The organism is Brevundimonas bullata, assembly GCF_003350205.1.
In the GTDB taxonomy this organism is placed as follows: domain Bacteria; phylum Pseudomonadota; class Alphaproteobacteria; order Caulobacterales; family Caulobacteraceae; genus Brevundimonas; species Brevundimonas bullata.
Map to the genome: position 1 here is coordinate 1 of NZ_QLLC01000012.1, position 56378 is coordinate 56378.

A 56378-nucleotide genomic window follows, 5' to 3' on the forward strand; every position below is an offset into this window, starting at 1 on the left:
TCGATGTGCTGGCGGACCGGGGCTACTTCTCCGGCGAGGAAATCCTGGCCTGCGAAGCCTTGGGCGTGACGCCGTTCGTGCCCAAGCCGCTGACGTCAGGCGCCAAGGCGAACGGCCGCTTCGGCAAGCAGGATTTCGTCTATCTGCCCGATCAGGACGTCTACCGATGCCCGGCCGGCTCCCTGCTTCCGTACCACATGACCGTCGTCGAAAGAGGCATGACGCTGCATCGGTACTGGGATCGGGCCAGTTGCACAGGCTGTAGCATCAAGGCTCAGTGCACGCCTGCGGTCGAACGAAAGGTCACGCGGTGGGAGCATGAAGCGGTGATCGATGCCCTTCAAACCCGAATGGACCTGAGGCCCAGAGCCATGCGTGAACGGCGAAGCCTGGTCGAACACCCGTTCGGCACGATCAAAGCCTGGATGGGCCACACCCACTTCCTGATGAAGGGCCTGCCCAACGTGAAGACCGAGATCAGCCTCCACATCCTGGCCTACAACATGAAGCGGGTGATGGCGGTGCTGGGAACCAAGCCGCTGATGGAAGCCATCAGGGCCTGAGCAGGAGGCGCTCCGCACCTCGTCGCCACCTTCCGCCCCGCCGTGGGTCCGCACGTTTTTACACAGCCTCAGTCGATGGCTGGAACAGCGCCATAGGCCTCTATCGGAGGCGTCTGCGCCCTGACCGCGCCTGTCGACAGGCCGACGACTGCGAAGACGACAAGCGCAATCGCCGCCGTGCGTGAACCCAACATTTTGCGCGCTCCCCCGAACCGCCAAGATTAAAATCAGCGGTATCCGAGAAGCGCCTCGCACGCCAGTTGAGCCAAGAAAAAAGCCCCGACCTTTCGGCCGGGGCTTTTCAGATAAGCGGTGGATCGCGCTTAGCGCGGCGCCAGGATCATGATCATCTGGCGGCCTTCCATACGCGGGGCGTATTCGACCTTTGCGACTTCGTCGAAGTCGGCCTGGACCTTGTTGAGCAATTTCATGCCCAGTTCCGGGTGCGCCATTTCACGACCGCGGAAGCGCAGGGTCACTTTGACCTTGTCGCCCTCCTCGAAGAAGCGGTGCATCGACTTGGCCTTGACCTCGTAGTCATGGGTGTCGATGTTCGGACGGAGCTTGATTTCCTTGAGCTCGACGACCTTCTGGCGCTTGCGCGCCTCGGCCTTCTTCTTCTGCTCCTGGAAACGATGCTTGCCGTAATCCAGGATCTTGCAGACCGGCGTCTCGGCGTTGCCGACGATCTGGACCAGATCCAGACCGGCCTCTTCGGCCGCTTCCAGCGCGGAAGACAGCGGCATGACGCCCTGTTTCTCGCCGTGTTGGTCGATCAGCAGCACGCGTGTAGCGCGGATTTCCTGGTTGATGGGCGGCCCGTCTTTGACGGGCGGCGCTTGCATGGGACGGCGAATGGGCGTCGTTTCCTTATGTGGTCAGAAGAGCAGGCGATAATCTCGCAGGGATCAGCGCGCGACGAGGGGCGGCGTTCCCGGCGGCGGGAATATGACGGCTGAAGCCCTGAAATTCAAGGCTGGTCGGGGTTTGAGGCGTCGATGTAGGCGTCGTGCAGCGCCAGCACCCCTTCAAAGACATGATCGACCGTCAAATCCTCGATCGGCGCGAACTGGCCGCGCGTCTCGTTGGAGGCGACCGTGCGCGTCTTTGGACCCCAGGGGCCATAGAGCCACCACTCGGTCGGCCCGAACAGGCCCAGGGTCGGTCGGCCCAGCGCCGCCGAGACGTGCATCAGCCCGGAGTCATTGCCCACGAACAGGGCGGCGCGGTCGATGGCCGCGGCCGAACAGAGGATGTCGCCCTTGCCCACGCAATCGATGGCGCGGTCGCCTGCCGCCTCCAGCGCCGGGGTCGCGGGCGGGCGGTCGCCGGGTCCGCCGACAGGCATGAAGCGCCAGCCGTCGAAGCGCGGCTCGGCCTTCAGCTTCTCGACCAACTGACCCCAGCGGTCGGCCGGCCAGGACTTGCCCGGCTGGTGGGCGATCGGCGCAAGAGCGATGATCGGCCCCGCGCCCGGCCCTGCGGCCAGTTGCGGGTCGATGACGGCGGCGGCCTCGGCGCGGGCCTGAGCGTCGAGCCAGATTTCGGGGGCCAGCGGCGTGGACGCCCCCATCAGGCGCGACACCATCTCGACCTTGCGCAGGCCGGTTTCCCAGCGGCGGCTATAGACGATGCGGCGCTTGGCCGGGATCAGCCAGGCCAGGGCCGAGCCGCGGATATCGACGACCATGTCCCATTTCACGCCGCGCACCTGCTTCCACAGATCGACCCAGTGTCCGGCGGCCTTCTTCTTGTCGAGGATGATGACCCGCTCGACGTTCGGCGCGGAGCGGAAGAAGGGGGCGGGCGGACGGCCGCAGGCCACGGTGATCTGCACTCCCGGCAGCTGGCGCGCGATCTCGCGGATCACGCCGGAAGAGATGACGCAGTCGCCGATGCGGTTCGAACTGACGAAAAGGGCTTTGGGTGCGGACAAGCGGGGCCCTCGCGGCCTGTGAACAATCGCCGTCTCTGCTAAAGCCATTCCGCGCCGAATGACAGTCCGAGGAGCCACCATGTCCGACTTCGAAACGCTCGCCCGCCTCGATGGCGAGACCCTGGCCTTCAAGGCGGTCGCGGGCGACGGGCCTACGGTCATCTGGATCGGCGGCTTCCGTTCGGACATGGAGGGGACCAAGGCGCTGGCCCTTGAGCAGGCGGCGCGCGAGCGCGGCTGGTCTTTCGTCCGCTACGACCATTTCGCCCACGGGCAGTCTTCGGGCGACTGGAAGCAGGCCACGATCGGTCGCTGGCGCGAGGACGCCGTCGCCCTGATCGACAGCCTCGAAGGCCCGGTGATCCCGGTCGGCTCGTCGATGGGGGGCTGGGTCGCCCTGCTGGCGACCCTGGCGCGGCCCGAACGGATCAAGGGCGTGGTGCTGATCAATCCGGCCCAGGACTTCACCGAAAAACTGATGTGGCCCGGCCTGGCCGACCACGAGCGTCAGGCCATCCTGCGCGAGGGCGAAACGGTCATCACCGAGGAGGGCCTGGGGTCCTACATACTGACCCGGCGGATGTTCGAGGAGGCGCGCGACTGGCTCCTGCTGGACGGGATCATTGACATCAAGGCGCCGATCCATGTGCTGCAAGGGCGCGCCGACGACGTGGTGCCGTGGCGTCATCAGGTCGAACTGGTCGAGCGCCTGACCGGCGGCGACGTGCGCCTGGACCTGATCGAGGGCGGCGACCACCGGCTGTCTACGCCGCGCGATCTGGAACGTCTGGTGGAAGCGGTAGGGGCGATGCGGGGCTGATCGCTTGCGTCTTTCCTCCCCATTTCATGGGGAGGTGGCGCGGACGCGAAGCGGACGTGACGGAGGGGGCGTCTCCACGGCAGGCGTTTGCGTCGCCCCCTCCACCGCTACGCGGTCCCCCTCCCCACAAAGTGGGGAGGAAAGGCTCAGATCGTCACAGAATAAACCGGCTCAGGTCGATGTTCTTGGCCAGCTCGCCGACCTTTTCCCGCACCATCTCGCCGTCGAAGGTCAAGGTCTGGCCGGACAGGTCCGAGGCCTTGAAGCTGGTCTCCTCCAGCACCCGTTCCATCACGGTCTGAAGCCGGCGCGCGCCGATGTTCTCGACGGTGTTGTTGGCGGCCACGGCGGCGTCGGCCATGGCCTCGACCGCATCATCCGTGAAGACCAGGGTGACGCCTTCCGTCTCCAACAGGGCCTGGTTCTGACGGATCAGATTGGCCTCGGGCTCGGTCAGGATGCGCTTGAAGTCGTCGCGGGTCAGGGCCTTCAACTCGACCCGGATCGGCAGGCGCCCTTGCAGTTCGGGCAACAGGTCTGACGGTTTGGCCACGTGGAAGGCGCCTGAGGCGATGAACAGGACGTGGTCCGTCTTCACCGGCCCGTACTTGGTCGAAACGGTTGTGCCCTCGATCAGGGGCAGCAGGTCGCGCTGCACGCCTTCACGTGAAACATCAGCCCCGGAGGCGCCCTGACGCGCCGCCACCTTGTCGATCTCGTCGAGGAAGACGATGCCCTCGTTCTCGGCCAGCAGCAAAGCTTCCTTGGTCAGGCTTTCCTGATCGAGCAGCTTGTCGCTTTCCTCGGTGGTCAGCGGGGCCATCGCTTCGGCCACGGTCAGCTTGACCGTCTTGGTGCGCCCGCCCCCCATCTTGCCCAGGAGGTCCGACAGGTTCAGCAGGCCGACGTTGCCGCCCCCTCCGCCCATGTCCAGCCCCTGCAAGGGCGAGGCCGTGTCGGCCAAGGCGATCTCGATCTCCTTGTCGTCCAGTTCGCCTGCGCGCAGCTTCTTCCTGAAGGCCTCGCGCGTTGCGGGCTGCGAGCCCGGCCCGACCAGGGCGTCCAGAATCCGCTCCTCGGCCGCGCCCTCAGCCCGCGCCTTGACGCCCGAGCGGCGCTTGTCGCGCACCATGACCAAGGCGCTCTCGACCAGGTCGCGCATGATCTGATCCACGTCGCGACCGACGTAGCCGACCTCGGTGAACTTGGTGGCCTCGACCTTGAGGAAGGGCGAGCCGGCCAACTTGGCCAGACGCCGGGCGATCTCGGTCTTGCCGACCCCCGTGGGGCCGATCATCAGGATGTTCTTGGGCGTGACTTCGTCACGCAGATCTTCCGGCACGCGCTTGCGGCGCCAGCGGTTGCGCAGGGCCACAGCCACGGCGCGCTTGGCGTCGTCCTGACCGACAATGTAGCGGTCCAGTTCGGAGACGATTTCGCGGGGAGACAGGTCGGTCATGGTTCAGACGGTCCAGAAATACTCGGATAGGCGCTCAAGCAGCGAGCCGCCGCGCGGCGAGCGATAGCGCCCTACAAACTCTCGATGGTCAGATTGCCATTGGTGTAGACGCAGATCTCGGCGGCGATCTTCATCGCCTTGCGAGCGATCTGTTCAGCGTCCAGCCCGCTGTCTTCGTCGATCAGGGCGCGGGCGGCGGCGAGCGCGTAGTTGCCGCCCGAGCCGACAGCGGCCACGCCGTATTCCGGCTCCAGCACGTCGCCGACGCCGGTGACGGTCAGGATGGTGTCCTTGTCGGCGACCAGCAGCATGGCCTCCAGCCGACGCAGATAGCGGTCGGTGCGCCAGTCCTTGGCCAGTTCGACGCAGGCGCGGGCCAGCTGGTCGGGATACTGCTCCAGCTTGGCTTCCAGCCGCTCGATCAGGGTCAGGGCGTCCGCCGTGGCCCCGGCGAAACCGGCCAGAACCTTGCCGCCGGCCAGGGTGCGCACCTTGCGCGCCGCGCCCTTGACGATGGTCGGTCCCATCGAGACCTGGCCGTCGCCGGCGATGACGGTGCGGCCGTTCTTGCGCACCGCCAGAATGGTGGTGCCGTGCCAGTCGGGGAAGCTGGAAGTCTGGGTCATGACGACCAGATGGCGAGGAATGAGCGCCCTCGCAAGACGCCGTCGCGCCGCAGCCGCTGGCTGTTTGTTAACCTCGTCCATGACAAGGGACGCTTCACCTAGAGTTGCGTCGCCTCCAGTTCGAGTTCCGTCTTGCCCCTGCACCGCGTCATCTACGTCAGCGACGCCGTCGGCGCCGCCGGGACCAGCCTGTTGGCCATCGCCGAAATCCTGGGCGTTTCCGAACGCAATAATCGTCGCGACCATCTGACGGGGGTGCTGCTGGGCCACAACGGCCGCTTCCTTCAGGCGATCGAGGGCGCGCGGACGGATGTCGATCGCCTGATGGACCGCCTGCGACGCGACCCTCGCCACGTTAATCTGCGCCTGCTGTCCGACCAGCCGATCGCCGCGCGTATGTTCGGCCACTGGGCCATGGGCCACGCCACGGCCACGCCGGCCATGCTGGCCCTGCTGAACGATGAAGACCTGTCAGCCATCAGCTCAGCCAAGGCCGAGGCGGTGCTGGCGGCCACGGCGGCGAGTCTGGCGGAACCGGCCTGATCCCGCGTCGCGGGCTGGCGTTCCCCTGACGACGCGCTAGATGTCGGGGGTGAACACGCCCTCTCCTCTCGCCCCCGTCCGCTTCTCCGATGAGGAAGTCGACCGCTACGCACGTCAACTGGTGCTGTCCGAGATCGGCGGCCCCGGCCAGCAGGCCTTGAAGCGCGCGCGGGTGCTGATCGTCGGCCTGGGCGGGGTCGGCGCGCCCGCCGCCCTCTATCTGGCCGCCGCCGGGGTTGGGACCCTGGGCCTGATCGACCATGACGCGGTGGCCCTGTCCAACCTGCAGCGTCAGATCATCTTCACCACCGCCGACGCTCAGCGACCCAAGGTCGAGGCAGGCGCTGAGCATCTGGCCGCGCTCAATCCCCATGTCGCCGTCGAGCCCTTCGTCGAGCGTCTGACGCCGGCCAACGCCCCCGGCATTATCGAGCGCTTCGACCTGGTGCTGGACGGCACAGACGATTTCGAGACGCGCTTCGCCGTCAACGCCGCCTGCGTCGCGACCGGCGTGCCGCTGGTGTCCGGGGCGCTGGGCCGCTGGAACGGTCAGGTCGGGGTCTTCACCGGCCAGCCCTGCTATCAATGCCTGGTGCCCGAAACCCCGCCCGACGCCGAGACCTGCGCCCGCGTCGGCGTCGTCGGCGCCCTGGCCGGCGTCATCGGCGCCATGGCGGCGCTGGAGGCGATCAAACTGATCACCGGGGCCGGCGAACCCCTGACCGCCCGCCTCATGCTCTACGACGGCCTGGCCGGAACCAGCCGGGTAGTGAAGATCGCCGCCGACCCGGCCTGTCCCGTCTGCGGATAGCTCCCGCCTAGAGCATGGCCGGGATGACCCGGTCGGGCGGACGGTGGCCGTTCTGGTAGGTCATGATGTTGGCGATGACGCGGTCGCCCATGTCCTGACGGGCCTCGATGGTGGCCGAGCCGAGGTGGGGCAGCAGGACGACGTTGGCGCGGCCCATCAGACCCGGATGCACCGCCGGTTCGTGCTCGAACACGTCCAGGCCGACGCCGAACAGGGCGCGGCGATCCAGGGCCTCGACCAGGGCCGCCTCGTCGATCAGTTCGCCGCGCGCGGTGTTGACGACAATGGCGTGGGGCTGAAGCCGGGCGATGCGTTCAGCGGACAACAGGTGATGCGTGTCCCTGGTGGCCGGGCAGTTCAGGGAGATGACGTCCATCCGGGCCAGCATCTGATCCAGATCGTCCCACCAGGTCGCGCCCAACTCCTCGGCGATCATGTCCGAGACGGGTTTGCGGTTGTGATAGTGGACCTGCATCCCAAAGGCCTTGGCGCGGCGGGCCAGGGCCTGGCCGATGCGGCCCATGCCGACGATGCCCAGCCGCTTGCCCCACAGCTTGCGTCCGCACATCCAGGTCGGGCTCCAGCCCTCGAACTGCCCGGCGGCGACGACATTGGCGCCTTCGACGATGCGGCGGCTGACGCCGAGGATCAGGCTCATGGTCAGGTCGGCCGTGTCCTCGGTCAGGACGCCCGGCGTATTGGTGACGATGATCCCCCGGCCCACGGCGGCGTCGATGTCGATATGGTCCACGCCCGCCCCGAAGTTGGCGATCATCTTTAGCTGATCGCCCGCGCCCGCAATCAGGTCGGCGTCCAGATGGTCGGTGATGGTCGGGATCAGGACCTCGGCGCGCTGCAGGGCGGCGGCCAGATCGTCGCGCGACATGGGCTTGTCGGTCAGGTTCAGTTCGGCGTCGAACAGTTCGCGCAGACGTATTTCCACCGCGTCCGGCAGGCGTCTGGTTAATACGACCTTAAGCTTGCGAGCGGACATAGGGAGCCTGGGTTTCGACGGGCAAAAGCGCCCGTACGGGACGTGTCGATCCGGTGTCTAGCAAAGCTGTGGTCAGGTTCAAAAGTTTCCGGCGTATCGCCGTCATCGCCGCCATTTTCGGAGCGGGCGTCTTCGCGGGCGCCGGCGCCCTCATGCCTGACGGTCGGCCGACGCCGACCGGCCTGGACGTACCGCGCTGGGTCACGCTGAAATCCTCTCAGGTCCGCGCCCGCCAGGGGCCGGGCCTCGACTACCAGATCCTGTGGGAGTACCGCGCCGCGGGCCTGCCCGTGCAAGTGATCGCCGAGACCAGGGAATGGCGCAAGATCTGCGACCCGGACGGCTCGGTCGCCTGGATTCACCGCACCGTGGCCTCGGGCCGTCGCAGCGTGTTCAACCGCTCGGCCGAGGAAATCCCGATCCATTCTGGTCGTTCCGCCACCTCCTCGGTTCGCGCCCGCCTGTCGCCGCGCTCCATCGTCTCGCTGGACGAGTGCGAGGAGGGCTGGTGCCGGGTGCGGGCGCGCAAGATCCGCGGCTGGGTGCCCGAGCGCGCCGTGTTCGGAACCCAGCAACGCGCCCTTTGCAACGCCGCCCGGCCCGCCGGCGCGGGGCGCAGCTAGAGCGAAATCGGCCTGGACGCGCTGGCGTCTAGGCTCAGATATTCGCGCCAACATCACACCTGGAGGCTGACCGAGCGGTCAGGCTCCAGACTTCACAACAGTTGAGCGGGCGCGCCGGGTCGTGTAACCCGCCCGCAACACTTCCGGAGCGTCAGCCTTGAGCCAGTCCCAATATCCGTCGTCGTTCGATCATGAAGGCCTGCTGGCCTCGGGCCGTGGCGAACTGTTCGGTCCGGGCAACGCCCAGCTTCCGGCCCCGCCGATGCTGATGTTCGACCGCATCACGACCATCACCGCCGACGGCGGCGACTACGGCAAGGGCTATGTCGAGGCGGAACTCGACATCAACCCGGACCTCTGGTTCTTCCAGTGCCACTTCATCGGCGATCCGGTCATGCCGGGCTGCCTGGGCCTGGACGCCATGTGGCAGTTGGTCGGCTTCTACCTCGGCTGGATCGGCGGTCCCGGCAAGGGCCGGGCGCTCGGCGTCGGCGAGGTCAAGTTCACCGGCCAGGTGACGCCGGACGTCAAGAAGGTGGTCTATAAGGTCCACCTGAAGCGCGTCATCAACCGCAAGCTGGTCATGGGCATCGCCGACGGCGTGCTCGAGGCCGACGGCGAGGTCATCTACACCTGCGCCGACATGCGCGTCGGCCTGTTCGGCGGCGCGGCCGCGGTAGCGGCTGCGGACGCCTGACCCCATTTAACGCAGACCGCGGTTCACGCGGCGCCTGAAGACTGAATGATAGGAAACACCATGCGGCGTGTCGTCGTCACCGGATTGGGCATCGTCTCCTCCATCGGCACCGGCCAGGACGAGGTCACAGCCTCCCTGCGCGAAGCCAAGTCGGGCGTCCAGCACGCCGCCGACCACGCCAAGTACGGCTTCCGCTCACAGGTCTGGGCGCCGCCGTCGCTGGGCGTGACCGCCGAAGACTGGGCGCCGCTGGTGGACCGCCGCGCGGCGCGCTTCCTGGCCAACGGCACGGCCTGGGCGCACATCGCCTTCGAAGAAGCGCTGAAGGACAGCGGCCTGAGCGCCGAAGAGATCAAGGACGAGCGCATCGGCCTGATCGTCGGCGAGGGCGGCCCCTCGACCCAGGTCATCCTGCAGGCGGCCCAAACCACCATCGAAAAGGGCTCGCCCAAGCGCGTCGGCCCCTTCGCCGTGCCCAAGGCCATGGCCAGCGGCCCGTCGGCGGTGTTGGCCACCTGGTTCCAGCTGAAGGGCATCAACTATTCGATCTCCTCGGCCTGCGCGACCTCGGCCCACTGCATCGGCGCGGCCGCCGAGCAGATCGCCTGGGGCAAGCAGGACGTGGTCTTCGCCGGCGGTTGCGAGGATATCGACTGGTCCATGTCGAACATGTTCGACGCCATGGGCGCCATGTCCTCCAACTTCAACGAGACGCCTGCCGTCGCTTCGCGCGCCTATGACAAGGACCGCGACGGCTTCGTCATCGCCGGCGGCGCGGGCATCGTGGTCCTGGAAGAATACGAACGCGCCGTGGCGCGCGGCGCGACCATCTATGCCGAAGTCACCGGCTACGCCGCCAACTCGGACGGCTACGACATGGTCGCCCCCTCGGGCGAGGGCGCTGAGCGCTGCATGAAGCTGGCCCTGAAGATGGCCGGCGATCCGCGCATCGACTACCTGAACCCGCACGGCACCTCGACGCCGGTCGGCGACTCCAAGGAGATGGGCGCGGTGCGCAACGTCTTCGGCGACGACCTGCCGATGATCTCCTCGACCAAGTCGCTGACGGGCCATTCCCTGGGCGCCGCTGGCGCGCAGGAAGCCATCTACTGCTTGTTGATGATGAAGCACGGCTTCGCCGCCGAGAGCGCCCACATCGAAAATCTGGACCCCGAGTTCGAGGGCATGCCGATCCTGCGTGAACGCCACGACGGCGAGCTGAAGCACGTCATGTCCAACTCGTTTGGGTTCGGCGGCACCAACGGCGCCCTGATCCTGTCCAAGGTCTGATTTCGACCCGGCGAGCAAAAAATCTCGCAGAACACGAAAAGGCCCCCATTCGGTCGTGAGCCCGCCCGGAACGGGGGTCAAATCTACATCATCGGCTCGTCGGAGTTCGGAAGAGTCCCGGATCCTGAACAGCCCCCCCAGCCCCCCAGGATTTTTCCGCTTAGGGCTTCGACGGGCCGATGCTTCCTCCAAGTGAGACGCCCGCGACCGCCCCCCTCCCCCTCCTGGCGACGCGGGCGTTTTGCTGTCCGGCCAAATCGAAACGAAGAGCGATCAGCCGGGCAGGCTGATCGTCGTCCGCTCGCCGTCGCGCATCACCGTCAGGTCGACCGCACCGCCGGCAGCCTGCAGGGCCGCAGCCAAGGCCGTCATGTCCGCCACGCTGGTCGAACCCGCCGAGACCACCACGTCGCCCGCCTGAACGCCCGCCGCCGCCGCGGCGGAACCGCCCTCGACCACGGTGATCTGGGCGCCCGCGCCGTCGCCGCTGTTGCGGAAGGTCAGGCCCCGCGCCATGGCCGCGCTGCGCCCCACCCGCACGGCCGCCGGATCGGGTGACTGGACCGTCAGAGTTGCCGTCGCCTCGCGTCCGTCGCGCAGATAGACGACCGGCAGGGCGGCGCCGGGCCGAGCGATGCCGACCGTGGCCTGGACCGAGCCGGCGTTGGCCACGGGGCGGTTCTGGATGCGGGTGATCACGTCGCCGGGGCGCAGGCCCGCCTGCTCGGCGGATGACCCCGGCGCGGCGTCATAGACGACGGCCCCGCGCACCAGGTTCAGCCCCAGATCACGCGCCCGTTCGGCTGTCAGAGACCCCAGGGCCACGCCGATCTGACCGCGCTTGACCTCGCCGGTGGCGCGCAACTGGTCGACCACGAACATCATGATTCGCGTCGGCACGGCGAAGGCGATGCCGTCGTTGCCGCCGCCCATGCCGCCGGACAGGATCGAGGTGTTGATGCCGATCAGCCGGCCCCGGCTGTCCAGCAGCGGCCCGCCCGAGTTGCCCGAGTTCACCGCCGCGTCGGTCTGGATATAGTCCTCGATGGCGTCGCCCATGCCCGAGCGGTTCAGGCCCGAGATGACCCCCATGGTCAGGGTCTGATCCAGACCCAGGGGATAGCCGACCGCAAAGGCCAGGTCGCCGGTGCGCAGGGTGTCGGAATCCACCGTCTGGACCTGGGACAGGCCCTTGGCCTCGATCTTCAGCACGGCGATGTCGGTGGCCTTGTCCGCCCCGATCAGGACCGCGTCGAACAGGCGGCCGTCGGTCATGTCGACGGTGAATTTCTGACCGTTCTCGATGACGTGGTTGTTGGTGACGATGATGCCGTTGGCGGCGTCGATGATGACGCCGGACCCGCCCTGCGAGGGCTTGGGATCGCCGTCCGAGCTGGGGCCGCGCGACTGGCCCAGGGTCGTGACCTGCACCACGGCGGGCAGGGAGGCGTCGAGACCGGCTGCGAAGGTGAAGACCCCGCGTCGCGCGTCATAGGGCAGGCCCGCCACGGACGGCGTCTGCACTGAAGCGGCGGCCGGGGCCGCGATCACCGCAACCGGCGTCGCGCTCAGAATCAGGACAAGGGCGGCGCCGGTCGAGGCCAGCAGGGTGGATCGCGTCATGGTGGGTCCCTTCGCAGGCGCACAGCCTAAAGCGAAAGCGATTGCATCTGAACCCAGATATTCGCTCCAGCAACCATGCTGGGAAACCCGCCCTGACGACGGCCTCGACCGTCACGATAGCCGTGAGCCCTTAGAAGGCGCTTTCGCCCGTGATGGCCCGGCCTAGGATCAGGGCGTGGACGTCGTGCGCGCCCTCATAGGTGTTGACCGTTTCGAGGTTCATGGCGTGGCGCATGACGTGCAACTCGCCGGTGATGCCGGCCCCGCCGTGCATGTCGCGGGCCTCGCGCGCCACGGCCAGGGCCTTGCCGCAGTTGTTGCGCTTCATCAGGCTGATGGCCTCCGGCACCCAGGCGCCGGTATCGAGCAGACGGCCGAGCGCATAGGCGCCCTCGAAGCCGAGGAAGATCTCGGTCTGCATGTCGGCCAGCTTCTTCTGCACCAGTTGGCGCGACGACAGCGGGCGGCCGAACAGCATCCGCTCGCCGACATAGTCGCGGCTGGCGTGGAAGCAGAACTCGGCGGCGCCCATGGCCCCCCAGGCGATGCCGAAGCGCGCCTTGTTCAGGCAGGAGAACGGTCCGCGCAGGCCTTGCACGCCCGGCAGGATGTTGGCTTCCGGCACGAAGACGTCGTTCAGGCCGATGTCCCCGGTGATCGAGGCGCGAAGCGACAGCTTGTCGCCGATCTTGTCCGTGGTGAAGCCGTCGAAATCACGCTCGACGATGAAGCCGCGAATTTTGTCGTCCAGCTTGGCCCAGACGATGGCCAGGTCGCTGATGGGCGAGTTGGTGATCCAGTATTTGGCGCCGTTCAGGCGATAGCCGCCGTCGACCTTGACCGCCTTGGTCTTCATCGAAGCCGGGTCCGAGCCGCCGTCAGCCTCGGTCAGGCCGAAGCAGCCGACCAGCTCGCCCGCCGCCATTTTCGGCAGGAACTTCTTCTTCTGCTCTTCCGAGCCGAAAGCGTAGATCGGGTACATGGCCAGCGACGATTGCACCGACATGGCCGAGCGATAACCGCTGTCGACCGCCTCGACCTCACGCGCGATCAGGCCATAGGCGACGTGGCTGGCTTCCGAGCCGCCGTATTGTTCCGGCAGCATGGCGCCGAGGAAGCCCATCTCGCCCATCTCGGTCATGATGGCGCGATCAAAGGTCTCATCACGGAAAGCCTCGACCACGCGCGGCAGCAGGGCCTCGCGGGCATAAGACCGCGCCGCGTCCTGAATCATCCGCTCGTCGTCGGTCAGGCGCCCCCGCAGGTCGAACGGGTCGTCCCAACGGAAGGTCTGTTGCGGAGCGTGCGAGCCGTCGGCCATCGGTGTTTCCTGCGCGAGTATGCGGGGCTCTCTGATCGTCACGCGCAAAGGGCATGACGACGGGACCCCTGTTCCAGGGGCCGGTTTAGGCCAAAACTATTGAACCGGGTAGAGGGCCGCGGCGAACCGCGTTAGGTTGCGGCCATGTCGAATACGTTTTCCCGCCTGTTCCGCGACCACCCGCGCGAGGTCCGCGAGACCTATCTCGAACACATGGTCGCCTCAGCCCGCTTCGGCTTCAAGCTGATCCGTCTGGCCGGCTGCGCCTTCACCCACGCCGTCGTGCCGGGCCTGCACAAAAGCACCGTCTCCGACGCCATTCGCAGCATGGCCCGCGACATGGGCGGCCGCGCCGAGGAGGCCCGCGACAGCCGCATGAGAAACGCCGGCGTCTGGGACGTGGGGCTGTAGAACAAGAATTCTCCCTCCCCTTCATGGGGAGGGTGGTCGCGAAGCGACCGGGTGGGGAGGGCGTGGCGATACAGACGCAGCGTTTGACTTGCCAAGCGCCCCCACCCGTCTTCGCCCCCGAACAAGTCGGGGCCTCAGCCACCCTCCCCACAAGGGGGAGGGAGAGGTATGAAGCTTCATGACCCAGACCCAAGGCCCCCTCTCCGGCGTTCGCGTTCTCGACCTCAGCCGGGTTTTGGCCGGCCCCTGGGCGACGCAGACCCTGGCCGATCTCGGCGCCGAGGTGATCAAGATCGAGCGCCCCGACGAGGGCGACGACACCCGCCACTGGGGTCCGCCCTTCACCACCACGACCGAAGGGGCCAAGGGCGACGCCGCCTATTTCATGTGCGCCAACCGGGGCAAGAAGTCGGTCGAACTGGACATCGCCAGCCCTGACGGCGCCGAGGCCGTGCGTCGTCTGGCCGCGACCTGCGACGTGGTGGTCGAAAACTTCAAGACCGGCGGATTGAAGAAATACGGCCTCGACTACGCCGGCCTGTCAGCGGTCAATCCGCGCCTCGTCTACTGCTCCATCACCGGCTTCGGTCAGGACGGGCCGGACGCGCACCGGGCCGGCTACGACTACATGATCCAGGCCATGGGCGGGCTGATGTCGATCACCGGCCAGCCCGACGGCGCGCCCGGCGCCGAGCCGATGAAGGTCGGGGTGGCGGTCGTGGACCTGTTCACCGGCCTCTACGCCTCCAACGCCATTCTCGCCGCCCTGATGCACGCGCGCGCCACCGGCGAGGGTCAGTCCATCGACATCGCCCTGTTCGACGTCCAGGCGGCCATGCTGGCCAATCAGGCGACGAACTTCTTTGTCTCGGGCAATGCCCCGACGCGGATGGGCAACGCCCACCCCAACCTGGCCCCCTACCAGCCCTTCCCCTGTTCGGACGGCATGGTGGTCATCGCCGTCGGCAACGACGGCCAGTTCCGCGCCCTGGCCAAGGCCCTGGGCGTCGCGCCCATGGGCGCCGATCCGCACTTTGCGACCAACGCCCTGCGGGTCCAGCACCGCGCCGAGCTGTCCCCCACCCTGTCGGCCCTGACGGCGGGCTTCACCATGAAGGGGCTGATGGCGGCGCTGGAGGCGGCGGGCGTGCCCTGCGGCCCCGTCAACACCGTGGACCAGGTGTTCGAGGAACCCCAGGCGCTCCATCGCGGCCTGACCGTCGAGCAGTCGCGTCCCGATCTGGCGGCGCCGATCCGCACCGTGGCCTCGCCCATCCGCCTGTCGAAAACCCCCGTCCGCTACGACGCCCCGCCGCCGAAGCTGGGGCAGGACACGGACGACGTGCTGGCGACGCTGAAGGCTGACTAGCGCCCTATCCGACCGCCGAGAGCCAAAACACCAGCATCCACGCGACCATTCCCGCCACGAGGGCGAACCCCGTCCATTGCAACACGCCCATCCGGCGCGGCAGGCTGGTGCCGGCGAAGCCGCCGGCTGTGACGAACAGAGCCAAGGCCAATCCTCGGGCCGCCACCCTTTCGCCGGGCGCAGCGGGCGCTAGATCATCGCCTTCTTCCAACCCAAACTCGCCCGCCCGAACCAGCGCCAGCAGATCACGAGCCTGTGCCGCCTGATCGACCCGACCCATCAGCCGCAGACCCAGCGCGCGCTGCATCAGGGGATCGACCGTCGTCTGGAACCGCTCGGTCACATCCACGTCCACCCCGTGCGAGGCGAGGAAGGCCGCCGCGAGGTCGGCCTCATAGACATCCTGATAGCGGGCGATTTCAACAAGGCTCATGGGGCGAGGCTAGCACGCCGGGCCCAATTGAAAACGGCGGCTCCCGAAAGAGCCGCCGTCGTCATGCTTCGCTTTGCTGGCGGACCTTACAGGTCCAGCAGGGCGCGGGCCGGGTCTTCCAGCAGTTCCTTGATGCGGACCAGGAAGGTCACGGCTTCCTTGCCGTCGACGATGCGGTGGTCGTAGCTGAGGGCCAGGTACATCATCGGGCGGATCTTGACCTCGCCGTTGATGGCCATCGGGCGCTGCACGATGTTGTGCATGCCCAGGATGCCCGACTGCGGCGCGTTCAGGATCGGCGTCGACATCAGCGACCCATAGGTGCCGCCGTTGGTGATGGTGAAGGTGCCGCCCTGCATCTGATCCATGGTCAGGGCGCCGTCACGGGCGGCCTTGCCCAGGGCGCCGATGCCCTTTTCGATACCGGCCAGCGACAGGGTGTCGGCGTCGCGCAGGACCGGAACCACCAGACCCTTGTCGGTGCCGACGGCCACGCCGATGTCGTAGTGGTTCTTGTAGATGATGTCCGTGCCGTCGATCTCGGCGTTGACGGCGGGCAGCTCGCGCAGGGCCTGAACCACGGCCTTGGTGAAGAAGGACATGAAGCCCAGCTTCACGCCGTGGCGCTTCTCGAACACCTCTTTGTATTGGGCGCGCAGGGCCATGACGTTGGTCATGTCCACCTCGTTGAAGGTGGTCAGCTGGGCGGCCGTGTTCTGGGATTCCTTCAGGCGACGGGCGATGGTCTGACGCAGACGCGTCATCTTCACCCGTTCTTCGCGCGGCTGGTCGGCGCGCGGGGCGGCAGGCGCAGCAGCAGCCTTGGGCGCAGCCGGAGCGGCGGCGCCGATGGCGGCGATGGCGTCCGCCTTGGTGATGTTGCCCTTCGGACCCGAGGCCGACAGCGAGGCCGGGTTCAGGTTGTTTTCCGAAACCACGCGCTGAACGGCCGGCGACAGGTGAGCCGAAGCGGGCGCCTGAGCCGAGCCGGTGTTGGCCGGAGCGGCGGCGGCAGGCGCAGCCGCCGGAGCCGCAGCAGCGCCCGAGGCCGAAACCAAACCGATGACCTGACCGGGGTTCACGGTCGCGCCGTTGTCGGCAACGATGGTCAGGACGCCGGCGGCCGGGGCCGAGACTTCCACCGCGACCTTGTCGGTCTCGATCTCGACCAGCAGTTCGTCCTTGGCGACGGTGTCGCCCGACTTCTTCAGCCAGGTGCCGATCGAACCCTCGGCGACGCTTTCGCCCATGGTCGGGACGGCGATCTCGACCGAGGCGCCGCCCGAAGCGGCCGGAGCGGCGGCGGCAGGGGCCGCAGCCGCGGCGGGCGCAGCCGGCGCGGCGGTCGGGGCCGAAGCGCCTTCGCTCACCGAACCCAGGACCGTGCCGGGAACGACGGTGTCGCCTTCAGCGGCGTTGATCGCCGCCAGGACGCCGTCGGCCGGAGCCACGACTTCCAGCGAAACCTTGTCGGTTTCCAGCTCGACCAGGACTTCGTCCTTACGGACGGCGTCGCCGACCTTCTTGGTCCACTTGGCGATGGAGGCTTCGCTGACGGATTCACCGAGGGCGGGAGTGAGGATATCGGCCATGGTTCGGTCCAGTGTCTTTTTGTGTCTTGGCGTATCTATAGGTCAGGCAGGGCCGGTCAGGCCATGGCCTCGGCGAGGAAGGTCTCGAGTTCCTTCAGGTGGCGGCTCATCAGGCCGGCCGCCGTGGAGGCGGAGGCCGGACGCCCGACGTAACGCGCGCGCTTGGCCTTGATATCCATCTTCTCGAGCGTCAGTTCGATCCACGGATCGACGAAGGTCCAGCCGCCCATGTTCTTGGGCTCTTCCTGACACCAGACCAGGTCGGCGTTGGGGAAGCGGGCCAGCTCGGCCGAGATCGACTTGATCGGCCACGGATAGAACTGTTCCAGGCGCAGGATGTAGATGTCATTGACGCCCGCCTTCTCGCGCGCGTCCAGCAGGTCGTAATAGACCTTGCCGGAGCAGACGATGACCTTGCGGACAGCCTTGTCAGCGACAAGGGAAACGCCGGCCACGTCCGGACGCAGTTGGGCGTCGTCGCGCAGCACGCGGTGGAAGGACGAACCCTCGGCCATGTCGGCCAGGGTCGAGACCGCCTTCTTGTGACGCAGCAGCGACTTGGGCGTCATCAGGATCAGCGGCTTGCGATAGTCGCGGTGCATCTGGCGACGCAGGATGTGGAAGTAGTTGGCCGGGGTGGTGCAGTTGGCGACCTGCATGTTGTTCTCGGCGCACTGCTGCAGGAAGCGCTCAAGGCGAGCCGAGGAGTGCTCGGGGCCCTGGCCTTCATAGCCGTGCGGCAGCAGCATGGTCAGGCCGCTCATGCGCAGCCACTTGCGTTCGCCCGAAGAGATGAACTGGTCGATGACCACCTGGGCGCCGTTGACGAAGTCGCCGAACTGGCCTTCCCACAAGGTCAGGGTGTTCGGGTCGGCCAGCGAGTAGCCGTATTCGAAGCCCAGCACAGCCTCTTCCGACAGGGCCGAGTCGATGACTTCAAAGTGGGCCTGGCCGTCGCGCAGATGGTTCAGCGGGATGTAGCGCTGTTCCGTCGTCTGGTCGGTGATGCCCGAGTGACGCTGCGAGAAGGTGCCGCGCACCGAGTCCTGACCGGACAGGCGGACATTATAGCCCTCGTCCAGCAGCGAGGCGAAGGCCAGGCTTTCGGCGGTGGCCCAGTCGATGTTCTGGCCGGTCGTGACCGTCTCGCGACGCGCCTCGACGACGCGTTTCAGCGTCTTGTGGATGTCGACGCTGTTGGGGATCTGCGTCAGGCGATGGCCATAGTCGACGAGCTTTTCAGCCGGAACGGCGGTCTTGCCGCGCTGCTGCTGGTCGTCGCCCTTGTCGATGCCCAGACCCTGCCACTGACCGTCCAGCCAGTCGGCCTTGTCGGCCTTGAAGGTCTTGCCGGCTTCGAACTCGGCGTCGAGGAAGGCCTCGAAACGGGCGACTTCGGCGTCGACCTCGGCCTGGGTGACGACGCCCTGTTCGACCAGGCGCTTGGAGTAGATCTCGCGCGTCGACGGCTGGGCGCGGATCTTCGAATACATCAGCGGCTGGGTGAAGGTGGGGTCGTCGCCTTCGTTGTGGCCGAAGCGGCGGTAGCAGAACATGTCCACCACCGCGTCCTTGTGGAACTTCTGACGGTATTCCGTCGCCACCTTGGCGGCGAAGACGACCGCTTCCGGGTCGTCGCCATTGACGTGGAAGATCGGGGCCTGGACCATCAGCGCCACATCCGACGGATAGGGCGACGAGCGCGAGTTGCGCGGGCTGGTGGTGAAACCGATCTGGTTGTTGATGACGAAGTGCAAGGTGCCGCCGGTGCGATAACCTTTCAGCCCCATCAGGGCGAAGCACTCGGCCACCACGCCCTGACCGGCGAAGGCGGCGTCGCCGTGGATCAGCAGGGGCACGACCTTGGAGCGGTCCAGCGCCCATTCGGCCTCGGGCTTGCCAGCGTTGGCTTCACGAATGTCGAAGGCCTGCTTGGCGCGCGCCTTGCCCAGGACGACCGGGTTGACGATCTCCAGGTGCGAGGGGTTGGCGGTCAGCGACAGGTGGACCTTGTTGCCGTCGAACTCACGGTCCGACGAGGCGCCCATGTGGTATTTGACGTCGCCCGAGCCCTCGATGTCCGACGGCACGGTCGAACCGCCCTGGAACTCGTGGAAGATGGCCTTGTAGGGCTTGCCCATGACGGCGGCGAGCGTGTTCAGGCGGCCGCGGTGGGCCATGCCGAAGACGATCTCGTCAACGCCCAGGTTGCCGCCGCGCTTGATCACCTGCTCCAGGGCCGGGACCATGGCCTCGCCGCCGTCCAGGCCGAAGCGCTTGGTGCCGGGGAAGCGCTTGTGCAGGAAGCGTTCAAAGCCTTCGGCCTCGATCAGCTTGTGCAGGATGGCCAGCTTGCCTTCCTTGGTGAAGGCGTTCTGCTCGAACTTGTCCGGGCCTTCGAAGCGCTGCTGCAGCCAGGATTTCTCTTCCGGCTCGGCGATGTGCATGTATTGCACGCCGATGTTGCCGCAGTAGGTGCGCTTGAGGATTTCCAGCACCTGACGGATCGAGCCGGTCTGCAGGCCCAGGACGCCGTCGAGGAAGATCGGGCGGTCCATGTCGGCGGCGGTGAAGCCATAGAATTCAGGGGTCAGCTCGGGGTTGTCGATCGGCTGTTCGATGCCCAGCGGGTCCAGCGTCGCCTGCAGGTGGCCGCGCACGCGGTAGCTGCGGATCAGCATCAGGGCGCGGATCGAGTCATGGGCGGCGGCGCGCACGTCGGCGGCGGTCAGCCCGCCCGAGGCGTCAGCCGCCGGCGCTGCCGGGCGCGGGCCGGGCTTGCCGGCGGCGGCCTTGGGATCGACCTTGGGGGCCGGCCAACGGCCGTCGAACACGGCGGTGTCCTCGGTCGGATCGGTGGCGGCGCCGCGACCCCAGGAGCCGGCGGCGGCCGACTGCTTCACCAGGTCGGCGTTGTCCTTCAACTGATCGAAGAAGGCGCGCCACTCCCCCGACACCGAGCCGGGGTCTGCGGCCCATTTTTCGTGCAGGTCCTCAATGAAGGCGGCGTTCGCGCCATAGAGGAAGCTGGTCTCGGCAAAGACCTGGTTCAGCTGACCTGCATCGTCCGCCATGTTTCTCTCGTCATCCTACATTCGGCTGCGCGCGCACGCCTGCGCGGAGAGCAGCGCCGCTCATATAGGCCGTGTTTCCTTACTGGTCATGACCGAAGCGGGGCGTTGCGGGTGGAAATTGGTCGAATCCGCAAGAAAAAACGCCCCCGGACGATTCCGAGGGCGTTTTAAAAGGTCTCGGGACGCTAAATTTCGCCCCGGAACATCGTTCTTTTATTTTTGAAGAGGTTCTTAGCCCTTCAGCACTTCGAGAAGCGTGTGACCCAGACGCGCCGGCGACGGCGAGACGCGGATGCCCGCAGCCTCCATCGCCGCGATCTTGGATTCCGCGTCGCCCTTGCCGCCCGAAACGATGGCGCCGGCGTGGCCCATGGTGCGGCCGGCCGGAGCCGTACGACCGGCGATGAAGCCGGCCATGGGCTTGGAGCGGCCCTTCTTGGCTTCGTCGATCAGGAACTGAGCGGCGTCTTCTTCGGCGCCGCCGCCGATTTCACCGATCATGATGATCGAGTGGGTTTCGTCGTCGGCCAGGAACATTTCCAGGACGTCGATGAACTCGGTGCCCTTGACCGGATCGCCGCCGATGCCGACGGCCGTGGTCTGACCCAGGCCGGCGTTGGTGGTCTGGAACACGGCTTCATAGGTCAGGGTGCCCGAACGCGAGACGACGCCGACCGAGCCCTTGGAGAAGATGTTGCCCGGCATGATGCCGATCTTGCATTGTTCCGGGGTCAGGATGCCGGGGCAGTTCGGGCCCAGCAGGCGCGAGTTGGAGCGGTCCAGGCGCGCCTTGACGCGCACCATGTCCAGCACCGGGATGCCTTCGGTGATGCAGGTGATGAAGGGGATCTCGGCCTCGATGGCTTCGATGATGGCGTCGGCCGCGCCTGCCGGCGGGACGTAGATCACGGTGGCGTCGGCGCCCGTGCGCTCCTTGGCTTCAGCGACCGAGCCGTAGATGGGCAGGGTTTCGCCGTGCGAGCCGGTCCAGTTGGTGCCGCCCTTGGTCGGGTGCACGCCGGCGACCATCTGGGTGCCGTGGTAGGCCAGGGCCTGCTCGGTGTGGAAGCCGCCGGTCTTGCCGGTCAGGCCCTGGACGATGATCTTGGTGTTCTTGTCGACGAGAATGGACATCGTAAGACTTTCTCTAAACGGTCAGGTCGTTAGGTTTGTGAGGAATGATCAGGTTGAGGCAGCTGAGCAGGAAGGTCTGGAACGCGCCGAGGGCATAGAGCCGCCGAAACAACTGCGCCTCCGTCCCCTGCCGCCGCGCGGCGGCGTAGAGTTCGAACTGTCGGGTCCGCTTTCGGCCGGCCTCCAGCAGGTCCTGGGCCTCCAGCCGGCGATCCCACTTGGCGCGCCATTGCTCCAGACTGATGGCGTCATAGTGAGCCAGCAGCAGCGGCTTCTTCGAGCGACCCGGAACGTTCCGCGCCGCGTCCAGAGGCTCTCCGTTCCGCTTTGACTCGTGGATGTCGACCACGATGTCGGCGATGCCGGTGCGAACCGCGTGCTTGCCCATGTCATGACCCAACAGGCCCTTGGTGAAGCACCCGCCGCTTCCGGGATAGACCAGATGCGGCAGGACGGAGCAGTAGGGGCGGCCGTAGGGCTTCCTGAAGAAGGCGGCGCCGTATTCCCGGCTCAGATCATGCCGGTCGGAGTAGACGGCCTCGACCGAGCGGAAGATGACGGATTCCCGCTCCGGCGCGATGGATGACAACAGATCGCTGATCGCGTCGTCGCCGAGAATGAACTCATCGACGTCCACGACCAGAAGCCAGTCTGCGGCCGACTGCCGATAGGCGTGATTGTAAACCGCACGCTGGCGGTTCTCCACGCCGTAAGGCCGCGCCATGCCCAGGTCACGCCAGAAGGCGTCGTCGCACGCCACGATCTCGGCCCCTTCGAACGGGCCGATCGACGCCGCATCGCCGTCAAAGAAGACGCGAATGCGATCCGCGCCCCTCTGACGATAATGGGCGACGAAGGTGGCGATGTGCTGCTCCGGCGCCAGGACCATTGCAACGACTTCGAACTTGACCAAGGGCTCACTCCAACCAGGCCCCCGCCAAGGGCGAGGGCCGTGAGCGGTTGACGTCAGCCGACCGCCGCGACGATCTTCTGGGCGGCGTCGTCGAGATCGTCTGCAGCCGTAATGGCCAGGCCGCTCTCGTTCAGGATCTTCTTACCCAGCTCGGCGTTGGTGCCTTCCAGACGCACCACCAGCGGCACCTTCAGGCCCACTTCCTTGACGGCTGCGACCACGCCTTCGGCGATGACGTCGCACTTCATGATGCCGCCGAAGATGTTGACCAGGATGCCCTGGACAGCCGGGTCAGCGGTGATGATCTTGAAGGCCGCAGCCACCTTGTCCTTGCCAGCGCCGCCGCCGACGTCGCAGAAGTTGGCGGGCTCTTTGCCGTACAGCTTGATGATGTCCATGGTCGCCATGGCCAGACCGGCGCCGTTGACCATGCAGCCGATGTTGCCGTCCAGGGCGACGTAGGCCAGGTCCCATTCCGAGGCTTCGATTTCCTTGGCGTCTTCCTCGGTGACGTCGCGCAGTTCCTTGATGTCGGGGTGACGGAACAGGGCGTTGCCGTCGAACGACACCTTGGCGTCCAGAACGCGCAGGCGGCCGTTTTCCATGACGATCAGCGGGTTCACTTCCAGCATGGCCATGTCCTTCTCGACGAAGGCCTTGTACAGGGCCGGGAACAGCGACTTGCCGTCTTCACGGGCGTCGCCTTCCAGCTTCAGCGCGTCCGACAGGGCGGCGCAGTCGGCTTCGGTCACGCCGGCCGTCGGGTCGATGACGACGGTGATGATCTTTTCCGGGGTGTCGTGAGCGACGGCTTCGATGTCCATGCCGCCTTCGGTCGAGACGACGAAGGCGATGCGGCCATAGGCGCGGTCGACCAGGATCGACAGGTAGAGTTCACGCGAGATGTCGGCGCCATCTTCGATGTAGAGGCGGTTGACCTGCTTGCCGGCGTCGGTCGTCTGAGCCGTCACCAGGGTGTTGCCCAGCATGTCCTTGGCGTTCTTGACCACGTCCTCGATCGAGAAGGCCAGGCGCACGCCGCCCTTGGCGTCAGCCGGCAGTTCCTTGAACTTGCCCTTGCCGCGGCCGCCGGCGTGGATCTGCGACTTCACCACATAGAGCGGGCCAGGCAGCTGCTTGGCGGCGGCTTCGGCCTGGTCGGCCGAGGTGATGGCGACGCCTTCGGCGACCGGAGCGCCAAAGGCCTTGAGAACCTGCTTGGCCTGATACTCGTGAATGTTCATGTCTGATCCGCGCCGTTGGGAGGAGGTTTGTGGAAACTTTGGTCGCGCTTATAGGCGTCGGCCCTTCGCAGACGCAACCGTTCGTCGCCTTATGCTCCCCCCAAGCTTTTCTTATGCGCGAAACGGCTCCGCTCGGTTCAGCGTCCGGCGGGGCTGGATCAGTCGACCCAGTCCTTCTTCAGCGTGCGCGAGGCCCCGAACAGCAGGGCCGACGACAGCAGGTAGAAGCCCATGCCGGTGTAGATGGCCCAGCGCAGGCTCTCCTCGCCAAAGGTCGGGCGCAGCAGGTCGCTCATCCAGCCGAAGTAGAAGAAGCCGACCGCCAGCCCCAGCAGGTTGTTGATCAACAGGAAGATGGCCGAGGCCGTCGAGCGCATCGGCGCCGGGGCCAGATGCTGGACCGCCGCCGTCACCGGGCCCAGCCAGGCCAGGTTCAGGCCCGTCGGGATCAGGAAGATGAGGAATGCCACAGTCAGGGCCAGGGCGGGACTGCCGCCGCCGGGCAGCAGGCCGATCAGCCAGGGCGAGTTCATGGCCAGGATGAAGCAGGGCGCCGAGATGAGGAAGGCCACCGCCGGCACCAGCGGATAGGCGCCCTTGGAGCGCCGCGCCAGCTTGTCCGCCACCGAACCTCCCATCCAGATGCCGAACAGGCCGCCGATCAGGGCGATGCCGGCGTAATACCAGCTGACCTGGGCCAGGGTCAGGTCGAAACTGCGCATGAAGAACAGGGGCAGCCAGCCCGCCACGCCATAGCCGCACACCGACGACGAGGCCGCGCCCAGGGCCAGCAGCCAGAAGCTCTTCTTGCGCATGATGACCGAGCCCGTCCTGCGGGCGATCAGCAGCGAAACGCCGATCACCGCGAACAATCCAGCGCCGAAGGCCGGGATCAGCGGATTGGCCGCACCGATCCCCGCCAGCGACAGACCCGCCAGCAGGGCCATGCCGCCAGCGACGCCGAAGGCCGCCAGCGCCACCTTGCGGCCCAGGCCGTCGTCGGCCGGAAGAACCAGCGCCGGAGCCACGACCGCCGCTGCCGAGTTGGCGGGCTTGGCCGCCGCCGCATCCGCGCCGCCGCGCTTCGGATCGCGAACCGTCAGCCTCAGGATCGGCGCGACCAGAACCCCAATCACGCCGACCACGATGAAGGCGGTACGCCAGCCGTACTGGGCCGCCAGAAGGCCGCCGATCAGGGTGCCGCCCGCCGTGCCCAGCGGAATGCCGAAGGCGAAGGCGGCCATGGCCCGCGCTCGCTGGTTAGGCGGGAAATAGTCGGCGATCAGCGAATAGGCCGGGGCCACGCCGCCCGCCTCGCCGACCCCGACGCCCATGCGGAACAGGAACAACTGGCCGAACGAGCCCGCGATCCCGCACAGGGCGGTGAAGCCCGACCAGACCGTCAAAGCCCCCGTCATGATCCACACCCGACTGGAGCGGTCCGCCAGCCAGGCCAAAGGAATGGCCAGGGTCGAATAGACCGAGGCGAAGGCGATGCCGCCCAGCAGGCCGAACTGGCTGTCCGACAGCTGGAACTCCTGCTTCAGCGGCGCCGCCAGGATGCCGATGATCTGCCGGTCCACGAAGTTCAGCATGTAGACGAAGACCAGGATCGCCAGGACGTAATAGCGATAGCCCGCCGAAACGGGCGGCTCGGCAGCCTCCTGCGGCGCTGCGGTCCCGGACCTGGTCATGACGTGCCCCCTCGAGCGTGCGGTTTCTTGTTTACGGCGACGGTAGCGGCGCCGTTCGGCGGCGCCAAAGAAAAAGGGCGGCGGTCCAGTCTGGACCGCCGCCCGCGATCAGATGATCAGGCGTTGGGGAGATCGTTCAATCAGTACTTGGCCGTGACCTTGACCATCCAGGTGCGCGGCGCGCCGTAGTAGGCCGTGCGGATGTTGCCGATGGAGGAGAACTCCTGAGCGTCGGTCTTGTAGACCTCGTCCGCCAGGTTCTGACCGTACAGGCCAACGCTGTAACGGTCCGCCGCATCCGACCAGACGACGCGGGCGTCGTAGAGCCAGTAGGCGTCCTGATACATGCCGGCGATCTCGGTGTCGGTGTTGACCAGGGTGTTGTCCACCGCCAGGGCCATCCGCGAGCGGTATTTGGCCGCCGCGCCGACCGTCACCGAGGAACCACCGTCCAGCGCCCACTCATACTGGCCGCCGACGCGCACCGTCCACTTCGGCGAGAAGGCCGGGTCCTGGAAGGCGCGGCTGCCGCCGAACTTGGTGAAACGGGTGTCGTTGAACTCCTTGTAGTCGGCGTCCAGGAAGCCGACCTGGGCGTCGAGCGTCAGGCCGCGGGTCGGAACGACAACGCCTTCCAGTTCAAAACCGAAGATGTCCAGTTCGCCAGCATTGATCACCGACAGAACGCCGACCGGAATGCCCGTGATGGGGTCGTTCTCAACGCCGGAAACACGCGCCTGGAAGTTTTCGTACTTCGTCAGGAAGCTGGCGATGTTCAGGCGAAGACGCCGATCCCAGAAGGTGGTCTTGGCGCCGACTTCGAAGGTGTCGGCCGTTTCCGGATCATAGGCCGTCGCTTCGGTCGCGCTGTTGGCGCGGCCGTTGAAGCCGCCCGACTTGAAGCCCTGCGCATAGCGGGCATAGACCATGGCGTCGTCGGACAGCTGATAGTCAGCCGACAGCATGATCGAGGTATCGTCCCAATTGCCGGTCGGCGGCGCGAAGCCATAGCTGGACACCAAGAAGGGCGAACTCGACGTCACATAGGTGAAGCGGTCGTATTCCTTTTCCTCTTCCGTGTATCGCACGCCTGCCGACAGCCGCAGAGCGTCGGTCACGGCATAACTGACATTGCCGAAGATCGCCTTGGACGTGGTCTCAAGCTTGTCGTCGATGAAACGCGTGAAGGTGTAAGTGCCGTTGAGGAAATCAAACGGGGCCGGGTAGAGAAGGTTCGCGGTCAGATCGTCGTTGTAACTCTCCTGATGAGAACCGACCTTTTCCTTGAGCCAGTAGACACCGCCGACTGCCGTCAGGCGGTCGGTGGAATAGTTCAGCTGGAACTCCTGGCTGGTCTGCTTCTGATCGACGGCGACCAGGGCGTCGGCAATCTCCAACTGGGTCGCGTCGAAGTCGATGTAGTCGTCGGTGTTCAGCTCACGATAGCTGGTGATCGACTTCAGCGTCAGACGATCAGACAGGTCCCACGTCATGCGCAGGGCCGAGCCCCAGGTCTCCAACCGCGTCTCATTCGGGAGGCCCGGCGTCGTGCGCGTCCTGAAATCATATTCCGGTGCGACGGCCGGCAGGGCCAGAGCAATCTGGCCGGAAAGATTGGTCAGACTGTTCTGCGCCTGACCCACCGTCATGCCGGCGTCGTCCTTCGAATAGTCGACGTTCAGGTCGACGCGGAAGGTCGCGGTCGGGTCCCAGGCCAGGCTGGCGCGAGCGGCCGAGGTGTTCTTGTCGTTGTATTCCGCGCCGGTGGCCGGATCGACGACATAGCCGCCGCGCTCCGAATGCAGAGCCGACAGACCCAGGGCCAGGGTGTCCGTCACCGGGCCGGAAACCGCGCCCTGGAACTCCATCAGATCATAGTCGCCATAGGCCGCCGAGGCGCGGGCGCGGAATTCCTGGCCCGGACGGCGCGACACCAGCTTCATGGCGCCGCCGATGGTGTTCTTGCCGTAGAGGGTGCCTTGCGGACCGCGCAGGATTTCCACGCGCTCCAGGTCCAGCAGGTCGAACTGGCTGCCCCGGATACGGCTGTAATAGACGTCGTCGACATAGACGCCGACCGCCGGGTCGAAGGTCTGCAGCGCGTCCGGCTGGCCTACGCCGCGGATATAGATATTGGTCGAGTTCGACGAGCCGCGGCCCTGGACCAGGTTCAGGTTCGGCACCGCGCCCTGCAGGTCCGTGACCTGCTGCGAGCCCGTACGCTCCAGCGTCTCGCCGCTGAAAGCCGTCAGGGCCAGAGGGGTCTTCTGCGCCGACTCCTCCGTGCGGCGGGCGGTGACGATGATGTCCTCGACGCTGGAGGCTTGTTCCGCGTCCTGCACCCGCGCGTCTTGAGCGTAGGCGGCCGAGGCGATCGCGCCCATGGCGGCGCCCGCCAGCAAGGCGGTCTTCACGAGTCTGTTCATGTGCATCCCAATCTCTGTTTCCAGCCCAATCGACGCTTTTATTCAGCGTTCAATGATTTTCCCGGAACGTGCCGTTCTTTCGCCGATCTGTCAAACGGCCACGCTGAAAGCCGCCGCAAATCCGCCGCCCCTGTGGCGCCGTTGCACTGAAGGTCGAAGCACGCCCCGAGCCGGATGCACCGCATCCGGCTCGGGGATTCATGCAGGCGCGAATATCTGGGTTCAGAGACAATCGCATCTGAACCGATTTCGCTCTAGCTTGCGCGCATGACACGTGACGACGATCTCGCCCCGACCCTGCCGCCCGTCGCGCCCGCCCCGGCCCGTCGCGGTCGGCCCAAGAAGACCAAGGCCGCCGGCGCGGGCGAGACCCGCGACGCCATCCTCAACGCCGCCGAAGACCTGTTTTCGAAACACGGCTTCTACGGCGTCACCATCCGCGAGGTGGCGCGCGAGGCGGGCGTGGATACGGCCCTGGTCCACTATTATTTCGGAGCCAAGAAGGCGCTGTTCGACGCCGTCTTCATCCGCCGCGCCGAGGTGTGGAACAGCGAACGCGTCGCCGCTGTCGACCGCTACGCCGAGGCGGCGGGCGAGGCCATGACGCTGGAGGGCCTGTTCGAGGCCTTCCTGCGTCCGCCCTTCCAATGGTCGCTGAAGGGCGGGCCGGGGTGGAAACACTACGCCGCCCTGGTGGCCCAGACCAACGCCAACCCGGCCTTCGGCGGCGAGACCATGGCCCGCTATTTCGACCCGGCCATCGTTCGCCTGCTGGAGCTGGTCAGGCGCCTGCTGCCCCAGGCCCGCGACGAGGACCTCTACTGGGCCTGGCACAACCTGTCGGGCGCCCTGACCCTGACCCTGGGCGAGACCGGCCGTCTGGACCGTCTGTCCGGCGGCCTGTGCAAGTCCGGCGATCTGGACAGCGCCTGCGACTACATGGTGCGCTTCGCCGCCGCCGGTTTCCGCGCGGTATGCGCGCCCAAGCAGAGCGGCTGATGCGCCTGCCCGATCTTTCGCCGAGGTCGAAGGCGCGTGAATTTCTGCGCGGCTTGATCGTGGCCGCCCTCGCCGGCGTCTTCCTGGCCTTCAGCGGCGCCTTCGGCTCCAGCGGCGCGCCCCTGGCCCAGCGTCTGGCCTACTGGATTCCCCTGCTGGTGGTCGGCGGCCTGTGGGGGCACGCCTGCGGCATCCTGATCGGGCGCTTCATCGACGTGGACGCCCGTCCCTGGCTGGCGACCGCCGCCCTGACCCTGATCATCACAGGCCCCTTGACCGTCGTGGTCTGGGCCCTGACCGGCCTGCTGTTCGAAGGTCGGCTGCGCCACGCCGACGCCCTGATCCACTTCTTCGCCCCTGTCGCCCTGATCACCGCCGTCCTCAGCGCTCTGAACGTCTTCCTGGGTCGAGAAACGCCAGTCGAAACCCACGCCGCCGCCGCCGGCGCCGCCCCGGCCCGCTTTCTGGAGCGCCTGCCGCCGAAGCTGCGCGGCGCCCGCCTGATCGCCGTCCAGGCCGAGGATCACTACCTGCGCCTGCACACCGACCGGGGGTCCGACCTGATCCTGATGCGCCTGTCTGATGCGCTTACCGAACTGGAAGGCCTGGAAGGCGCCCAGACCCACCGCAGCTGGTGGGTGGCCAAGGGCGCCGTCGCCTCCGTCGCCCGCGGCGACGGCCGCGCCGCCCTGACCCTCGAGAACAGCGCCGTCGCCCCCGTCAGCCGTCGCTACGCCAAGGCGCTGCGCGAGGCGGGGTGGTGGTAGGGCGCCGGCCCTTCCCGATCGTCATCAACCCCATCGCCAGTGAATGGTAAGCATGACGACAGCGCCTGCGATAAAGCCATAGATCACGCCGCGCACGACGCCTGCGAAAGTGCCGCTTCGGGACCATTGTTGGGAAACCGTAAACGCCCACGTCCCGGCAAAGACAACGCCGGCCACCATCGACAAAAGGGTCAATACCCAGCCCCCTAATGGGGTGGCTCTCCACTGAGGGGCCCACCGCTCTCCTGCGAAGAGAATGGCCACGATAATCGCCGCTAAGACCAACATCCTTACAATGGTCAGGCGCAATGTGCGTCGCGCAACGTCTAGGTCCTCATCAATTCCTCCAACAGCGACGCGAAGTAGGTGGACGATTCCGATGCCGAGCCGCCACGCCAGGATGGCCGCAAACGCCAGAAGCAAAAGGAAGAGAATGAGGGACGTCATTGTCTGCGAGGTTGCGGTGAAGCTGCTCAACTTGCAATATTCTCATCCCTCCCTCTCACACCCAGTTCCCGTGGAACGCCGCCGGCAGGGCCACGTCGGCGCGCCAGGTGGCGACGGGGCCGTCCTCGACCTGCATCAGGTCCAGAACGTGCAGTTCGCTGACCCCCGCCTTCAGGTTGATGGTCGGGCCGACCAGCCAGGCGTCGGCCTCGTGCGTCCCGCCGGGCTTGGGCACATAGACCATTTCGTCGGTCACATAGCCGGGGCCGAAGTCGAAGGACCGCGTCCGGCCAGACGTCCAGTCGGTGACGGCCACCGCCGAGGCCAGGGGCCGGTCGGCGCGCTCGCCCGTGGTGTGCAGGCTGAAGCGCCGGGCCAGACCCGCCCGGCGCGGATCGCTGCGCGGGAACTCGCCCACCACGCCCGTCCTTTCCAGTCGCCCGCGCCCGCCGGGCTCCAGCACCACCATGGCCAGTTCGGCCGGCTCGCCGCCCAATGGCACGCCGTTCAGCACCTCATGGGCGCCGCGCGCCGCGAAATCCATGTCCTTGTGAGCGCAAAGATCCAGGCGGATCGTGCCGTCCGCCTCTTCCCAGGCGTCGCCCGCATGGAAGAAGCCGAAGGGCGGCAGCTCATAGATCCGGCGCTGAGTCAGGTCCGACTTGTCGATCACCAGCACCTGGGTTCCGGCCTGCGGCGTCCACTCGAAGCCTGCCGAGATCGGCATGACGTTGCGCGTGTGCACCCAGGGCTGCAGCACGATGACCAGATGCCGGGCCGTGGCGCTGAAGTCATGGATATAGCTGGCGCGCGGCAGGGCGATGACCTCCGCCGCCTCCAGCGCACCGTTCGCCGCCAGCCGCCAGACCATGGCCTGACGCCCGTTCACCCCCAGGTTCCAGATGCGGCCGTCCGGCTCGATGCGCGGATGGGCCAGGAAGGGCATGTTCTTCAGATCGGGACGCAGGGCGACAAAGCCCTCAGTCTCCAGCGTCTCAGGGTCCATGGCCAGGGGCGAGCCCGCCTCCCACAGCGCCCACAGCTTGCCGCCGACCTTGTGGACCGAGGTATTGGCCGGGCTGGCGTCGTCGGCTGAGCCGATCTTGGCGCGCGGGTCCGCCACCGTGCCAAAGCCCGGCATCAGCATGGCGCCGACCTCGGCCTCCTGACGGCGCTTGGGCGTGTCGGCGAAGCGGGCGGCCAGGGTCGCCTGACCGTCCTCAATGCGCCAGCGTCGGATCAGGCCATCGCCGTCGAACCAGTGCTGGGCCGAGCCTCCCGGCCGCCGGAACTTGGCCGGACCGTTGCGATAGAGACTGCCCGACAACCCTGCGGGCGCCCGACCGTGGACCAGCGCCAGGCCGCGCGGCGCCACGTCGCCCTCGACATCGGCGGTGGCCAACGACCAGTCGACGGTCGCCGCCATCGCCTGCGCGGCATAGGCCCGGTCGGGCGTCAGGACGCGGGCGGCAGCGAGCGCGGCGGCGCCCATGAACAGGGTGCGACGGGTCGGGGTCATGACGATCTCTCCGGGCGTCTGGACTTAGCGGATGCGGATGGTCTGGGCCGTGGCGCCCGAGACCTCGAAGCGGGCGCGATCCCACTTGGCCGGCCCCATGTTGCCGACCGCATTATTGGAGAAGGCGAAGGGCTCGGTCGGCATGCCGAAGGGGTTGGTGTCCATCTTCCCGTTGCCGTTGACGTCGTGGAAGGCCTTCACCCCATAGGCGCCGGCAGGCAGGTCGAACACGGCCTCAAGCTGGCCCGCCGCCACATCGACCTGAGTTGCCCGCGCCGGCTGCCCGCCCTCATAGGCGGCCTCGCTGTCATAGAGGGCAACCATGATCGCGCCGGTCTCGGCGCCGGTTTCAAAGGTCAGGGTCAGGCGGTTGTCGGCGGATTGTGCGAATGCGGGAGCGGCGAAGGCCAGCAGGGCGGCGACGGCGAGGATGTGGGTCATGAGAGGTCCTTTCGGGGTCGGCTGAAGATGTCGCCGCTTTGCTCCCCCGCGCCGCCTCGCCTCGCCAGCGGCCTTGCGTCCTCGACCGCTCCGCCTTCGCCAACGACCACCGCCGACCGTTCGCGAAGCGCCAACGACCACCCGCGCCGCCGCCCGTCGCGGCCCCTGCGTCAGCGGCCCGGCTTGCCCCCCGCGCGCCATACCCGTAAATCGCAGACCCATGACCCAGTCCGTCCAGACCGCCCCGCTGATCTGCCCCTCCATCCTCGCCAGCGACTTCGCCAAGCTGGGCGAAGAGGTCCGCGCCCTGGAGGCCGCCGGGGCCGACTGGGTCCACGTCGACGTCATGGACGGCCACTTCGTGCCCAACCTGACCATCGGCCCGGACGTGGTGAAGGCGCTGCGCCCTCACACCCGCCTGCCGTTTGACGTGCACCTGATGTGCGCCCCGGTCGACAACTGGCTGGAGGCCTATCGCGAGGCGGGCGCCGACATCCTCAGCATCCACCCGGAAAGCGGCCCCCACGTCCACCGCACCCTGGGCCGCATCCGCCAGCTGGGCGCCAAGGCCGGTCTGGTCTTCAACCCGGCGACCCCGCTGTCGATCCTCGAAGAAGTGGTCGACCTGGTCGATCTGGTGCTGATCATGTCGGTCAACCCGGGCTTCGGCGGTCAGAAATTCATTCCCTCGTCGCTGAACAAGATCGAGCGCGCCCGCGCCATCCTCGACCGCGCCGGGTCCAAGGCCCACCTGCAGGTCGACGGCGGCGTCATCGCCGACAACGCCGGGGCCTGCCTGTCCGCCGGGGCTGACGCCCTGGTCGCCGGCTCCTTCGTCTTCAAGGGCGGGCCCGACGCCTACGCCGCCAACATCCAGGCCCTGAAAGCCGCCGCCGCGTGAGCCCCCTTGGCCCCTTCGCCGCGCGCGAAACGGAAGGCGGACTGACCGAGGGCCACATCCCCGGCCTGAAGGGCGCGCCCGTTCGCACCCCGGTGCGCTCGGCCAGCGGCCCCAAGGCCGATCCGGCCCTGTGGGGCGCCGTCGCCGGACAACTGGCCGCCCGCCAGCTTTGGATCGAGCTGTACGGCCTGCCCGGCTACACCATGACCTTGAAGGGCGCCCGCGCCGAAGGGTTCGCCGTCAGCCCCCGCGACTTCCGCCCCCTGCGCGAAGAGGCGCCGCGCCCCCTGCTGTCCGGCCGCTTCACCCTGGCCGGGCTCAGCCTCGACGCCGAGGGTCCCGCAGATCTGTGGAACCGCCCAACCCCCAGTCGCGCCTTCGCCGTCGAGCTGCACGCCTTCGCCTGGATGGCCGAGATGATGGCGCACGGGGATCGCGGCCTGCGCGAGGCCCTGGCCCTGACCCTGGCCTGGGACGACACCTTCAACCGCTGGTCGCCCTTCTCCTGGGACCCCGACATTCTGGCGCGGCGCACCTATGATCTGGCCTGCGCCGGACGGCGTCTGGCCCAGGTCGCGACCGAGGCCGAGCGCCTGCGCCTGACCGACATCCTGGCGCGGCAAGCGCGTCAGCTGCTGCGTCCGCCCGGCGGTCTGATGGGCCGGGCCGAGCGCCTGACCGCCGCCGCCGTGGCCGGCTGCGCCCTGGCGGGCAAGGCCGGCGCCGGCATCCGCCGAACCGCCCTGAAACGCCTGCCCGCCGCGCTAGAAGCCACCGTGGCCGCCGACGGCCATCACGCCGCCCGCGCCCCGGAAATGGGTCTGGAGCTGCTGCTCGACCTGCTGACCCTGGACGACGCCCTGGCCCAACTGTCCGAGCCGACGCCCGAGCCGGTCGCCGCCGCCATCTCGCGCCTGACCACGGCCTTGCGCGTCCTGACCCTGCCCGACGGCCGCCTCGCCGCCTTCCAGGGCGGAGGGCCATCCACGCCAGAAAGAGTCTCTGCCGCCCGCACCCATGACGACACGCCCGCCCCGCCGTCCAGCGGCGCCGTCGGCGGCCTGGTGCGCATCTCCAGCCCCCTGCTGACCGTCATGGTCGACGTCGACGCCCCGGCGCGCGGCGCCTGGTCGGCCGCCGCCTGCGGTCAGCCGGCCGCGCTGGAGGTCGTCTGCGGCCGCGACCGCCTGTTCACCTCGGCCGGCTGGACCCCGCGCGCTCTGGATCGTCAGGCCCTGCGCCTGACGCCGGGGGCCTCGACCCTGACGCTCGGCGAACAACCCCTGGGCGAGCCTCTCTCAGGCTGGAAGGCCGAGCTGCTGGGCCCGCGCCTGGTCGGCCCGGCCCTGCACGTCAACCGCGACCACCGCGAAGGCGACGGCGCCGTATGGCTGGAGGTCGAGCATGACGGCTGGATGCCGGCCTACGGCCTGATGCATCAGCGTCGCCTCTATCTGGATCAGCGCCTCGATGAACTGCGCGCCGAGGAGCGCCTGCATCCGCCCGAGAACCGCCCCGACGTGACCCGCGCCATCGCCGCCCCCTACGCGTTGCGCTTCCAGCTGGAGCCCGGCGTCCAGGCCTCCCTGGCCCGCGACCGCCGCTCCATCCTGCTGCGCGGCCATTCCGGTCGCGGCTGGTGGTTCCGCAGCGACGGCCCGGACGTGGCCATCGAACCCGCCGTCCACGTGGACGAGGGCCTGACCCGGCGCAGCCTCCAGATCGTCGTCCGCGGCTCCGCCCGCACCGACGCCGACACCAAGATCCGCTGGAAGCTCAGCCCCGCCGGCGCGGCGGGCGACCCGCACTGACCCTAGGCTTCAGGCCTCAAAGCGGCGTTTGCCGTCCAGCCAGGTTTCGCGAACGGGAATATGGCGCAGCTGGGCAGGATCGACGCTGGTCGGGTCCTGCGCCAGGACCACCAGGTCCGCCGCCTTTCCGGGCGCCAGAACCCCGGTGAAGTCGCGCTTGCACTGCCAGGCGGCGTCGGCCGTCACCATGCGCAGCGCTGTCTCGACAGGAACCCGCTCTGCGGGATTGAGCACCTCGCCGCCGTCGCGCATGACCCGCGTCACGGCGTTTTCGACCATGCGCAGCGGCTCGATTTCGGTGACGTTCCAGTCCGAGTGCAGCGTGGGCCGCAAGCCGCCCCTGAGCGCCGAGGCGCAGGGGTCCAGCCGATCCGCCCGCGCCGGGCCCAGGATGTCGTCGCGGAAGGCGCGTCCCCAGTAATAGACATGGCCGATCAGGAAGGACGGCGACAGGCCCAGCGCCTTCATCCGTGCGATCTGATCGTCGTGCAGAAGGGTGCAGTGCTCGATCCTGTGGCGGTGATCGGGACCAGGCAGGCCTTTGAGCACGGCCTCATAGGCGTCCAGCGTCGTGTCGATCCCGGCGTCGCCGTTGGCGTGGACGCAGACCTGCCACCCGCCCTCATGGGCCTCGCGGATGGCCGCGGTCAGCTGCTCGGGGGTGTAGTTCAGCGAGCCCCGGCTGTCGGAGTTCAGATAGGGCTCGCGCAGATAGCCGCTGCGTCCCTGGTTGGAGCCGTCGGACCAGGCCTTGATGGCCGAGATGCGGAAGCGGTCGTCGCCCATGCCGGGCTTCAGCCCCGCCTCCTTCCATAGCTTCATATTGGTGGACACCAGGGTCCCGCCGTATCGGACGGGCGGGTCATCGCCCATGACGTCGCGCAGGATGTCGAGATCGGCCATGCCCTGCGCCCCAATGCTGCAGTCGAACAGGCCGGTGCATCCGCGGCTGGCGGCCTTCTGGAACAGCCGACCGATCGCCGCTCCTGTCTGCTGCGCATCCGGCATGGGCATCTTCATGATGAAGGGCGCCATGGAGGCGGCCTCCTCCAGCCGTCCGGTCAGGTCGCCGTTCGCGTCGCGGATATAGCGGGCCTGGGGCGGATCGGGCGTGTCGCGTGTGACCCCCGCAATCTCCAGGGCCTTGGCGTTCGCATAGCCGATGTGCCCGTTGGACTCGAGCAGGAACAGCGGATTGTTCGGCGCGATCCGGTCCAGCAGAGCCAGGTCGATCGTCGTGGCGCCGGGGGTGATGGAGGGATCAAGCTGCCAGCCTCTGACCCATTGGTTCGGCGCGGCTTGCGCCGCCGCCTCGCTCAGCTTGGCGACCACTTCCGCCATGTCTTTCGAAGCGAAGGGCCCGACGTCGATCCAGTCCTCGAACGCGACGAAGACGGTATGCATGTGCGGGTCGTTCAGCCCAGGCAGCAGGGCGCCGCCCTCCAGGTCGACGACCTTGGTGTAGGGGGTGCGCAGGCCCTCCAGATCTGACAGGGCGCCGACAGCCAGGATCTTGCCGTCCGCGACAGCGACCGCCTCGGCGCGCGGCCGGGCGGGGTCCATGGTGATGACAGAGCCGCACAGGAACAGGAACTCCGCCCCACGCTGACGGGCGTTCTGCGGCGCGGCGCGGGCCAGGGACGGCAGGGCGAAGGCGGCGGCGCCCCCGGCCAATACGCGACGACGAGACGCCATCAGGGACGTCAGGGTCGCTAGTCCCGAGTTGCAGGCGTAGCACATGTCGAACTCCGAATTCGGCGTTCCCCGACCGCGCGACTATGGCGCCGTCCGCCGAGTGAGTCCAACCGCAGAACGTTTCCCCCTTCAGTCCTCGTCCTCGATAGCGTGGATCTGGTCGTCGTCGAGACCGAGGTGGTGGCCGATCTCGTGGATCAGGACATGGGCGATGATCTCGGCCAGACCGACGTCGCCGCGCTCGCACCACTCGTCGAGAATGGGGCGGCGATAGAGGAAGATGCGCGACGGCTCAGGCGCCGGCCCCATGGCGTCCCGCTCGCCGATATGGACGCCGGAATAGAGGCCGCTCAGCTCGAACGGGTCCTCGATCTCCAGCTCGGCCAGGGTCTCCTCGTCGGCGAAGTCGTCGATGCGGATGACCACGTCGCCGGCCGCCTGCCGAAACAGGGCGGGCAGGGCCGCGAAGGCGGCTTCGGCCAAGCGGGCGAAGTCGTCGAGCGAGGGGGCGGACTGGTCGTTCCACGCCGGGGTCATGATCTGGGTCATGACCCGGATATCGCCCGCATCAGGCCGTGTCGCAATCGGCCGTCTCGCCGCATCGCAATTCGCGCAATCAGGGTATGGTAAACGCGAATCGGTCGGCGCCCGTGCGGCTCCGACCGTTTGATCGAAGAATTTTCTGGGGACGCGATGGCCGAGGCCGACATCGCCTATGTGGCCACTGCCGGCGCAGCGGGTCTGGCGCTGGCGATCAGCGCCTGGGCCTGGCGACTGCGCAAGCGTCTGGGCGCGCGCGAGGCTGAGGTCGAGGCCTGGCTGTCGGGCGAGCGCGCCCACGCCGCCGCCTGCGAGGGCGCCCTCAACGTGTTCGACGACGTGCGGCTGGCCCTGACGCCCGAGGGTCACGCCCAGTCGGTGTTCGGCGCGCCCGAGGCTCTGGCGGTGCTCGCGCCCGGTCGCGAAGGCGCGGCGGCGGCCGCGGCCATCGTCCGGGCGCTGAACGAAACCCACACGGGACAGATGGAGGGGCTGGTCCAGCGCGGCGAGCCGTTCGAGACCCTGCTGGAATCCGCCGACGGCGCCTGGGCGGTCGAGGGCCGGGCCCTCGGCGGTTCGGCCTGGCTGCGTCTGTCGAAACTGGGCGGGGCGGAAACCGCCGCCGACGCCGGCCTGGGCGCCCTGGCCGAAGCCTCGCCGGCTCCGACCTGGGTGGTCGACGGGGCCGGGCAGCTGATCTGGGCCAACAGGGCCTGGCTGACCGAGGTGCGGGCCGAGACCCTGGCCGAGGCGCACGAGCAGGGCCTCAGCTTCGATCGCGGCGCCGACGCCATCGTGGCCGAGGCTTCGCGCCTGAACGCGCGTCAGGACGGCTTCCGCTGGGTGTCGTCGGATGGGCGCCGCAAGGCCTGGCGCATCCTGGCTGAGCCTCTGGCGGGCGGGCGCGGCGCCGTCATCGCCTTCGCGATCGACATGACCGAGGCCGAGGAGACGCGCGACACCCTGCGCCGTCACGTCGAGGCCCACGACGAGACCCTGAATCACCTGGCCGACGCCGTGGCCATCTTCGGTCCGGCCAAGCGGCTGGCCTTCCACAACACCGCCTTCCAGTCGCTGTTCAACATCGACCCGGCCTGGCTGGACGAGCGCCCGACCCACGCCGAGCTGCTGGACCGCCTGCGCCAGAAGCGCCAGCTGCCCGAGGTCATCGACTACGCCGGGTGGAAGGCCAGCGAGCTGGAATTCTACGGCGCCGCCGAGGCCTCGCCCGACGACAGCTGGTCCCTGCCCGACGGGCGGACCCTGCGCGTGGTGCGCCAGCCGCATCCGCTCGGCGGCATCCTGCTGATCTTCTCGGACATCACCGACGAGCTGCAGCTGCGCAGCCGCTACAACGCCCAGATCCAGGTCCAGACGGCGACGCTGGACAAGCTAAACGACGCCGTCGCCGTCTTCGGCTCGGACGGGCGGCTGCGGCTGCACAACGACGCCTTCGAGACCTTCTGGGGCGTGTCGGCGGAGCGGCTGATCGAGGCCGGTGACTTCGACGCCGTGGCCGCCCTGTGCCGGCCGGTTCTGGACGACGCCGCCCTGTGGCTGGGGCTGAAGGCGCGCGTCGCCGACCCCGATCCTGAAAGCCGCGTGCCCATCTCGGGCGAAGGCCGCACCGACGACGACCGCGTGGTGTCCTGGCAGACCCGCCCCCTGCCCGACGGCGCCACCCTGGTCGCCTTCTCCGACGTCACCGCCCGGCGCGAGCTGGAACAGGCCCTAGCCGCCAAGGAAGCGGCCCTGGCCGAAAGCCAGGCGCTGAAGCGCGAGTTCGTCGGCAGCGTGTCCTATGAACTGCGCACCCCCCTGACCACCATCGTCGGCTATTCCGAACTGCTGGAGGCCATGGGCGACCTGCCCGAGCGCAGCCGCCAGCACGCCGGGGCCATCCGCGTCGCCGCCAGCCATCTGGCCCGCTCCATCGACGACGTTCTGGACATGGCCCAGATCGACGCGGGGGAGATGGAGCTGACGCTCGGCGACATGCGCGTCTGCGACCTTCTGGAAGCCGCCGCCGAAAAGGTGCGGGCCAAGATCGAAGGCCGCGGCGCCGTCCTGACTATCGTCTGTCCGCCCCGGCTCAAGCCGATCCGCGGCGACGCCCGCCGCATCGGTCAGGCCGTCGATCACCTGCTGGAAAACGCCTGCCGCGCCGTGTCCGAAGGCGGGGCCGTGACCCTGACCGCCGAGGTCGGGTCGGGCGAGGTCCGCATCCGCGTCGAGGACACCGGGCGAGGCATCCCCTATCATCTTCAGGCCCACGTCTTCGACCGCTTCGTGCGGCGCGAGCGCGGCGGGCCGGGCGTGGCCCTGGCCCTGGTCAAGGCCCTGGTCGAGCTGCACGGCGGCTGGGCCGAGGTGCAGTCGGAGCCGGGCAAGGGCGCGGCCTTCATCCTGCACCTGCCGGTCGAGGCCACGGCGCCCACGGCGGCGCCGGAACTGAGCTTGAGTGGCGGGTGACGAGTGGCGAGTGACGAGAAGAATGCCCGCGCGTTTTGACTCGGCACGACCTACTCACTAACCACTCGTCCCTCGCCACTCGCCACTCGGACGCCCCCATGGCCGACACGACTCGCCCCCTGCTCAAGACCGCCATCATCTATGATTTCGACGGCACCCTGGCGCGGGGCAATATGCAGGAGGTCAGCTTCATCCCCTCGATCGGGATGACGCCGGCCCAGTTCTGGAACGAGACCGTCCGTCCACGGACCATCGCCTCTGACGGCGACGGCATCCTGATGTACATGCAGATGATGCTGCAAACGGCGCGAGAGCAGGGCTCGCCCGTCACGCGCCAGACGCTGCGGGATCACGGCCGCGACGTGGCCCTGTTCGAAGGTCTGCGCGACCGTTCCTGGTTCGACCGCATGAACGAATTCGGCGCCCAGTACGGCCTTGAGATCGAGCACTACATCATCTCGGCGGGCCTGGAAGAGATGATCCAGGGCTGCCCCATCGCCGAGGCCTTCACCCACGTCTTCGCCTCGAAATACGCCTATGACGAAAACGAGGTCGCCGTCTGGCCCGCCGTCGGCGTCAACTACACGACCAAGACCCAGTACCTGTTCCGCATCAACAAGGGCGTGCACAACCACTGGGACGACGAGCGCATCAACCGCTTCATCCCCGACGAGGAACGCCCCATCCCGTTCGACCGGATGATCTTCCTCGGCGACGGCGACACCGACGTCCCGACCATGAAGATGATGCACACCAAGGGCGGCTTCTCCATCGCCGTCTATGACCCCGACAACACCCCGCGCGACCACAACAAGATCCACCGCCTGATCTCGGAAGACCGCGTCAACTTCGTCGCCGAGGGCGATTATCGCGAAGGCACGCCGGTCGACCTGATCGTCAAGGGCCTGATCGGCCGCATCGCCGTCAACTACGGCCGGATGCCGGCGGACTAAACTCACTCATCCTTCTCCCCCTTGCGGGAGAAGGGACGTCGATACCTATCCAACTGGACCGTCACATAGGCCCGCACGCCGCCCGCCAGCATGTGGCGGGTGATGCGTTCGAAGGCTTGGATGAAGACGGCCAGTTCAGCGCGCCGTTGGGCGGGCAGGTCGGCGGGGACCAGGCCCAGCAGGCCCGCCTCCTGCTCGCAGCGCCAGTCCAGCACGGCGGTGAACGACGGCGCCTTCAGGAACAGGATCGCGTCGAAGCGGGCGAACAGGTCGGAGTAGGGCCCGGCCAAGGCCGCGTTGACGGCGCGTCGCCACGTCCCCTGCCCGTCCCGCTCGCATTCCAGTGCATTGATCGGCGCCGCGAGGTCCGCCTCAGCTTGCGCCGTCGCCCCCAGACACCAGCCGTCGACCAGAACCGCCGTCGGGCGGCCCGTGAACACGGGCCATTGCGCCTCCGGGCGGCGATCATCGGCAAGCTTGTCGAAGGCGGGAAGGGCTGTGCGGCTGTCGGGACCGGCGGCGCGCAGGGCTTCCACCCTCGCCTCCAGCAGCCCCAGATCGTGCGTCCCCGGCGGCCCCCGCACGGCGTACAGAGGGTGGGCCGCCCTGCCCTTGGCCTCGCGCTCGGCCTTGGTCAGATAGACGTCGTCCAGCGACAGATGCGCCGCGCCCCACAGTTCGGCGGCGGCGCGGGCCAGCGTGGTCTTGCCGCTGCCTTGCGCTCCGGCGATCCCGATCAACGGGACATGGCCGGGCCGCGCATGGGCGTTGATGAGAGCCCCGACCGCGTCCAGCAGCCGGGCGTCGATCATCTCAGTGCTGGCTTTGCGGCAGGCGGACGATCAGGCCGTCCAGGTCGTCGCTGACGCGGATCTGGCAGGACAGGCGGCTGTTCGGCTCGACGTTCTCGGCGAAGTCGAGCATCGACTCCTCCATGGCCGAGGGGCGGCCGGTCTCGGCGGCGAAGGCCTCGTCCACATAGACGTGGCAGGTGGCGCAGGCGCAGGCGCCGCCGCAGTCGGCGTCGATGCCCGGCACATTGTTGCGGATCGCGCCTTCCATGACGCTGAGGCCGGTCTTGACCTCGACCGTGTGCTCGGTCCCGTCGTGCTCGATATAGGTGATCTTGGCCATGCAGGCGTCTTAGCCCAGGCCGCGCGGGAGGCAAGCCCCGGCGCGCGGCGCGCATGAAAAACCCCCGGAGCCTGACGGCGCCGGGGGCTGTTCGGGTCGGTAAGCCTGAAGTTCTTAGGCCGCCGTGCGTTTGCGGCTCGGCGCGACCATCAGCTTCTTGGTCTCGGCGATCGCCTTGGCCGGGTTCAGCCCCTTGGGACAGACCTGGGCGCAGTTCATGATCGTGTGGCAGCGATACAGCTTGAAGGGGTCCTCAAGGTCGTCGAGGCGCTTCTGGGTCGCATCGTCGCGGCTGTCCGAGATCCAGCGGTAGGATTGCAGCAGGGCCGCCGGGCCGAGGTACTCTTCCTGGTTCCACCAGTAGCTGGGGCAGGAGGTCGAGCAGCAGGCGCACAGGATGCATTCATACAGGCCGTCCAGCTTCTCGCGGTCGGCGGGCGACTGCAGGCGCTCCTTCTCCGGGTCCGGCTCGTCGGACTGGAGGTAGGGCTGGATCGAGTCGTACTGGGCGTAGAAGAGGCTCAGGTCCGTCACCAGGTCCTTGACCACCGGCTGGTGGGGCAGGGGGGAGATGGTGATGTTGTGCGACGAGCACTCGTCCCAGCCCTTGGTGCAGGCCAGGGTGTTGCGACCGTCGATGTTCATCGAGCACGAGCCGCAGATGCCTTCACGGCACGAGCGACGGAAGGACAGGGTCGGGTCGATCTCGTTCTTGATGTGGATCAGGGCGTCCAGAAGCATGGGGCCGTGATCGTCGGTCGAGACCTCGTAGCTGTCCCAGCGCGGATCGGAATCCGTCTCCGGGTCATAGCGATAGACCTTGTAGGTCTTGACGTTCTTGGCGCCGGCCGGGGCCTTGTGGACCTTGCCGGTCGTGGGCTTGGAGCCGCGCGGGAGGGTGAGTTGAACCATCTGCCTGCTCCCTTAGTAGACCCGAGCCTTGGGCTCGATGTAGGCGACCTCGTCGGTCATCGTGTACTTGTGCACCGGACGATAATCGATCTGGACGCCTTCGCCCGGACGCTTCCAGGCCAGGGTGTGCTTCATCCAGTTGACGTCGTCGCGATCCGGATAGTCCTCGCGAGCGTGGGCGCCGCGCGATTCCGTGCGGTTGGCCGCGCCCTCGATGGTGACCAGGGCCTGGGCGATCAGGTTGTCGTACTCCAGCGTCTCCATCAGATCCGTGTTCCAGATCAGGCCGCGGTCCGTGGTCTTGATGTCGGCGCCGGCGGCGTCGATCGAGCGCAGCTTGGCCACGCCTTCGTCCAGGGTCTTGCCGGTGCGGAAGACGGCGGCGTCCGACTGCATGGCCCGCTGCATTTCAAGGCGCAGGTGGGCGGTCGGGGTCGAACCCGAGGCGTTGCGGAAGCGGTCGAAGCGCGCCAGGTGGGCGTCGGTCTGGGCCTTGGAGGCCGAGGGCACGGCGGAGTTCTTGTCGACGACTTCACCGCAGCGCAGGCCGACGGCGCGGCCGAACACCACCAGGTCGGTCAGCGAGTTGGAGCCCAGACGGTTGGCGCCGTGCACCGAGACGCAGGCGGCTTCGCCCACGGCCATCAGGCCCGGAACCACGCTGTCGGGGTTGCCGTCGCGCAGGGTCAGCACCTCGCCGTGATAGTTGGTCGGGATGCCGCCCATGTTGTAGTGGACGGTCGGCAGGACCGGGATCGGCTCCTTGGTCACGTCGACGCCGGCGAAGATCTTGGCCGATTCCGAAATGCCCGGCAGGCGCTGGTGCAGGATCTTGGGATCCAGGTGGTCCAGGTGCAGGAAGATGTGGTCCTTGTTCGGACCCACGCCGCGCCCTTCGCGGATTTCGATGGTCATGGAGCGCGAGACCATGTCGCGCGGGGCCAGGTCCTTCACGGTCGGCGCATAGCGCTCCATGAAGCGCTCGCCTTCCGAGTTGGTCAGATAGCCGCCTTCACCACGGGCGCCCTCGGTGATCAGGCAGCCGGCGCCGTAGATGCCGGTCGGGTGGAACTGCACGAACTCCATGTCCTGCAGCGGCAGGCCGGCGCGCAGCACCATGGCGTTGCCGTCGCCGGTGCAGGTGTGGGCCGAGGTGGCCGAGAAGTAGGCGCGGCCGTAACCGCCGGTCGCCAGCACCACCATCTTGGCGCGGAACTGGTGCATCTGGCCGGTGTCGAGCTGAAGCGCGGTGACGCCGGTGCAGGCGCCGTCCTGCATGATCAGGTCCAGGGCGAAGTATTCGACGAAGAACTTCACCTCGCGACGAACCGACTGGCCGTAGAGGGTGTGCAGGATGGCATGGCCGGTGCGGTCGGCGGCGGCGCAGGTGCGCTGCACCGGGCCTTCGCCGAAGTTGCGGGTCATGCCGCCGAAGGCGCGCTGGTAGATCTTGCCTTCTTCGGTGCGCGAGAAGGGCACGCCCCAGTGTTCCAACTCGTAAACGGCCTTGGGCGCGTTACGGACCAGGTATTCGATGGCGTCCTGGTCGCCCAGCCAGTCCGACCCCTTGACGGTGTCGTACATGTGCCATTGCCAGCTGTCCTCGCCCATGTTGCCGAGCGAGGCGGAGATGCCGCCCTGCGCCGCGACCGTGTGGCTCCGTGTGGGAAAGACCTTGGTGACGCAGGCGACCTTCAGGCCCTGCTGGGCGGCGCCCAGGGCGGCACGGAGACCGGAACCGCCCGCGCCGACGACGACGACGTCGTATTCGTGATCGATAAGCTCGTAAGCAGCCATGGCGGGATCAGACTCCGGCGGGCAGCGGGGCGGAGCCCATCGCCACACGCACGATGAAGAAGATGCTGGCGGCGGCCAGCACGAGGAAGACGAGGTTCGACAGGTTGATCAGGGTCGTCCGGGCCGAGGGCGTCGGGACGTAGTCCTCGATGATCACCTTCCAGGCCAGGCTGGCGAACAGGAAGAAGACGATGGCCGTCAGGCCCAGCAGGCCGGCGTTCAGCGTATTGCCGAACCAGGCGAGGACAGCCTCATAGCCGGCGCCGGCCAGGGTGAAGCCCGACGACAGGACCCACAGGCCCAGGGGCATCAGGGCCAGCAGGGCCAGCTTCTCGATCTTCCATTCACCGGCGCCGTGGCGCTCGGAGATCTTCACATGGTTCTTGAACTTGGGGGCGGCGCTCACAGCGAAACCTTTCCGGCGGCGAACAGGACGACCCAGAACAGGACGGTCACGACCAGAGGGCCCCAGACCGCGATGTTGGCCATCAGATTGGCGGACTTCAGATCAAGGCCCTTGCCGGCGTCGTTGATCAGGTGGCGGGCGCCGTTCAGCAGGAAGGAGAACAGGACCAGCGACAGGCCGAACCAGATGAACAGGCCGAACGGCGAGGACGAGCAGGCCAGAACCTTGGCGTAGGCTTCAGGTCCGGCGGCGACGGCCGCGACCCAGGCCAGCAGCAGGACGGCGCCGACGGTGGCCGCGCCGATGGTGACGCGGAACAGGATGGAGGCCGTCATGGTTACGTGCCACCGCCAGACGTCGGTGAAGGGCGACATCGGCGCCACATGGCCATTGGGATGGCGGACGTAGCGGCCAGTCGGGTCGCCCGCACCCTGGGGAAGGTTCGACATGCGAATGATTCTCAAAAAACCTGTGGAAAAACAGGTCCGGTTGCAGTGCGATAGGCTTTAGTGACCGCAAAGGCCGGGTGTCAACGAACCGGGCCGTATAAGCGCCACGGATCGCGATTTCCTGATCAGGCCTCGCGAATCGCTCGCAACAGGGCGGCTTTATCGTCCGCCGACAGAGGCACGGCGCCAGGGCGGCCCCAGATCGGATCGGGCCACAGGCCGTCGTCGCGTCGACGCCCCACGACGTGGAGGTGAAGCTGGCGCGTGACATTACCCAGGGCCGCCGTGTTCAGCTTGTCGACGGGGCGTCCCGCCGCCTGACCCAGGGCGCGGACCCGTTCGCCCGCCCGCACCATCTCCTCCATCAAAGCGGCGCGCTGCTCAGCGGTCAGGTCATCCAGCTCGACCGCCCCGTCCACGCGGGGCAGCAGGATCAGCCAGGGGAAGCGGGCGTCGTCCTGCAACCGCACCTGACACAGGGGCCAGTCAACGGCGAAGACGGACCCGGCCTCGAAGGCGGGATCAGCTTTAAACTCAGTCATGTCAGATGCTCGTCCTCGAACCAGCGCAGGCGATAGGCGTTCATCGCCGTCGTCGCCAGCCGCGTCGTCAGCCGCCAGTTGACCACGGCCCCGACCGGCGCGCCGATGACCGGGATCAGCTGGGCCATCTTGGCCAGGTCGATGTAGTCGCGGTACTCCAGCTGGAACTTGCGCCAGTCGAAGTCCTGAATGCGTTCGGGCTGGTGCAGGCCCTTGCCCGCCGCCTCCAGCGCCGCCAGGGCCTCGGGCCGATGCCGGGCGCTGGAAAAGGCCATCTGGAAGATGCGCAGCAGGAACAGCCGCTCGCTAAGGCTCTTGCCCGAATGGCCGTACAGGGCGCCGATCTCGGCCAGCAGCTTGATCTTGATGGCCAGCAGGGCCGGAAAGTCCGCCGCCGCCAGCAGGAAGCCGCCCGCCCCCGCCACCCCGCCCTCGACGCTGGCCGTGGTGCGATAGAAGTCGACGCGGGTCTGGATCAGCTCTTCGCGCTTGCGAGGGCTGCCGTGCAGCAGGGGCTTGGCCGTGGTCCAGTCGGCGCCGGTCATGATGCCCCGCGTCGTCAGTTCGACGCCCGAGGTGACGATCTGGTGCACCCGTTCAGGAATGATCCGGTTGATCCGGTCCTGCGTCGCCCGCGTGGCCATGTCCCACAGGCCGGGGCGGCGCAGCTGGCGTTCACGCCAGGCCTCGGCTTCCGCGAGGACGCGGGCTTCATACTGTCGATCGTCTTCCGCAGCGGTCATCATGCTTCTCTGGATCAGCGCGACCCTCGCAGGGGCCGACGAAAGGCGCAACGCCCGACGCTTGCTCCCGCTCCGCTGCGGGTCTAGACCGCCCGACATCGAGTACCGTTTCGCACACGCAACATCGACTGGAGAGACCTCTATGGCTCGCGCGAAGATCGCCCTTATCGGCGCCGGAATGATCGGCGGAACCCTGGCCCACGTGGCTGCGCGCGAAGCGCTGGGCGACGTCATCCTGTTCGACATCGCCGAAGGCACGCCGCAAGGCAAAGCCCTCGACATCGCCGAGGCCTCGGCCGTCTTCGGTCAGGACGTGGCCCTGAAGGGCGCCAACGACTACGCCGACATCGCGGGCGCCGACGTCTGCATCGTCACTGCCGGCGTGCCGCGCAAGCCGGGCATGAGCCGCGACGACCTGATCGGCATCAACCTCAAGGTCATGAAGGCCGTCGGCGAGGGCATCAAGCAGCACGCCCCCAACGCCTTCGTCATCTGCATCACCAACCCGCTCGACGCCATGGTCTGGGCCCTGCAGAAGTTCTCGGGCCTGCCCAAGGAGAAGGTCGTCGGCATGGCCGGCGTTCTGGACTCGGCCCGCTTCGCCTACTTCCTGGCGGAAAAGACCGGCGTCTCGGTGCAGGACATCCACGCCTGGACCCTGGGCGGTCACGGCGACGACATGGTGCCGATGGTGCGCCACTCGACCGTGGGCGGCCTGCCGCTGCCCGACGCCGTCGCCGCCGGCTTCCTGAGCCAGGCCGACCTGGACGCCATCGTCGAGCGCACTCGCAAGGGCGGCGGCGAGATCGTGGCCCTGCTGAAGACCGGCTCGGCCTTCTACGCCCCGGCTGAATCCGCCATCGCCATGGCCAAGTCCTACCTGCTGGATCAGAAGCGCGTCCTGCCCTGCGCCGTCTGGCTGTCGGGCGAGTACGGCCTGTCCGACCTCTACGTCGGCGTCCCGGCCCTGATCGGCGCCGCCGGCGTCGAGAAGATCGTCGAGTTCACCACCAACGACGACGAGAAGGCCATGTTCGCCAAGTCGGTGGAATCGGTGAACGGCCTGATCCAGGCCTGCAAGGATATCGAGCCTTCGCTGGCTTAAGGGCGCTAACGCGAGCCGCGCGGCGGCTCGCTGCTTGAGCGCTTAGGCGTCTGAAATACGAAGGGGTCGTACCGAAAGGCGCGGCCCTTTTTCGTGCGCCATCCTTTGAACCCGCTCATCCCGGCGGACGCCGGGATCCAGCGCTTTGGCTACAAGCGCTGGGCCAGGATCAAGGCGCCCGTTTCCACCGGCACATTTAAGGCTCTAACTGGATCCCGGCGTCCGCCGGGATGAGCGGGCTGGGGAATGGGCCGCCTCAGGCGTGAACCGCCGCCTCTTCCGCCTCGTCGTCCTCGCCCCTTTGCTCCAACCAGGACGCGCTGCGCATCTCGTTCAGGCGCGACACCGTACGTTCGAACTCAAAGGCGCCGACCCCCTCGGCGTAGAGGGCTTCCGGTTCGGCCTCGGCCAGGACCACCAGCCGCGTCTTCGCCTCGTAGAGGGCGTCGATCAGCGTCACCAGGCGCCGGGCCTCGTGGTGGTTGGCCGGGCTGAGCCTCGGCACGTCGGACAGGAACAGGGTGTGGAAGCGTCGAGCGACGGCCAGATAGTCCTGCGGCCCCAGCGGTGATCCGCACAGCTCGCTGAAACTGGCCCGCGCCATGCCGCCGACCGTGCGCTGGACCCTCACCTGACGGCCCAGCACCGGCAGGGCCGCCGGCTCCTCGGGCTCGCCGCCCTTGAGGTCCGACCACAGGGTCTCGAATCCGGTCCGCGCCGGGTCATCCAGCGGCGCGAACCAGACCTTGGCCCCGGCCATCCGGTCCAGGCGGAAATCGCGCGCCCCTGCCGTCTCCACCACCTCGCAACGTTCCCGCAGGATGTCGATGAAGGGTAGGAAGAGCTGGCGGTTGATGCCGTTCTTGTAGAGGTCTTCCGGCGCGCGGTTCGAGGTGATGGCCAGCACCACCCGCTTCTCGAACAGGGCGTCGAACAGCCGGCCCAGGATCATGGCGTCGGCGATGTCGGTGACTTGAAGCTCGTCAAAGCACAGCAGCCGCGCCTCCGAGGCGATCAGGGCCGCGATCGGCGGGATGGGATCGTCGCCCTTGGCGGTGCCGAACACAGCCTTGCGGGTGCGAGCGTCGCCGTCGCGCCACTGTTTCACCAGGTCGTGGATGCGGGCCATGAAGGCGTGGAAGTGCGCGCGGACCTTCTTCTGCTCGGGCGTGGCCGAGTAGAAGAGGTCCATCAGCATGGACTTGCCGCGCCCCGGCGGTCCCCAGATGTAGATGCCCTTCACTTCGGGCGGGCGGCCGAACAGGCCCTTCTTCGCCAGATCCGCCTCCAGCCGTTCCAGCGCGGTCAGCAGCTCCAGTTGTTTCGGATCGGGGGCGATGACGCCCTCTTCGACGCGGATGTCGTAGGCGTTGCGGATACGGGAGGTCATGCCAGCGGCATAGCCTCAAGGGGCCGATCAGGAAAGGCGGCGGGCTTTCCGTTGCGCGGCGGACGGAATATTTGGGTAAAACTGGTTGCTTCGCGCTTGCGAAAGACCCAAATGCAGAACCGCTTTTCTCCCCAGCGCCCCTACAAGGATAATTAAATCATGGGCTATCGCGTCGCCGTCGTTGGCGCCACCGGCAATGTCGGTCGCGAAATGATGAACATCATCGAGGAACTGAACTTCCCCGTCGACAAGATGCACGCGATCGCCTCACGGAAATCCAAGGGCGTGGAGGTTTCCTTCGGCGACAAGACGCTGAAGTGCGAAGACCTTGAGCAGTTCGACTTCTCGACCGTCGATCTCGTCCTGATGAGCGCCGGCGGCAAGGTGTCCAAGGAATGGTCGGAAAAGATCGGCAAGGCCGGTCCCATCGTCATCGACAACTCCTCGGCCTTCCGCATGGACCCGGACGTGCCGCTGATCGTGCCGGAGGTGAACCCCGACGCGGTCAAGCTGGCGCGCAAGAAGAACATCGTCGCCAACCCCAACTGCTCGACCGCCCAGCTGGTCGTGGCGCTGAAGCCCCTGCATGACGCGGCCAAGGCCAAGCGCGTCGTCGTCTCGACCTATCAATCCGTGTCGGGCGCCGGCAAGGAAGGCATGGACGAGCTGTGGAACCAGACCAAGGCCATCTACGGCCTGGGCGACGCCACGCCGAAGAAATTCCCCAAGCAGATCGCCTTCAACGTCATCCCCTACATCGGCTCCTTCCGCGACGACGGTTATACCGACGAGGAAGCCAAGATGTGGGACGAGACCCACAAGATGATCGACCCGTCGATCAAGCTGACCGTGACCTGCGTCCGCGTGCCGGTCTTCGTCGGCCACTCGGAATCGGTGACGGTCGAGTTCGATCGCCCGATCGAGCCGGACGAGGCCCGTGAAATCCTGCGCGAGGCGCCCGGCGTCATGGTCATCGATAAGCTGGAGCACGACGGCTACATCACCCCCGTCGACGCCGCCGGCGACCACGCCGTCTTCGTCAGCCGCATCCGCAAGGACCCGACGGTCGAGAACGGCCTGTCGTTCTGGGTCGTGTCCGACAACCTGCGCAAGGGCGCGGCCCTGAACGCCGTCCAGATCGCCCAGCTGCTGGACGAAACCGGCGTCATCACCCCGTCGAGCGGCTATCGTACGCTGACTGTTTAAGTGAAGGGGGCCTAACGCCCCGCGCGCGGCGCGGGGCTGCTTGAGGCCCGTTCTATCCTCTCCAAGCCTCCGCAGCGTCTCTGGCGCGGCGGAGGCCGAAAGGTCCGCCCTGTGACCGCGTCCCCCTACCCGAACTCGTCCGAAGCCCGCACCGCCCTGGCGGCCGGGCTGCTTTGCTATCTGATCTGGGGCTTCGTGCCCCTGATCTTTCAGCAGATGGCGCATCAGGGCGCGAACGCCTGGGAGATCATGGGCCACCGCGCGGTCTGGGGCCTGGTCTGGTCGCTGTTGCTGGTGCTGCTGGCGCGCCAGTGGTCCCAGGTCATGGCTGTGCTGCGACAGCCCAAGGTGCTGGGCTGGCTCAGCCTCTCCGCCATCCTGATCGCCACCAACTGGACCGTCTATATCGTCGCCGTGAACAACGGGCGGACGCTGGACGCCTCGCTCGGCTACTACCTCAATCCCCTGCTCAACATGGCCGCCGGCGCCTGGCTGTTCCGCGAGCGGATCGACTGGGCGGGCAAGATCGCCATGGCCCTGGCCGCCGTCGGCGTGGTCCTGCAGACCCTGGCCCTGGGTCATGCGCCCTGGGTGTCGCTGGTTCTGGCGCTGACGTTCGCCGCCTATGGCATCATCAGGAAACGGGTGTCGGTCGACGCCCAGACCGGCCTCTTCCTGGAATGCCTGCTGCTGGCCCTGCCCGGCCTGATCTGGCTGATCCATATCGAAACCACGGGCGTCGGCCACTTCACCGCCACGCCCGCGGCGACCTTCTGGCTGCTGTTCGCGGGTCCGGCCACGGTCATCCCGCTCGCCCTGTTCGCCTGGGCGGCGCGGCGGATGCCCCTGTCCAGCATGGGCTTCCTGCAGTTCCTGGCCCCGACCATCGTCTTCATCATCGGCGCCCTGCAGGGCGAGGCTCTGGGGCCGCTGCGCATCGCCTCCTTCGTCTTCATCTGGGTCGCCGTGGGCGTCTTCGCGGTCGGGGCGGTGCTCAAGGTGCGCCGGGGCAGCCGCACCGCTGAAACCATCGTCGCCCCCGAGCCCGGCCTGCTGGACGACCCCGCCGAGGATCGCATGGCTGCAATGGACGACAACGCGCCCTCCTCGCGCTGAAGTCCAGCCAGAACCCACGTTGAGGTCCGGCGTGGTTCCAGCCTAGAAGGGGTGATGATCCGCACCCGCTCTCTCGCCGCACTCGCCCTGTCTGTCGTCCTGGCGGCCGGTTCGTCCGCCTGCGCCCAGAGCGTGGGCATGCAGGGGGGCGGCGATGAAGTCATCCGCACCGCGCGGACGGAGGCGCCCGTCGCTGCGACCCCGCCGGTCGTCGTGCCGACCACGGCCGAGACCTTCGACGCCGTCAGCAACACTCTGGACGCCGCCGCCGAGGCCTGGTCGTCGGGCGATGTGGACGCGGTCATGGCCACCTATGTCGCCGACGAGCCCCTGCTGGTCTTCCTCGGCGACACCCCGATCAAGGGACCCGACGCCGTGCGCGCCGCCCTGGAAGCTCGCGCCGCCCAGCCCGGCGGCCTGGGCCAGATGACCTATGAGTGGTTCGAGACCCTGCAGTTCGACGTCAACACCACGGTCGTCTCGGGCCGGGTGGTGATGCGTCGTGAAGGCAAGACCCATCGCGGCCTCTTCACCCGCGTCCTGCGCCGCACCGAAGACGGCTGGCGCATCGTCCACGACCAGCTGGCCTGGGGCGCCGACGCCTGATCGAGGCCTGGGTGATCCAAAGGTCGCGCGGTTTAGACCGTCAAACAGAAGCATTGGGCGACGGCGGCGTGATCTCGCGGTGCAGGACCCGTTCGCGCCAGGCGGTGTAGAGACCGCTGCCGGCGATCAGCGCGGCCCCCGCCAGGGTCGCCGCCGTCGGCGCGTCGCTCAGCAGCAGCCAGCCCAGAACCACCGCGCCGACCATCTGCAGATAGTCCAGCGGGGCCAGGGCCGAGACGGGCGCGTGTTGCAGCGACGTGGTCATCAGCAGTTGCGCCAGCCCGCCCGCCAGACCGCCCGCCGCCAGAACGGCCAGCACCGCCCAGCTATGGCTGTGGCCGTCGATTAGGGTCAGGACCCCGCCGACCGTGGCGCAGGCGACGAAGAACCAGAAGACGATGGCGGTGGCCGATTCCGTCTTGCCCAGCTGACGCAGGGTGACGGTGACGGCGGCGGCGACGAAGGCTCCGCCCAGGGCGAACAGCAGGCCGGCGAGCGGCGGCGCGCCCTCGGCGCCGGGACGCACCATGACCAGAACGCCGAGGAAGCCCAGCACCACCGCCGTCCAGCGATGCCGCCCCACCTTCTCCTTAAGGAAGAGGATGGACAGCAGGGTGGCGAAGATAGGGGCGGTGAAGCCGATGGTCGTGGCGTCGGCGAGGGGCAAAAGCTTCAGCCCCTGGAAGATCAGCAGGATGCCGGTCACGCCCAGGGCGCAGCGCCAGACATGAACCATGGGTCGGCGGGTCGAGAGCGAGGCCAGCCCGCCCTTCGCGCTCAGAACCCAGAACAGCACCACCGGCAGGCCGAAGAGCGAGCGGTAGAAGACCATCTCGCCCGCCGAGACGGGCTCCAGCGTCGCCGCCCACTTCATCAGGGCGTACATTAGGGAGAAGCTGAGGGCGGCGGCGGCCCGCAGCGCCATGCCGTAGCTGGTCCCCTGTCTGACGCCCTGGCGGCTCATCCGCCGATCAGGCCTGACGGAAGCCGAGCACGTCCTGCATGTCATAGAGGCCGGGGCGGCGGTTGCGGACCCAGGCGGCGGCGGCCACGGCGCCCTTGGCGAACAGGGAGCGGTCGATGGCCGAGTGCGACAGGGTCAGCAGTTCGTCTTCCGAACCGAACAGGACCGTATGCTCGCCGATGACGCCGCCGGCGCGCAAGGACGCGAAGCCGATCTTGCCCGGCTCGCGCGGGCCGGTGATGCCGTCGTAGGGGGCGGTCTTCAGGTCTTCCAGATCACGGCCCCGGCCATTGGCGGCGGCCTCGCCCAGCATCAGGGCGGTGCCCGAGGGGGCGTCCACCTTGCGCCGGTGATGGGTCTCCAGCACCTCGATGTCCCAGTCGCGCCCGTCCAGACGCTGGGCCGCGTGCTCGACCAGACCGATCAGGATGTTGAGACCCAGCGAGAAGTTGCCGCTGCGGACAATGGCGATCTTTTCCGCCGCCGCCTCGATCAGGGCGTCCTGTTCCGGCGACAGACCGGTTGAGCCGATGACCAGGGCCGGGCCGCCGCGCTCGGCGCAGGCCTTGGCCAGATCAACCGAGGCCTCGGGCGTCGAGAAGTCGATGATGACGTCGCACAGCTTCAGGTCGGGCGTCTCGCCGCGGTCGAAACGGGCAGCGACCACCACGTCCTCACGGGCGTCCAGAACTAGGGAAACGGCGCGGCCCATGCGGCCCCGGGCGCCGGAGATGCCGGCGTGGAAGATGTCGCTCACGCCGTCTCTTTCGGATTGTCGGCGTCGCCGCCCAGAATATCGGCCCAGAACCGCTTGGCCTTGCCCGCGAAACTGGAATTGCGCGGATTCTGGCTCTCTCCGAACGAGGCCGCAAGCTCCTGCATCAGTTCCTTCTGACGCGGGGTCAGATCGGTCGGGGTCTCGACGAACAGCTCGACCACCAGATCGCCGCGCTGGCGGCCGTTCAGGTGGGGCATGCCCTTGCCCTTGATGCGGATGGTCTTGCCAGTCTGAGCGCCGGCCGGCACCTCGACCGTGGCCTTGCACTTGCCGTCGCAGGCCTCGGACACCAGGCAGGGCGCGTCGACGACGCCGCCGAGGGCCGCCACCGTCATCGGCACGGGAACCGTGACCAGCAGGTCCAGGTTGTCGCGCTCGAACAGTTCGTGGTCGTGCACCGACAGGAAGACATAGAGGTCGCCGCGCGGACCGCCGCGCTGACCGGCCTCGCCCTCGCCCGACAGGCGGATGCGCGAGCCGTCGTCGACGCCGGCGGGGATCTTCAGGCTGAGCTGGCGGTTCTTGCGGACCTGGCCGTGGCCGTGACAGGCGTTGCAGGGGTCGGCGATCATCTCGCCCGAGCCGCCGCAGCGGGGGCAGGCGCGCTCGACCTGGAAGAAGCCGTTGGCTTGGCGGACGCGCCCGGCGCCGCCGCAGGTGGAGCAGATGGTCGGCTTGGTCCCGGCCTTGGCGCCCGAACCGTCGCAGACCTCGCAGGTCATGGTGGTGGGCACCGCGATCTCGACCTCGGCGCCCTTGTAGGCCTGCTCCAGGGTGATCTCGAGATCGTAGCGCAGGTCCGAGCCGCGACGCGGTCCGCCCTGTTGCTGACGCCCGCCGCCCCGACCGCCGAAGGCATCGCCAAAGGCGTCGCCGAAGACCTGGGAGAAGATGTCGTTGATGTCGTGGAAGCCCTGACCGCCGCCGCGTCCGAACGGGTCGCCGCCGCCGGCGCCGCCGTTCACGCCCGCATGACCGTAACGGTCATAGGCCGCGCGCTTCTGATCGTCCGACAGGACCGTATAGGCCTCGGAAATCTCTTTGAATTGGGCGAGGGATTCCTCGGATCCGCCGTTGCGGTCCGGGTGGTGAACCATGGCCAGCTTGCGATAGGCCGATTTCAGGCCAGCGGCGTCGATGGTCCGCTCGACCCCCAGAATCTCGTAATAGTCACGCGTCGCCATCAGGCGTTCGTCCTCTTACTTTTCTCGGCGCCCGCCGTCCGTGTTGAGCCTCGGATCGTGCGGTCGCGAATGACCCAAAGACCATGTCTGCTGACATGGGCGCCCGGTCGAATGATGCAAGTTTTATGAAACGGCCCCGCCTGCCGTCTGGCAAGCGGGGCCGGTCGTCATAAGCCGCGTTTCGTTACGCGTTCTTCTTGTCGTCGTCTTCGTCCGAGACTTCCTCGAACTCGGCGTCGACCACGCCGTCGTCAGCCGGAGCGGCTTCCGAAGCGCCGTCTTCACCGGCGCCCTGCTGCGCGGCGTACATGGCCTCGCCCAGCTTCATCGCCGCCTGGGACAGGGCGTTGGTCTTCTCGCGGATGGCCTCGGGGTCCGAGCCTTCCTTGGCCGCCTTCAGGTCGTCCAGAGCCGACTGGATGGTCGCCTTGGTGGCGTCGTCGACCTTGTCGCCGTGCTCGGCCAGGACCTTCTCGGTCGAGTGGATCAGGCTGTCGGCGCCGTTGGTCGCCTCGACCAGCTCCTTGCGGACCTTGTCGGCGGCGGCGTTGGCTTCGGCTTCCTTGACCATCTTCTCGATGTCGGCGTCCGACAGGCCGCCGTTGGCCTGAATGCGGATCGACTGTTCCTTGTTGGTCGCCTTGTCCTTAGCGGTGACGTGGACGATGCCGTTGGCGTCGATGTCGAAGGCGACCTCGATCTGCGGCATGCCGCGCGGCGCCGGCGGAATGCCCATCAGGTCGAACTGACCCAGGACCTTGTTGTCGGCGGCCATCGGACGCTCCCCCTGGAAGACCCGGATCGTCACGGCCGACTGGTTGTCGTCGGCGGTCGAGAAGACCTGGCTCTTCTTGGTCGGGATCGTGGTGTTGCGCTCGATCAGCGGGGTGAAGACGCCGCCCAGGGTTTCGATGCCCAGGGTCAGCGGAGTCACGTCCAGCAGCAGCACGTCCTTGACGTCGCCTTGCAGAACGCCGGCCTGAACGGCGGCGCCCAGAGCCACGACCTCGTCAGGGTTCACGCCCTTGTGCGGCTCCTTGCCGAAGAAGGCCTTCACGGCTTCCACGACCTTGGGCATGCGGGTCATGCCGCCGACCAGGACCACCTCGTCGATGTCGCCGGCCTTCAGACCGGCGTCGGCCAGGGCCTTCTTGCAGGGCTCGATCGTGCGCTGGATCAGGTCGTCGACCAGGGCTTCCAGCTTGGCGCGCGACAGCTTGATGTTCAGGTGCAGCGGGCCCGAGGCGTTCATGGTGATGAACGGCAGGTTGACCTCGTACTGGGCCGTCGAGGACAGCTCCTTCTTGGCCTTCTCGGCTTCTTCCTTCAGGCGCTGCAGGGCCAGCTTGTCGGTCCGCAGATCGACGCCCTGTTCCTTCTTGAACTCGTCGGCCAGGTAGTCGACCAGACGCAGGTCGAAGTCCTCGCCGCCCAGGAAGGTGTCGCCGTTGGTCGACTTCACCTCGAAGACGCCGTCGCCGATCTCCAGGATCGAGACGTCGAAGGTGCCGCCGCCCAGGTCATAGACGGCGATCTTCTGGCCTTCGTGCTTCTCCAGGCCATAGGCCAGAGCAGCCGCGGTCGGTTCGTTGATGATGCGCAGGACTTCCAGGCCGGCGATCTTGCCGGCGTCCTTGGTCGCCTGACGCTGGGCGTCGTTGAAGTAGGCCGGAACGGTGATCACGGCCTGGGTCACGGTCTCGCCGAGGTAGGCCTCTGCAGCCTCCTTCATCTTGCCGAGGGTGAAGGCCGAAACCTGTTGCGGCGAATAGTCCTTGCCGTGGGCGCGCACCCAGGCGTCGCCGTTCGGGCCCTTGACGATCTCGTAGGGCACCATGCCCTTGTCCTTGGCCACCACCGGGTCATCGAAATTGCGGCCGATCAGGCGCTTGATGGCGAAGAAGG

Annotated in this window: 52 protein-coding genes (1 of these 52 running past the window's edge); 19 read left to right on the top strand and 33 right to left on the bottom strand. The window is 67.6% G+C overall.

Annotated features, from left to right (window positions below; genetic code table 11):
* Positions 1-563 (top strand): transposase (locus DXK21_RS07390; RefSeq protein WP_162790598.1); only part of this gene is annotated, 563 nt, incomplete at its 5' end.
* Positions 564-886: 323 nt separating this feature from the next.
* Here the strand turns inward: DXK21_RS07390 and infC are convergent.
* Together infC and DXK21_RS07400 are read right to left on the bottom strand one after the other, a co-directional pair.
* A complete protein-coding gene (gene infC, locus DXK21_RS07395) occupies positions 887-1408 on the bottom strand; it encodes a translation initiation factor IF-3 (protein WP_114817143.1) in 522 nt (173 codons plus the stop codon).
* A gap of 125 nt (positions 1409-1533) precedes the next feature.
* Positions 1534-2499, bottom strand: coding sequence for a glycosyltransferase family 9 protein (locus DXK21_RS07400; RefSeq protein ID WP_114817144.1), 966 nt, complete (start codon positions 2497-2499; stop codon positions 1534-1536).
* Positions 2500-2578: 79 nt separating this feature from the next.
* On the opposite strand from DXK21_RS07400, the gene DXK21_RS07405 reads away from it, so the two are divergent.
* A complete protein-coding gene (locus tag DXK21_RS07405; RefSeq protein ID WP_114817145.1) occupies positions 2579-3319 on the top strand; it encodes an alpha/beta fold hydrolase in 741 nt (246 codons plus the stop codon).
* 154 nt (positions 3320-3473) lie between these two features.
* Here the strand turns inward: DXK21_RS07405 and hslU are convergent, their stop codons facing one another.
* Both hslU and hslV read right to left on the bottom strand, forming a co-directional pair.
* Positions 3474-4778 carry an ATP-dependent protease ATPase subunit HslU gene (gene hslU, locus DXK21_RS07410; protein WP_114817146.1) on the bottom strand — a complete coding sequence of 435 codons (1305 nt, stop codon included), beginning with the start codon at positions 4776-4778 and terminating at the stop codon, positions 3474-3476.
* A 71-nt stretch (positions 4779-4849) separates the two neighbouring features.
* Positions 4850-5404, bottom strand: coding sequence for an ATP-dependent protease subunit HslV (gene hslV, locus DXK21_RS07415; RefSeq protein ID WP_114817147.1), 555 nt, complete (start codon positions 5402-5404; stop codon positions 4850-4852).
* A 132-nt stretch (positions 5405-5536) separates the two neighbouring features.
* On the opposite strand from hslV, the gene DXK21_RS07420 reads away from it, so the two are divergent.
* The gene (locus DXK21_RS07420; protein WP_114817148.1) at positions 5537-5947 is read left to right on the top strand and encodes a BLUF domain-containing protein; all 411 of its coding nucleotides are present in this window, start codon (positions 5537-5539) and stop codon (positions 5945-5947) included.
* Positions 5948-5996: 49 nt separating this feature from the next.
* A complete protein-coding gene (locus DXK21_RS07425; protein WP_245945138.1) occupies positions 5997-6758 on the top strand; it encodes a HesA/MoeB/ThiF family protein in 762 nt (253 codons plus the stop codon).
* A gap of 7 nt (positions 6759-6765) precedes the next feature.
* Here the strand turns inward: DXK21_RS07425 and DXK21_RS07430 are convergent, their stop codons facing one another.
* Entirely contained in the window at positions 6766-7752 is a 987-nt protein-coding gene (locus DXK21_RS07430; protein WP_114817150.1) for a 2-hydroxyacid dehydrogenase, read from the bottom strand.
* Between the two features lie 68 nt (positions 7753-7820).
* Between DXK21_RS07430 and DXK21_RS07435 the strand changes: the two genes are divergently transcribed.
* The 3 genes from DXK21_RS07435 (at position 7821) to fabB (ending at position 10362) form a co-directional block, all read left to right on the top strand.
* Positions 7821-8375 (top strand): SH3 domain-containing protein, encoded by a 555-nt coding sequence (locus DXK21_RS07435; RefSeq protein WP_245945139.1) that lies wholly within the window; start codon positions 7821-7823, stop codon positions 8373-8375.
* Between the two features lie 157 nt (positions 8376-8532).
* Positions 8533-9072 carry a 3-hydroxyacyl-[acyl-carrier-protein] dehydratase FabA gene (fabA, locus tag DXK21_RS07440; protein ID WP_114817151.1) on the top strand — a complete coding sequence of 180 codons (540 nt, stop codon included), beginning with the start codon at positions 8533-8535 and terminating at the stop codon, positions 9070-9072.
* A 60-nt stretch (positions 9073-9132) separates the two neighbouring features.
* The gene (gene fabB, locus DXK21_RS07445; RefSeq protein ID WP_114817152.1) at positions 9133-10362 is read left to right on the top strand and encodes a beta-ketoacyl-ACP synthase I; all 1230 of its coding nucleotides are present in this window, start codon (positions 9133-9135) and stop codon (positions 10360-10362) included.
* A 273-nt stretch (positions 10363-10635) separates the two neighbouring features.
* Here fabB and DXK21_RS07450 read toward each other — a convergent pair whose 3' ends face one another.
* A complete protein-coding gene (locus tag DXK21_RS07450) occupies positions 10636-11985 on the bottom strand; it encodes a S1C family serine protease (protein WP_114817153.1) in 1350 nt (449 codons plus the stop codon).
* Between the two features lie 130 nt (positions 11986-12115).
* Positions 12116-13306, bottom strand: a complete 1191-nt coding sequence (locus tag DXK21_RS07455; RefSeq protein WP_114817154.1) for an acyl-CoA dehydrogenase — start codon at positions 13304-13306, stop codon at positions 12116-12118.
* A 144-nt stretch (positions 13307-13450) separates the two neighbouring features.
* Between DXK21_RS07455 and DXK21_RS07460 the strand changes: the two genes are divergently transcribed.
* Positions 13451-13717, top strand: a complete 267-nt coding sequence (locus DXK21_RS07460) for a DUF6356 family protein (RefSeq protein ID WP_114817155.1) — start codon at positions 13451-13453, stop codon at positions 13715-13717.
* A 178-nt stretch (positions 13718-13895) separates the two neighbouring features.
* Complete coding sequence (locus DXK21_RS07465; protein ID WP_114817156.1) at positions 13896-15086, top strand: CaiB/BaiF CoA transferase family protein; 1191 nt, start codon at positions 13896-13898, stop codon at positions 15084-15086.
* Positions 15087-15090: 4 nt separating this feature from the next.
* Here DXK21_RS07465 and DXK21_RS07470 read toward each other — a convergent pair whose 3' ends face one another.
* The 8 genes from DXK21_RS07470 to DXK21_RS07505 all read right to left on the bottom strand — a co-directional run bounded on the left by DXK21_RS07470 (position 15091) and on the right by DXK21_RS07505 (position 27596).
* The gene (locus tag DXK21_RS07470; protein ID WP_114817157.1) at positions 15091-15519 is read right to left on the bottom strand and encodes a hypothetical protein; all 429 of its coding nucleotides are present in this window, start codon (positions 15517-15519) and stop codon (positions 15091-15093) included.
* Positions 15520-15605: 86 nt separating this feature from the next.
* Entirely contained in the window at positions 15606-17111 is a 1506-nt protein-coding gene (gene odhB / locus DXK21_RS07475; protein WP_114817158.1) for a 2-oxoglutarate dehydrogenase complex dihydrolipoyllysine-residue succinyltransferase, read from the bottom strand.
* 56 nt (positions 17112-17167) lie between these two features.
* A complete protein-coding gene (locus DXK21_RS07480; RefSeq protein ID WP_114817159.1) occupies positions 17168-20185 on the bottom strand; it encodes a 2-oxoglutarate dehydrogenase E1 component in 3018 nt (1005 codons plus the stop codon).
* Positions 20186-20416: 231 nt separating this feature from the next.
* Positions 20417-21319, bottom strand: a complete 903-nt coding sequence (gene sucD, locus DXK21_RS07485; protein WP_114817160.1) for a succinate--CoA ligase subunit alpha — start codon at positions 21317-21319, stop codon at positions 20417-20419.
* 13 nt (positions 21320-21332) lie between these two features.
* Positions 21333-22232, bottom strand: a complete 900-nt coding sequence (locus tag DXK21_RS07490) for a glycosyltransferase family 2 protein (RefSeq protein WP_114817161.1) — start codon at positions 22230-22232, stop codon at positions 21333-21335.
* A gap of 53 nt (positions 22233-22285) precedes the next feature.
* Complete coding sequence (gene sucC, locus DXK21_RS07495; protein ID WP_114817162.1) at positions 22286-23476, bottom strand: ADP-forming succinate--CoA ligase subunit beta; 1191 nt, start codon at positions 23474-23476, stop codon at positions 22286-22288.
* A gap of 158 nt (positions 23477-23634) precedes the next feature.
* Positions 23635-25170 carry a spinster family MFS transporter gene (locus tag DXK21_RS07500; RefSeq protein ID WP_114817163.1) on the bottom strand — a complete coding sequence of 512 codons (1536 nt, stop codon included), beginning with the start codon at positions 25168-25170 and terminating at the stop codon, positions 23635-23637.
* A gap of 140 nt (positions 25171-25310) precedes the next feature.
* The gene (locus DXK21_RS07505; protein ID WP_114817236.1) at positions 25311-27596 is read right to left on the bottom strand and encodes a TonB-dependent receptor; all 2286 of its coding nucleotides are present in this window, start codon (positions 27594-27596) and stop codon (positions 25311-25313) included.
* A 267-nt stretch (positions 27597-27863) separates the two neighbouring features.
* Between DXK21_RS07505 and DXK21_RS07510 the strand changes: the two genes are divergently transcribed.
* Together DXK21_RS07510 and DXK21_RS07515 are read left to right on the top strand one after the other, a co-directional pair.
* Positions 27864-28595, top strand: a complete 732-nt coding sequence (locus tag DXK21_RS07510) for a TetR/AcrR family transcriptional regulator (protein ID WP_114817164.1) — start codon at positions 27864-27866, stop codon at positions 28593-28595.
* Positions 28595-29362 (top strand): LytTR family DNA-binding domain-containing protein, encoded by a 768-nt coding sequence (locus DXK21_RS07515; RefSeq protein ID WP_114817165.1) that lies wholly within the window; start codon positions 28595-28597, stop codon positions 29360-29362. Before DXK21_RS07510 ends, DXK21_RS07515 begins: the two co-directional genes overlap by 1 nt.
* A gap of 24 nt (positions 29363-29386) precedes the next feature.
* Here the strand turns inward: DXK21_RS07515 and DXK21_RS07520 are convergent, their stop codons facing one another.
* The 3 genes from DXK21_RS07520 to DXK21_RS07530 are packed head-to-tail and all read right to left on the bottom strand — an operon-like array spanning position 29387 to position 31769.
* Positions 29387-29839, bottom strand: coding sequence for a hypothetical protein (locus DXK21_RS07520; RefSeq protein ID WP_114817166.1), 453 nt, complete (start codon positions 29837-29839; stop codon positions 29387-29389).
* Between the two features lie 25 nt (positions 29840-29864).
* A complete protein-coding gene (locus DXK21_RS07525; RefSeq protein ID WP_114817167.1) occupies positions 29865-31328 on the bottom strand; it encodes a carotenoid oxygenase family protein in 1464 nt (487 codons plus the stop codon).
* Between the two features lie 24 nt (positions 31329-31352).
* On the bottom strand, positions 31353-31769 hold the full coding sequence (locus DXK21_RS07530; RefSeq protein ID WP_114817168.1) for a DUF2141 domain-containing protein: 417 nt from the start codon (positions 31767-31769) through the stop codon (positions 31353-31355).
* Between the two features lie 220 nt (positions 31770-31989).
* On the opposite strand from DXK21_RS07530, the gene rpe reads away from it, so the two are divergent.
* Both rpe and DXK21_RS07540 read left to right on the top strand, forming a co-directional pair.
* Complete coding sequence (rpe, locus tag DXK21_RS07535; protein ID WP_114817169.1) at positions 31990-32670, top strand: ribulose-phosphate 3-epimerase; 681 nt, start codon at positions 31990-31992, stop codon at positions 32668-32670.
* Entirely contained in the window at positions 32667-34481 is a 1815-nt protein-coding gene (locus tag DXK21_RS07540) for a heparinase II/III family protein (protein WP_114817170.1), read from the top strand. The genes rpe and DXK21_RS07540 overlap by 4 nt, the downstream gene beginning before the upstream one ends.
* 9 nt (positions 34482-34490) lie before the next feature.
* On the opposite strand, the gene DXK21_RS07545 is transcribed toward DXK21_RS07540, so the two are convergent.
* Complete coding sequence (locus tag DXK21_RS07545) at positions 34491-36221, bottom strand: amidohydrolase (protein WP_114817171.1); 1731 nt, start codon at positions 36219-36221, stop codon at positions 34491-34493.
* 84 nt (positions 36222-36305) lie between these two features.
* Entirely contained in the window at positions 36306-36713 is a 408-nt protein-coding gene (locus DXK21_RS07550; RefSeq protein ID WP_114817237.1) for a metallopeptidase family protein, read from the bottom strand.
* 156 nt (positions 36714-36869) lie between these two features.
* On the opposite strand from DXK21_RS07550, the gene DXK21_RS07555 reads away from it, so the two are divergent.
* Both DXK21_RS07555 and DXK21_RS07560 read left to right on the top strand, forming a co-directional pair.
* Complete coding sequence (locus DXK21_RS07555; protein WP_114817172.1) at positions 36870-39188, top strand: sensor histidine kinase; 2319 nt, start codon at positions 36870-36872, stop codon at positions 39186-39188.
* Between the two features lie 98 nt (positions 39189-39286).
* The gene (locus DXK21_RS07560) at positions 39287-40141 is read left to right on the top strand and encodes an HAD family hydrolase (RefSeq protein ID WP_114817173.1); all 855 of its coding nucleotides are present in this window, start codon (positions 39287-39289) and stop codon (positions 40139-40141) included.
* A gap of 2 nt (positions 40142-40143) precedes the next feature.
* On the opposite strand, the gene DXK21_RS07565 is transcribed toward DXK21_RS07560, so the two are convergent.
* The 8 genes from DXK21_RS07565 to DXK21_RS07600 form a co-directional block, all read right to left on the bottom strand.
* Positions 40144-40953, bottom strand: a complete 810-nt coding sequence (locus tag DXK21_RS07565) for a kinase (protein ID WP_114817174.1) — start codon at positions 40951-40953, stop codon at positions 40144-40146.
* 1 nt (position 40954) lies between these two features.
* A complete protein-coding gene (locus DXK21_RS07570) occupies positions 40955-41275 on the bottom strand; it encodes a 2Fe-2S iron-sulfur cluster-binding protein (RefSeq protein ID WP_114817175.1) in 321 nt (106 codons plus the stop codon).
* 114 nt (positions 41276-41389) lie between these two features.
* Entirely contained in the window at positions 41390-42187 is a 798-nt protein-coding gene (locus DXK21_RS07575) for a succinate dehydrogenase iron-sulfur subunit (RefSeq protein ID WP_114817176.1), read from the bottom strand.
* A gap of 12 nt (positions 42188-42199) precedes the next feature.
* Positions 42200-43984, bottom strand: coding sequence for a succinate dehydrogenase flavoprotein subunit (gene sdhA / locus DXK21_RS07580; protein ID WP_114817177.1), 1785 nt, complete (start codon positions 43982-43984; stop codon positions 42200-42202).
* Between the two features lie 7 nt (positions 43985-43991).
* Positions 43992-44390, bottom strand: a complete 399-nt coding sequence (locus DXK21_RS07585; RefSeq protein ID WP_114817178.1) for a succinate dehydrogenase, hydrophobic membrane anchor protein — start codon at positions 44388-44390, stop codon at positions 43992-43994.
* Positions 44387-44764: a succinate dehydrogenase, cytochrome b556 subunit gene (gene sdhC / locus DXK21_RS07590; RefSeq protein WP_114817238.1), complete on the bottom strand. Its 378-nt coding sequence runs from the start codon at positions 44762-44764 to the stop codon at positions 44387-44389. The genes DXK21_RS07585 and sdhC overlap by 4 nt, the downstream gene beginning before the upstream one ends.
* A gap of 200 nt (positions 44765-44964) precedes the next feature.
* On the bottom strand, positions 44965-45381 hold the full coding sequence (locus tag DXK21_RS07595; RefSeq protein WP_114817179.1) for an HIT domain-containing protein: 417 nt from the start codon (positions 45379-45381) through the stop codon (positions 44965-44967).
* The gene (locus DXK21_RS07600) at positions 45378-46124 is read right to left on the bottom strand and encodes an EcsC family protein (RefSeq protein ID WP_114817239.1); all 747 of its coding nucleotides are present in this window, start codon (positions 46122-46124) and stop codon (positions 45378-45380) included. The genes DXK21_RS07595 and DXK21_RS07600 overlap by 4 nt, the downstream gene beginning before the upstream one ends.
* A 142-nt stretch (positions 46125-46266) precedes the next feature.
* On the opposite strand from DXK21_RS07600, the gene mdh reads away from it, so the two are divergent.
* Positions 46267-47229: a malate dehydrogenase gene (gene mdh, locus DXK21_RS07605; protein WP_114817180.1), complete on the top strand. Its 963-nt coding sequence runs from the start codon at positions 46267-46269 to the stop codon at positions 47227-47229.
* Positions 47230-47485: 256 nt separating this feature from the next.
* Here mdh and zapE read toward each other — a convergent pair whose 3' ends face one another.
* Positions 47486-48619, bottom strand: a complete 1134-nt coding sequence (zapE, locus tag DXK21_RS07610) for a cell division protein ZapE (protein ID WP_114817181.1) — start codon at positions 48617-48619, stop codon at positions 47486-47488.
* 159 nt (positions 48620-48778) lie between these two features.
* On the opposite strand from zapE, the gene DXK21_RS07615 reads away from it, so the two are divergent.
* The 3 genes from DXK21_RS07615 (at position 48779) to DXK21_RS07625 (ending at position 51547) form a co-directional block, all read left to right on the top strand.
* Positions 48779-49825 (top strand): aspartate-semialdehyde dehydrogenase, encoded by a 1047-nt coding sequence (locus DXK21_RS07615; RefSeq protein WP_114817182.1) that lies wholly within the window; start codon positions 48779-48781, stop codon positions 49823-49825.
* 111 nt (positions 49826-49936) lie between these two features.
* Positions 49937-50941, top strand: coding sequence for an EamA family transporter RarD (gene rarD / locus DXK21_RS07620; protein WP_114817183.1), 1005 nt, complete (start codon positions 49937-49939; stop codon positions 50939-50941).
* A 54-nt stretch (positions 50942-50995) separates the two neighbouring features.
* Positions 50996-51547: a YybH family protein gene (locus DXK21_RS07625; protein ID WP_114817184.1), complete on the top strand. Its 552-nt coding sequence runs from the start codon at positions 50996-50998 to the stop codon at positions 51545-51547.
* 40 nt (positions 51548-51587) lie between these two features.
* Here DXK21_RS07625 and DXK21_RS07630 read toward each other — a convergent pair whose 3' ends face one another.
* From DXK21_RS07630 to dnaK, 4 genes are all read right to left on the bottom strand, one after another.
* The gene (locus DXK21_RS07630) at positions 51588-52511 is read right to left on the bottom strand and encodes a DMT family transporter (protein WP_114817185.1); all 924 of its coding nucleotides are present in this window, start codon (positions 52509-52511) and stop codon (positions 51588-51590) included.
* Between the two features lie 7 nt (positions 52512-52518).
* Positions 52519-53268 carry a 4-hydroxy-tetrahydrodipicolinate reductase gene (gene dapB, locus DXK21_RS07635; RefSeq protein WP_114817186.1) on the bottom strand — a complete coding sequence of 250 codons (750 nt, stop codon included), beginning with the start codon at positions 53266-53268 and terminating at the stop codon, positions 52519-52521.
* Positions 53265-54473: a molecular chaperone DnaJ gene (gene dnaJ / locus DXK21_RS07640; protein ID WP_114817187.1), complete on the bottom strand. Its 1209-nt coding sequence runs from the start codon at positions 54471-54473 to the stop codon at positions 53265-53267. The genes dapB and dnaJ overlap by 4 nt, the downstream gene beginning before the upstream one ends.
* A 184-nt stretch (positions 54474-54657) precedes the next feature.
* Positions 54658-56378, bottom strand: the 3' portion of a protein-coding gene (dnaK, locus tag DXK21_RS07645) for a molecular chaperone DnaK (RefSeq protein WP_114817188.1). The gene runs 193 nt beyond the window's last position; only the last 1721 of its 1914 coding nucleotides appear in the window; its start codon lies off the right edge, out of view; its stop codon occupies positions 54658-54660.

Excerpts from the sequence above, each read along its gene's own strand:
- DXK21_RS07630 (WP_114817185.1), bottom strand. The coding sequence starts at position 52,511 with ATGAGCCGCCAGGGCGTCAGACAGGGGACCAGCTACGGCATGGCGCTG.
- dnaJ (WP_114817187.1), bottom strand. The coding sequence starts at position 54,473 with ATGGCGACGCGTGACTATTACGAGATTCTGGGGGTCGAGCGGACCATC.
- sucC (WP_114817162.1), bottom strand. The coding sequence starts at position 23,476 with ATGAACATTCACGAGTATCAGGCCAAGCAGGTTCTCAAGGCCTTTGGC.
- sucD (WP_114817160.1), bottom strand. The coding sequence starts at position 21,319 with ATGTCCATTCTCGTCGACAAGAACACCAAGATCATCGTCCAGGGCCTG.
- infC (WP_114817143.1), bottom strand. The coding sequence starts at position 1,408 with ATGCAAGCGCCGCCCGTCAAAGACGGGCCGCCCATCAACCAGGAAATC.
- DXK21_RS07405 (WP_114817145.1), top strand. The coding sequence starts at position 2,579 with ATGTCCGACTTCGAAACGCTCGCCCGCCTCGATGGCGAGACCCTGGCC.
- DXK21_RS07615 (WP_114817182.1), top strand. The coding sequence starts at position 48,779 with ATGGGCTATCGCGTCGCCGTCGTTGGCGCCACCGGCAATGTCGGTCGC.
- DXK21_RS07565 (WP_114817174.1), bottom strand. The coding sequence starts at position 40,953 with ATGATCGACGCCCGGCTGCTGGACGCGGTCGGGGCTCTCATCAACGCC.
- DXK21_RS07600 (WP_114817239.1), bottom strand. The coding sequence starts at position 46,124 with ATGACCGCTGCGGAAGACGATCGACAGTATGAAGCCCGCGTCCTCGCG.
- DXK21_RS07530 (WP_114817168.1), bottom strand. The coding sequence starts at position 31,769 with ATGACCCACATCCTCGCCGTCGCCGCCCTGCTGGCCTTCGCCGCTCCC.
- DXK21_RS07500 (WP_114817163.1), bottom strand. The coding sequence starts at position 25,170 with ATGACCAGGTCCGGGACCGCAGCGCCGCAGGAGGCTGCCGAGCCGCCC.
- DXK21_RS07595 (WP_114817179.1), bottom strand. The coding sequence starts at position 45,381 with ATGACTGAGTTTAAAGCTGATCCCGCCTTCGAGGCCGGGTCCGTCTTC.
- rpe (WP_114817169.1), top strand. The coding sequence starts at position 31,990 with ATGACCCAGTCCGTCCAGACCGCCCCGCTGATCTGCCCCTCCATCCTC.
- DXK21_RS07560 (WP_114817173.1), top strand. The coding sequence starts at position 39,287 with ATGGCCGACACGACTCGCCCCCTGCTCAAGACCGCCATCATCTATGAT.
- sdhA (WP_114817177.1), bottom strand. The coding sequence starts at position 43,984 with ATGGCTGCTTACGAGCTTATCGATCACGAATACGACGTCGTCGTCGTC.
- hslU (WP_114817146.1), bottom strand. The coding sequence starts at position 4,778 with ATGACCGACCTGTCTCCCCGCGAAATCGTCTCCGAACTGGACCGCTAC.
- DXK21_RS07465 (WP_114817156.1), top strand. The coding sequence starts at position 13,896 with ATGACCCAGACCCAAGGCCCCCTCTCCGGCGTTCGCGTTCTCGACCTC.
- DXK21_RS07555 (WP_114817172.1), top strand. The coding sequence starts at position 36,870 with ATGGCCGAGGCCGACATCGCCTATGTGGCCACTGCCGGCGCAGCGGGT.
- DXK21_RS07545 (WP_114817171.1), bottom strand. The coding sequence starts at position 36,221 with ATGTGCTACGCCTGCAACTCGGGACTAGCGACCCTGACGTCCCTGATG.
- DXK21_RS07480 (WP_114817159.1), bottom strand. The coding sequence starts at position 20,185 with ATGGCGGACGATGCAGGTCAGCTGAACCAGGTCTTTGCCGAGACCAGC.
- DXK21_RS07570 (WP_114817175.1), bottom strand. The coding sequence starts at position 41,275 with ATGGCCAAGATCACCTATATCGAGCACGACGGGACCGAGCACACGGTC.
- zapE (WP_114817181.1), bottom strand. The coding sequence starts at position 48,619 with ATGACCTCCCGTATCCGCAACGCCTACGACATCCGCGTCGAAGAGGGC.
- sdhC (WP_114817238.1), bottom strand. The coding sequence starts at position 44,764 with ATGTCGCCCTTCACCGACGTCTGGCGGTGGCACGTAACCATGACGGCC.
- DXK21_RS07470 (WP_114817157.1), bottom strand. The coding sequence starts at position 15,519 with ATGAGCCTTGTTGAAATCGCCCGCTATCAGGATGTCTATGAGGCCGAC.
- DXK21_RS07430 (WP_114817150.1), bottom strand. The coding sequence starts at position 7,752 with ATGTCCGCTCGCAAGCTTAAGGTCGTATTAACCAGACGCCTGCCGGAC.
- odhB (WP_114817158.1), bottom strand. The coding sequence starts at position 17,111 with ATGGCCGATATCCTCACTCCCGCCCTCGGTGAATCCGTCAGCGAAGCC.
- hslV (WP_114817147.1), bottom strand. The coding sequence starts at position 5,404 with ATGACCCAGACTTCCAGCTTCCCCGACTGGCACGGCACCACCATTCTG.
- DXK21_RS07510 (WP_114817164.1), top strand. The coding sequence starts at position 27,864 with ATGACACGTGACGACGATCTCGCCCCGACCCTGCCGCCCGTCGCGCCC.
- DXK21_RS07515 (WP_114817165.1), top strand. The coding sequence starts at position 28,595 with ATGCGCCTGCCCGATCTTTCGCCGAGGTCGAAGGCGCGTGAATTTCTG.
- DXK21_RS07450 (WP_114817153.1), bottom strand. The coding sequence starts at position 11,985 with ATGACGCGATCCACCCTGCTGGCCTCGACCGGCGCCGCCCTTGTCCTG.
- DXK21_RS07575 (WP_114817176.1), bottom strand. The coding sequence starts at position 42,187 with ATGGTTCAACTCACCCTCCCGCGCGGCTCCAAGCCCACGACCGGCAAG.
- DXK21_RS07625 (WP_114817184.1), top strand. The coding sequence starts at position 50,996 with ATGATCCGCACCCGCTCTCTCGCCGCACTCGCCCTGTCTGTCGTCCTG.
- DXK21_RS07455 (WP_114817154.1), bottom strand. The coding sequence starts at position 13,306 with ATGGCCGACGGCTCGCACGCTCCGCAACAGACCTTCCGTTGGGACGAC.
- DXK21_RS07550 (WP_114817237.1), bottom strand. The coding sequence starts at position 36,713 with ATGACCCCGGCGTGGAACGACCAGTCCGCCCCCTCGCTCGACGACTTC.
- fabB (WP_114817152.1), top strand. The coding sequence starts at position 9,133 with ATGCGGCGTGTCGTCGTCACCGGATTGGGCATCGTCTCCTCCATCGGC.
- DXK21_RS07505 (WP_114817236.1), bottom strand. The coding sequence starts at position 27,596 with ATGAACAGACTCGTGAAGACCGCCTTGCTGGCGGGCGCCGCCATGGGC.
- DXK21_RS07460 (WP_114817155.1), top strand. The coding sequence starts at position 13,451 with ATGTCGAATACGTTTTCCCGCCTGTTCCGCGACCACCCGCGCGAGGTC.
- mdh (WP_114817180.1), top strand. The coding sequence starts at position 46,267 with ATGGCTCGCGCGAAGATCGCCCTTATCGGCGCCGGAATGATCGGCGGA.
- DXK21_RS07525 (WP_114817167.1), bottom strand. The coding sequence starts at position 31,328 with ATGACCCCGACCCGTCGCACCCTGTTCATGGGCGCCGCCGCGCTCGCT.